Consider the following 57,671-nt stretch of genomic DNA (forward strand, 5'->3'; position numbering starts at 1 on the left):
TGTTGTACCTGCACTTCATTGGCTTGAATTTCCATATCGGGTGTCAAATAAAGTTTCATTCCTTGCCGATAATAGGCGTATGCTTCTGCCCAAAGCTGAGGAACAACACGTTGTAGCGCATCCAGCCATTCTGAAACATGACCGTTTCCTTTAACCGGAATTATCCACCAACGGCGGTTCCCGTTGTCCCCTTGCAGGAAGTTTGTCTCATTGGTAGTAGCCGCAAAGACATTGTGCCGCATAAACTCCACAACCTTATGTCCGTATGCAGGGCGCATATAGTCGCTGCAACGGCTCAGGAAAGCTTTGGCTGCCTCTGCATCATTCGCCCGTTTCAAACCGTTCAACTCACTGATTTCAATAATCCAACCATTGGTTATGGTTTCTACCTTCTCCTTGTCACCACTGGCAAAAGAGAACGAGTCGTTAAACCATTTCCCGCTGATGATCTTGAAAAAGGTGCTTTTCCCGATACCCTGAGGGCCAGGCAGAGTCAGCACGTTGTCAAACTTGCAACTGGGGGTGAAAACCCGGGCAACAGCCGCCACGAACCATAGTTTTGTCTGTTCTCTGACAAGCGGCGTATCCTCCGCTCCCAAATAATCAATGAGGGTTGTGGCTATGCGAGGATGCCCGTCCCATGTCTCTTGGGTGATAAAATCCTGAACAGGGTTAAAACTCCGTTCCGACGAGGTCGTTTTTAGCATTTCAAAAACTTTATTCTGTGTCAGATATAATCTGTATGTCCTTTCCAAATAGTCTTGTATCTTTCCTGCCGATTCCTCATCAATCTTGTTGCCATTGACATTGCGAAACAAAGGGCTGAAACATACATCGTCCTGACAAAAAGTATCATATCTTATCCGACTAAGATTCTCATCCAAAGTGAAAATAAGTCGGAGGTTACTGATGGAACGGACTGGATTTCCATAGCTGTCTGTTACCAAATCTTTTTTCCAATTATCTTCCATATTACTGCTCCTTAATATGAATTCCACCTGACTCTTTTGCCAGAGACAGTGCAAGGTCTGCATCCACCACAATCTTTCGTTCTATCTGTGTGATAGCCTTGTCTATGATGCCGCTCTTCTTAATGCGGTTAGCTGTGGGTACGCTGCATCCGAACACACGGGCAATACCCTCTATGCCATAATAGTTGCCTTTGGAAGCCATTGGGGATGTAGGCTTTTCGGTGGACGCTACACTCTTTGTAATGAGAAAGCAAAGCTCCTCGCCTGTCATCATGGCGATAGGCTTTTGAAGTAATTGGTTAAAATTGAATTTTTCTTCCATACCTTTACTTGTTTAGTTATTAGCTTACTTTAAGCTTCGGCTCAACTCTGTGAAACCGATTTCATGAGCAAAGGTAGTTTATGAAACTCTGCATATCGGTCGGTTTATTTGTGGCTTAATATAACCAACCGATTTACAACAGATGTTTACAGAAAAAGTTACGGATAGCTAGACTTCCCAATTATCCGTTCTTGATAAAATAGTCCGTCCATCGGTCTATTATCCGTTTTGCTTTGATATAACTGTTTCCTCTTTGAGGCAAGTCCAAAACCATATCCTTGATTTCGCCATACCGCTTCTGTGGTATATCGTGTCCGTAATGCTGTTGAGAGAACTGTTCAACGGCGCGATGGAATGTCATGTATCTTATGGAGGCTTTCATTCTTCCAACTTTTACCAAAGCTTTCAATAAATAGGCAAGGCTTATATCCTCGGTATTCTCTTCAAGAAACGAGCGGATGCCCTGCTTGATGCACTCCTTGTCCCCGACGAGAATATCATCCAATGATTGCATAACCTTTTTGTTCCCACGTCTGCCTTTGGCTTTTCGCAAGGCAAACATCACTTCCTTCCAGATTTCCGGATTCCAGACTTCTGCTGTATCTTCCCATCCGGCTTTGCTTTCAGTTCCCATTTCTATGCTTTGATGAACAAGCAAGGCAACACATGATTTTATCAGAATCATGTCGCCATTGTCAACTTCTCCACTGTTTAGCAGGCGGTCAAGTAACTTGGCCATACGTGAAAGACCGTGGTCAAATATCACGAAATAGTACATGCAATAAGCCAAAATCTCCTTCTTCTCCACTACATAATCATACAGGTTGGCCATAACCTCACCAACAAACACGGCATGGGACAGGAAAATGATTCGGGAGATGTATGTCAGGGATTGATACACCATTTTCCTTTCCAGTTTGCTCAACAGATAGCATCCTTTGCTGTTTTTCATAAGTACATCCAGTTGCTCTGTCAAATAGGATCTTGTTTCCTGCGGTAAACGGTTCCAAACCTCAATAGGTGTTTCGGAATGAACCATCAATAATTCCGACTTTGGGGATGTGAGCAACTCTACCGTATCCGTTTTTACGTTGACACCTATCCACAACCGTTTGTTGGTGATACATTGGGCTATAATATCTGTATACTTGCCAGCCCATTGCTGATTGGCTATATTCTGTATATCTTTACCGTTCATGAAATCGGAAAGCCAGTTATACAACAGTAAAGCTTCTGGCGGTGTACATTCCCGCATCATCTGATATATATACATCAGAATAGATAAGTCCCCCTTGCCTATAGCATCCATGCGTTTACAGAAATCGGCATACACCTCTTCGTTGGCTGACTTCCAAGTACAGATAGCCATATCAGCGCAATCCTTTCTTGTGAAGTAGTCTTTTATTCTCTCTATGAAATTTCTCATCTTCAAAGTCGTATTAGGCTCGTGTAAACAATTTGGCTAATTCCTTAGTGGGCATACTCGCCAGTTTTGCCAATAACAGGTCTCTTTCAGAGGTCTTTGTCAGATTCAATAGTTTCGAGTTATTCTCCATCTGAATTTCAAGAGGATAATGCTCAATGTATATTTGGGTGATAGCATGATCAGAAGATGCGTGCCCCATGCTTTCAGAAATATAATCCATATCTACTCCTGCATTATGCAGGTTGGTGGCAAACGAGTGTCGGCACCATGTACCGGACGGACAGATGGATTTGTCCCAATGTAGTACTTCATGGCATACCTTAATAACACGGTCTTTTACGTTTGAATTTTCCTGCATGGTATATTTGCGGCGCAACTCTTCTGTTTCCGAGCCTTTTAATATATGAGGAAAAACAAGACCATCCCGAGTCGGAGGTGCCGCCACTTCATCTAACACATATTGTAAAGGAGGGATGATAGGAACGATTACTTCGGAACCGTCAGCACTTCTTCGGGAAGTTTTCTTTCGGTTGAAGCGGAAAGCCTTTCCGTTTGTCTGATAATAATAACTATCGTAAGTCAATCGTCCTGCATCTGCCATATTGAATCCATTGCATAGGTACTGGGCAAGAAACAGTCCCAATGAGTAATGAGCACGTTTGGTATATTCTTCCGACCAATGTTCGGGATATTTCTTTGAGACAAAAAGGTTATATAGCTCCGTCATCTGACAGACATTCAGAAAGCTCTGTTTGCGCTTCGCACTCTTGGGTATGCTCACAAGTCCTTTCTCCTTCTTATTAGAAAAAGGATAAGGAACATCTTTGAGATAGCCTTCATGTACACATCTGTTCCATACGGCACGGCAACAACGGAGATAAATCCCGGCGGTAGTATCACTGATTTTCCCAACGATTGCTCCATTTTCATCTTTTACTCCACTATGCATCCCTTCTTTCCATTTCTGGATTTCCGCAGCACTGATGCAGAATCCTCTAATCATATTGGTTCCGAGAATTTTTCTGAATGATTTGAGTGCGCACTCGTAGCTCTCTGCCGTGGTAAAACGTGCACCGCCATCGTTTGTACGCAACTCATGGATAATTAGTTCCCATATACCAATAAAGGATTGTGACTTGGTCGTATTTTCTTTGGATAGCATCACTCCCTCGCCCATGATACATTGACGTACCATTTCAAATGTCAGGATGCCACCCTTGTTCAGATTCATCAGCATTTCTTTGTATTTGAGAACAAAGGTGTCTTTCCACTCTTTTTGAGGTTTGTAGTTCTCACTCTTGCATTTAGTCGCATTACAAATATCTGAGAACTTCTTTTCTGTAAAAGAACTTCCAACGGTAAGATAAAAGCACTTGCGGTTTATCGTGAAACGGAGAGATAACGGAAACTCGCACGCGTTTTTCCTGCGAGTGCGTGAATCCAACACGACAGAAACAGAACAGTTTCGTTCCTTGAAAAGCGACAAGGACTTTGTCAGTTTTTCCATTGCATTCATTGTTTATGCTCAACATAACCTCTGAATACAGACGCTTTGCAATGTGAGGCATACATATACAAAACATTGTCGTTATATGCAGCGGTGCAATCTCGTTGTCTTCTGTCGCTGATTGGTAACCGGACTTATGCTAATCGGTCTCAACCCCTGAAGCAACTCTCGCGTTTTGTTTGTCATAGAGTACCCTCCGACTGGCACTCCCTCTACGCATTGATCCATCAGAATGGGATAACCCTCCCACGGCGGTTAGGCAAACTCACTTTTCTTTTTCAAGAAAGAGCACCACCAAGGTCATGGCTTGCCACAAATGCATTACGCGATACAAAAGTACGATATTATTCTATAAATCAAGGTGTAAATGGAATATATTTGAGTTTATTTAACCGCCAAGTATGGTCATATTAACAGAATATCTTAATGAGTTATGTTATAGAATGGCATGGGATTTCACAGAAATTCTATGTGCAAACAGAGCCAACTCAAACCGCTTGTTTACGCATTGTTTACGCAGATAAAGAAAAAAGCACTTGCGATTTCTCGTAAGTGCTTAACTTTCAACGTGGACCAGCCTGGGCTTGAACCAGGGACCTCCAGATTATGAGTCTTTTTGTATGGTATTTCATGGAATTACATATTATATAAATATACTGATTGTCAGTACTTAATGCATTTTGTGGTTTGCAGGAAAATACGTATGTTTGCAGTAGTTTCCGTGCGAAAAGGTCACCTGAAGGTCACCAAAGAAAGCGGAATATCACTTGTAAATAAACATATTATGGAGAAGAAAGAAACGAATAAGGTCACTAAAACGGCAAAAATGGAAGCCAAAACCACTTCAAGGGGAGAAAAGTGCCTCGCCAAATTCACGGCTGCAAATGGCAACGTATATGGGTCGTTGACTCTTGACATACGAAAAGCAGGAGATTACTCGCAACCGCTTCCTGTGGCTGTGCGTGTGTGCCATGCTGGACAGAAGGTCTTTCTTCGTTTGGGCAAAACATACACTATGGAAGAATGGTTGACCTTGTGCGAATACGAGAAAAGTGGCCGTCGTGTTCAACTGACAGAGAGAAACGACATGAAAAATCTAATGGACAGGGTGGAACTTATCGCCAATCAACTTATCGCAGAAAACAACTTCTCTCTTCGCAAGCTGCAAGACAGATTTCAGGGTAAAAAAGATGATGACAGCACCATTATTACAGTGTGGGATTCATACATTCAATCTAAGACCAATGAGGGCAAGGCTGGTTCAGCCCGTTGTAGCAAAGATGTTCGTAACCGCTTTGTGAAAGACTTGGGGACGGATGTATCATTTGCTGACATTAACAGGGAGTTCGTCTTGAAGTGGGTGAAGATTATGAGGAAAAATGGACTGAGTACCACGACCATTGCCATCGCACTTCGTAGTTTCAGAACAATCATCAATATGTGTATCTCAAATGGTTTGATGAAAGGTGATACCAAGGAAATGTTCAAGGACACAGGTTACAATAAATCCCAAAGCCGCAAGCATGAGTTTCTTGATGTGGCTACCATGCGTAAACTTTATGACTTCTGGAAAGCAGGTGAGGCAAAAGACAAGGATGGGAACGAGTTGTTTCTTGGGCGAGAAAAGCATGCTATATTTCGCGACCTTGGATTATTCCTCTTTATGTATTTAGGCGATGGGCAAAATCTTGCTGATACTCTCCGTCTGACTTATGATGAACTATACTATGCCACTCATGGCAAACAGTTACGTTTTCTTCGTCATAAGACCCGGGAACGAAACGAGAGTGCCAGTGAGGTAATATTTCCTGTTACACCTGAGATACAAGAGATACTCAACCGATATGGTAATGCTCCAGAACTTGGGCGAAGGGTATTTCCCATAATGAGCGAACTTATTACCCCTGAACAGGAGATATGGGTTATCCAACGTTATAACAGATATATACGTGAGCACATGGCAAAAGTCGCTAAACTCATAGGATTGGAACAAACACCATCACCAACATGGGCAAGACATAGCTTTGCTACCAATCTCAATAATTCAGGTGTCGTACCTTATAAATATATAAGTGACAGCATGGGGCATAGTGGTGGCAGTGACATCACTTCCAACTACATAGGCGCCTATCCTCTTGCGAAGATGTTGGAGTACAATTATTATTTGCTTAATGAGAAGCCTAAAGAAACTGCCCCAGTTGTAGATAAGAAAGCTTTGTTGGAGATGCTGAAGGGCTTAAGCGAAGAGGAGAGGATGGAACTGATAGCTAATCTATCTGACTAATTATAGCTGTTTACCGCAAGAGCACCAAGTGAAATACCACAAAAACACGGAACAAAACACAGCAAAAATACCGAATTAAATACCGCAAAAAAGTGGATTTAATTACCACAAAAAACACGAATTAGCAATACAATTCGCAGGAAATGTGTATCTTTGCCATTGAAAAATATATTATATGAATTATTATAAAAGAACAGCCGATGCCCTGCTGCAAGATTTACTGGATGCATTTGGGGCAGTATTGATAGAAGGTCCCAAATGGTGCGGTAAAACCACTACGGCATCTCAACTTGCCAATAGCATCTTGAGAATGCAAGACCCAAGTATGCGTGAGGAGTATTTAGCCACAGCTAAAACTAAGCCGTCCATTCTGTTAAAAGGAGATACACCTCGTCTTATTGATGAGTGGCAAGATGCTCCAATGTTGTGGGATGCGGTACGAACAACTGTTGATGACCGCCAAATTCCCGGACAATTTATACTCACTGGTTCCAATGCTGTTGACAAATCTCAAATACATCATTCCGGAGCTGGTCGTATTGCCCGGCTGCGTATGTTGCCTATGAGCTTGTGGGAGTCGCAAGAATCTACGGGCGAAGTTTCATTGAAAGAACTTTTCAACAATCCTGATTATGATATTGACGGTAAAATGTCTAAGATGACAGTCGAAGACCTAATCTTTGCCGCATCCCGAGGTGGATGGCCGGCTTCTTTGTTGGCTCGTACTCCAAAAGCTCAATTACTTGTGGCAAAGAACTATGTTCAAACCATTTGTTCTGACGACGTTTCCGGTATTGATGGAAAGAAAAGAGATGCCAAACTGACCAGCATGATACTTCGGGCTTATGCCAGGAATGTTTCGACATTGGTCAAGAAAAAATCTCTTTTAGATGATGTAACCTCGTCTGGCGAAGTAAGTTGTCACGTAGATACATTTGATGATTATGTTTCGGCTTTAGAAAAACTATTTGTTATCCAGAACATAAGTGCATGGTGTCCTGCTATAAGAAGCAAGACCGCTATCAGAAGCAGTGTAAAACGATGCTTCTGTGACCCTTCTATACCGATTGCCCTTTTGGGACTATCTCCCGAATCATTAAGTATGCAGCTTAGGACGTTTGGATTTATCTTTGAGCAGATGTGTATTCGTGACCTAAAGGCGTACACCATTGATTTGAACAGTCATGTATCTTACTACCATGACCGATACGACTTGGAAGCGGACATAGTGCTGCATTTGGAAGATGGACGTTATGCTCTCATTGAGTGCAAACTTGGTAGTAGCGAAATTGATGAAGGAGCTAAACACTTACTCGAACTCAAAAGGCTTATACAGGAGCACAACAAAACGGAGAAGCAGGTGCCTATTCGGGAGCCGGACTTGCTTATTGTGATGACGGGTGGAACAATGGCATACTCTCGTCCCGATGGAGTTAAAGTGATTCCTTTGGCATGTCTCAAAGATTAACCATTTAGCGAAACTGTTTATATGGACGATGATATGAAGGAACTTCACCATGATAACTATCCCAGTCAATCGGAAATGCAGGAATGGCTTGAAGCGAATCGAGAAATCTATACAGACTTTAAGAGTAAGATTCAATCAATCTTAAAGAACCTGTTGTGCGATAACTACAGTAAACAGATAGATGATGAGGCAAACAAGCTACAAAGTATAATCCTGGAGATAATGACCACAGAAGAAGGGGCTGCTACCGATGAGATGATTGACAAATTCTCCAATACCATAGAAGATGGGAATGTGTCTGCCTGCTGCTTGTATTGCTATTTGGAACTGGACAATGGGCTTAAGGAAATAGAATATGCCATAAGCAAATTTGAGCAATCAGAGGATGCAAAATACATTAAAGAAGGCATTCATGCTTATTGGGAGGACGAGAAACGTGAAACTCAAGAAGCAGTTAACAAGGATTTGAATTTGCTCAGCTTGCGTCGCTGGCACTATGAACACCCCGGAGACTATCAAGAATTTACAAATCTTTTTGCCAAAGCATACGAAGGTGACATGACTTTCATTCTTAAAGGCATGTCTTACTTGGCAGAGATGCTGTCTCTCAATGGAATTAAGGGCATTACAGAATTACTTGAAAGTCTTTGTCCTGGGACTGAAAGCTACAATAAAGCTCAATTTGGAAGCAATTACCAACAAGTCCATGAGAAACTGACAGCCTTGTTTGCTTCTACATTTAATCAAGAGGCTACGAAACAAAAACTCCTGCATAACAATCCTTTCATGTGTAGTGCGTTCTACTGGATGATATTTGACGATGGTTTTGTGAAGATGGGAGATTTACTCTCCAAAACAATGATGGGAGAAAACTCGTCTGTCTGGCAGAAAGGTTTTGGTGGGCAATTTATACGCTCTTTAATGCTTACCAGTTTTGACAAAGCGGCTTATACCAAAGGGGCATGGAAAGCTATGGGTAAAAATGGTGCGGCAAAAGAGGTGGTCAGTTCCACCTTACAGGCATCTATAGGACGCCGTGGACGCAAGCAAGTCTGTGTTCTGCTTGAGGAAATGCTTATACAACCTTATGCGGAACTTCTTACCAATGGGATAGAGACAATACTCACCGAATGGATGGAAACGAATGCTACAGACTCCGTTCTTGCCTATATTTTTGCTGCGTTGACTAATGGTGGTTTGCTTAATGACTCTTATAATTACCGAACTTTTCATACTGCCATTTTGGAGAAATTCCCATCCCTTGGATTCAAATTGGGTTTTGATTGGGCAGAAGCCCTTTATTGTGCCATTATCAATGAACATGGCGACTATGGCTATAATTTGAGCTTATCAGAAAAAACTATTCAAACAGGAAGGGAACAAGCGAAGTTGATGGGGATAAGACTGCGTACTTTGCTTTCTCCCAATGTATATTAATTCTATCATAAACGCTTGGCTAGTTAAAAAGAAACGCTATCCCGTTAAAAGCACCTCGGCAGAAATCGACGCGATTTTTACCGAGGTGCTTTCTTTGTGTTCTATAATAATTTCGCGGCATAATCATTTAAACAACATATTATGCAAGGAAATTTTATCATGTTACAGAAGGATGACCTCAAGCAGGTTGTTTCTGAATTAGTAGAAGAACTGATTGGGAAAAAGTCTCAAACTGACTTGACACCAGAAGAGAGTGACGAATACTATACGCGCGACCAAGTATGCGAACGGCTCCACATCACCTACACCACTTTGTGGCGTATGCAGAAAGAGGGTACAATCATCGTTCACAAGTTAGGTGGACGCAACCTTTACTCAAAAAGGGAGATTACTTCACTTGTGAAATCGAAAGTGCAGGGTTCTGGCTGTAGTGAATTGAATGTATAATCCCAAGAGGAACAATATGGAAGAATTATATATTCGGGTAGGTACTACAATATATAAGGTAGTGCAGCAACCTTTGGTTGATGGTACAACTATCACTCGCCGGATTCAATGGAGCTTTGGCACTATCCGGCAGGACTATGGGAAGAACAACATTCCTCCCATCACAAAGTATAATGGCTTTTGTACGGTGCCGAGTCATATTAACTATCAAAAAGAGGTTGCAGGTTTCTATAACCTTTACGAGCCGATAACCCATATTCCTGTGGAGGGCGATTTCAAGCATATCCGCTCGCTGGTGGAACACATTTTTGGTGAGCAGTATGAGTTGGGAATGGACTATCTTCAACTGCTATACCTAAAGCCCACGCAGAAGCTGCCGATACTTCTGTTGGTTTCGGAAGAACGGAATACAGGCAAGAGTACATTCCTGAACTTCTTGAAAGCATTGTTTCAGGATAATGTTACTTTCAATACGAATGAGGACTTTCGTAGTCAGTTCAATGCCGATTGGGCAGGCAAACTGATGATAGTTGTGGATGAAGTGCTGCTCAACCGCCGTGAGGATAGCGAACGGTTGAAGAATCTTAGCACAGCCCATTCCTATAAAATGGAATCCAAAGGGAAAGACCGTTATGAAGTGCAGTTCTTCGCTAAGTTCGTGCTGTGTTCTAATAACGAGAATTTCCCCGTTTACATTGAGCCGGAGGAAACACGTTATTGGGTGAGAAAGGTTCGCAGATTGGAAAAGGATGATACTTCGTTTCTACAGAAATTGAAAAACGAAATCCCAGCATTTTTGCACTATCTGTTGCATCGTGACTTGACAACCAAAGAAGAAAGTCGAATGTGGTTTTCGCCGTCACTCATACGCACGGAAGCATTGGAGAAAATCATCCGCTGCAACCGGAGCCGCATAGAACTTGACATGGCTGAACTACTGCTCGACATCATGGACTGCATGCTGGTGGATGTGGTGGATTTCTGCATCAACGACCTATTGGCGTTGTTCAACTATTCAATGGTAAGGGTGGAACGCCATCAGGCAAGGAATGTCCTGCAACAGTGTTGGAAACTGGAGCCTGCGCCCAATGCGTTGTCTTATTCCACTTACCAAATATCCGTGTTGCCGGGACAGAAGTATTCCTTATCACCCAAGAAAGTCGGTCGCTTTTACACCGTCACCCGAGAAATTCTGAAAGGCTACCGTTGAGTTTGTTGAATTTGATGAAATATAGGGAGAAACGTATGAACAAGGCTTATATGATTCAACAATAGTCTCAACAGTTTTCAACAGAATTGCTGGCCAAAAAAGAAAAGTAGAATCCTAAACCGTTGGATGCGATTTTTATTTTCCCTTTTGTCGGTACTCTCTCAACAAAGTCAACAAAATCAACGAGAAATAAACAATCACAAGACTTCTAAAATAACAGTCACATGAAGAAAGAAGATTTGATACCAATTATCGCACAGCACAATCCGCTGTTGGCAAATGCGGTCGACAAAATGACAGACTACATTCAAGACAAATGGGCAGCACCGTATCCCTCAAAGGAACAGACGGAAGCGGTCAATGCCTACCTCCGTTCCGTCCATGCGGACGGTGACGGCACGATGAACGAGAACAACATCGCCCACCGCAGGATTGCCACGCAGAAGATAACCATCAATGCCATCCGGGTGCTTGACCATGAACAGCTTGACCGTTTGCAGGATGTGCTGAACCATATCGCAGCGGACAGGGAATACCACATGCCGGAACACGGGTATGGCATGGGCAGGTAGCTGACCGGTGTAACACCTATAAACATCATAGACTATGTGCAAGAACGAACAGACCATACATTACTGCACCATCCTTTCCGCCGGGCAGTGGGATTTCCTTTTGGACGGCAAAGCCGCCATCGACAGGCAGAAGTGCCTGCACAGGCTGATGACCGCCGCCGTGCGGACAAAGGCCGTCCTCCATATCAAGGGCGTTGAGATTGCCTTGGAGGTGGGACAGGCGGCAGCTTCCGATGTGGAACTGGCGGAATACATGGGCTGCAACCGAAAGACCATCGGAAAGCTCATCGACAGTTTCAACAGGCTCGGTATGCTGACCACCCGAACCAACAACCGTACTTCCGTACACACCCTGCATTTCCTGACGGGATGGTATGTGGATGGTGTCCTGTTGACCAATCCCCATTATGTCAAGCCAGCGGCAGTTTCCAAAGGGCAGACAGACGGAGTGCGGACACCATATTCTAATGATACGCCGTCGGAAAACAAGCCGTGTACCGTGCCGGACGGTTGCCAATGCCCAAGACAGGAAGCGGACAGCATGGCAGACGTAGCAGTCGCCCTTTCTTCTTCCCTTTGTTCCTCTGTGGTTTTTGACAGTTCGGATGACAGAGCGGATGCGAAGGACAAAGCCGACAATCCTCATATCGCAGACAACGGCAACGGACAGCATGGGGATGACCCCGTAGAAAGCCCGAAAGAGGCGCAGAACGGCACGATTGGCGGAGCGGATGATACCGACACAGACAGGGTGGATGACGGGCGCACAGCGCAGGATTTCAGCGGTACTCCGTTGGCGTGGCGTGACTGACTGGGCTTGCCCAGATATAGCCCACTATAACTTCTCCGCTGCGCTCCGAAGTTGTGGGCTCTCCCGAGGGGCTTATGGCTCTGCCCTAAGAACCCGGCAAGGACTTTCAGCCCTGTGCAACCCGACCAAAGAGTGACCCCCTCTTTGGAAACTCCGCTTAGTGGCTTCCACCCCTAAGAACCCGGAGCAGGAAGTGACCCTCTCCCTGCCCCCACCGATTAAGGCTCTGCCCTAATAACCCGAAGTGAAACTCAAAATACAGAAAGCCTATGGCACAGAAGACATCCATCAACATCAAGCCGTGCAACATCGGCAGCAGCGAAGCGCACAACAGGCGGACAGCGGAATACATCACCAATATCCGCAAGGAGAAGTTCTACATCCGTACCGACATCATGGCAGGAAACGAGGCATGGGTATCACCTGATTTCGGTGAAGCCACGCTCACCGACCGCTACAATCAGATAGCCGCTATGGTCAAGGAAAAGACAGGACGGGCGATGCAGACCAAAGACCGGGAAAGGGTGAACAAGAAGACTGGTAAGGTGACCATAGTCCGTGGCAGCACTCCGCTCAAGGAGGGCGTGGTCGTCATCAAGGACGACACCACGATGGAGCAACTGCGGCACTTCTGCGAGGTGTGTAAGCAGAGTTGGGGAATCACAGCCCTGCAAGTGTTCATCCACCGTGACGAGGGACATTACGGAACACCCGGCGACAATGCCACATGGAAGCCCAACCTCCACGCCCACATCGTATGGGACTGGATGAACCACGACACGGGCAAATCCTGCAAACTGGACGAGAAAGCCATGAGCGAGATGCAGACCGTTTTGGCTGAGTGTCTGGAAATGGAAAGGGGCACCTCAAAGGAGGTGACGGGAAAGGAACATCTGGAGCGCACGGACTTCATCATCGCCAAGCAGAAACAGGAAGCGGAACAGGCGAAAGCCGCAAGGCAAGCCGCCATCGCCGCCAAGGAGAAAGCCGAAGCGGAACTTATGTTTGTGGAGGGCGAGAGCAAGGCGAAAGAACAATACAGCCTTTCCCTCGACAGCGAGATTGCCGAAAAGGAGAAGCAACTCAAGGACGAGCGCAAGGCGAAAGTGGACAGCATACTGGACAGTGTCGGCAGTCTTGTGGGGGTCGGTAAATCCGCAGCGGTCGAAAAGGAAAATGCCAAGCTGAAAGCCGAGAACGAGCGCATGAAGAAAGCCTTTGCCGAAGCCGTAAAGGACAAGGTGGAGGAACGGACAAAGGCATTGGTCGCAGAAAAGCAGAAAGCCGAAACGGAACGTGACAGGGCTTTGGTGCAGAGCCGTTCACTTGCCATTGATAGGGACAAGGCGGTACGGCAGCTTCAGGAGCAGAAAGACAACGAGCGACAGCGCATCAGCCAAGCGGTAAACCAAGCCACGGCAGAGAAAGACAAGACCATCCGCCTGTTGCAGAGTACGCTGAAAGCGAGCAGGCATGTCCTAAGCCTGTTTGCGGATATGCTCTACAAGGCAAGTGAGGTTTTCCGGCGAGCCATTGATGCGATTATCCATTTCGGTACGGAACAGCACAAGTCCATCTTTGCACCCTCCGAAGCCGCCGACATCAAGAGCGTGATGCAGGAGTACGGGGAAACGACCGAACAGCAGAATGCGGTCGGCGCATGGCTCTGTGATTATGCGGAGAGCCGACAGCCGTTTGACGAAATAAAACATCGCCATACACTCAAAGAGGTTGGCGATGTGGCAGAAGGTAAGTATGATTGGAAAATAGAGAGTATACAACAAAGATTACAAAGATGATATTGGATCTAAATATCATCCAAATCGCTTTGAATTTTGGCTTCTACATTTTGAGAATCACGATAGCGAATCAGCACCATACCTTCGTAAACCCCAGAGGATTTTTCAATTGAAAGTTGTATATCTCCACCTGTCACTTCCCATGCACTACCATATACAACTGTTCCTTGATGGACTTCTGCCATTAAAGCAGTATTGGAATCAGAAAGGGCTGGATTTTTTTCTTTTGAGATAGACGGCTTACCATATTTGCGAGTATACAAATCTTTATAGTAGTCATAGGTGTTAACGAGAGTGTTCCATTCTCCGCTCGGTTCAAACAACACAACTACAGCAAAAACATTTTTCCCATCGTCTGTAGCAGTTACACCTACAGTCGCTTCACTGCCAGTAAAATCCCCTGTAAACAAAGAGATATTGTTTTCCTGCCCGATAGAAGTAAATCCTTTGGTTTTTAGTTTTTGACAAAACTCGGTCATGCTTCCTTCAATAGGAATCCCTTTGAATGAAAGGTGTTCTTGTGCCATGATGTTAATGACAGCTAAGAATACGGCTAAAGAGGCTAGAATCTTTTTCATAATTTATGATGGTTGATTTGTTATAGTTACAAATTTACTCATTTTTAGCCATATAGCAAATTATTTTAGCAATAATCGTCAATTCCATCTTCACCATCCCATTCTAAACCTTGGGCTAATGTAAAAGCCTTTCGTGCGCCCTGTTCCTCAAAGAATGTTTGTCCCTCGTGAATATATTTATCACCTTCAAATGACACAGTAATCAAAGAGAATTTCTTGATGCCATCATCTGCATGGGTTCTGATTAAAAGGGAGTCCCCTTTCAAGGCGAAATCGTCAATATAATGAGTGGAATATTCATTCTTGGTAACGATAGCCCCTTTTTTAAGCATCTTGGAATATGTTTCCAATGGTTCTTCATCCCAACGAATTGGGCATAGCGGAAATTCTGTCGGTGTACGCCAATACTTTTGCATCGCAGTCGGTGATAGCGATTCAGTCAGAATGTCTTGCTTGTATTCTACGGCAGAGAATTCTGATTGGCTACTGGGTACAGAACTGTATTTAGAAAATGGCTCAATGTGTTCGTGGCGTTTGGTCGGTGCATAAATCCACTCGCCCATAGTACCATTGCTTGTGTTTGTTGGGGCAGATGGTGTTTCCGCCCATAATTTCAAGCGTTCATATGAAGCCTTTGCTTCCTCGGCGGAAACAGTCCGCATCCATGCAAAGTTTGGGTTGTCATTGGCAAATTCCTGTATGATTGAAGGGTCGTTTATGAATGCTTCAATACTCCCACATAGAAACTCTATTCTCTTTCTTGTAATAGGATTTAGCAAAACATTTTCCAACTTTGTTAACCACCTTAGATTTTGAGGGCGATTGTTTCGTCTATTGGTGTCTATATGGTCAACAACATGTTGGGGTGTAGGTGGCTCCCCTAAGAAAGCATAGGCAACAATGCGATGTACTCTTTCGCCGCCAATAATCATATATCCAGTTTGTTCATTAGCTTTTCCGAATGTCCAAATATCATCTTCTTTCCTCACTCTTTTACCTATGCGAGAATGGCGCAATACCGCCCCATTGTCACGGACAGAGTAGGTTTCACCTTTGTAGATGCAATCCTTAACCTCCTTATAATCATCCAATAAATTTCTCATTATTACCTCCGTCCAAATCTGTCATAGGTTTCAAAAGCTAACAGCAAAACTTTTCTCCATTCGTCTTGTGTCTTGTAATCCAGCTTTACATTTACACAGACTGACCCATAGACGACATTAGTGCAGACTTCGACTTCACAGTTATTCGTGCTGTCGTGGACTACTCCAATAGGAAGCGCAAGGTTGTTGCCGATTCGCTCTTGGAGAGTGTCTCCGATGGTGAAAGTTATGAAATAGTCGGGCAATCCAAAATCTGGTGTAGCACAATCTTCATAGCCAGAATCGTCCAATTTACAGAAGATAATTGTAGACGGTTTTCCCAATTCTCGCAATATATTCGGTACGACCTCAAAGAATTGTGATACTGCCTTTTGCTTTTTTACATCAGCCCCACTCATTTCTTCTTCATTTATCAATTCAAGGTCATCGGCAAGCTCTTTGAAAAAGTTCTGCCTTAAAACCTTTGATATTTGTTTAAGCTGTACGATGTCAATTTTGCTGCGCTTGAATATGTCATACACATTGTTCCTTTGGCAGCAAATCAATCGTGCAAACTCTGTGATTGGAATTTGCTGTTTCCTCACCTCCTTTTCGATGAGTTTGCCAATGGTTAATTTTTCGCTTTCCATATTGCATAATATTTATGGATACAAAGTTACAGAACAAAATATACGCAAAGAAAAAATAGGTGTATCATGTTATTGTGCATAATGTATTAATTTCAAGAATACTCAATAATTCCCCGACAAGTTATTGCGGTCTCATCTTATCCCTTACACGAATAATCGCAATGATTTATTTAAAGGCCAGATTTAGCCACTCTTTCTATTTAAAAATCTATAAAAACTCTCTGTAATTTCATGGAATTGCAAAAGGCCATTATTACAGAGTTTCGCCTCAAAAAGGTCACCTGAAGGTCACTGTATATAAGAATCAAGCACTTACAAATATTTGTAAGTGCTTGATTCTTAGTGTGGACCAGCCAGGGCTTGAACCTGGGACCTCCAGATTATGAGTCTGTTGCTCTAACCAACTGAGCTACAAGTCCGGTGTATCCATTTACTGGATGCGGTCACAAAAGTAGTGCTTTCTGTCGAATTATGCAAATTCTTTTGATAAAAATCTGCTATTCTTTGCCTTCAAAACTTGTATTTGCGTTTCGGATTCTTGGGAAACCAGCCTTTCCGTACCCGTTCTTCCTGTTCAAAGACCTCTTTAATGGTCCAGAAGGAAGAGAAAGCGAATACGCCTAGCAGGGAGGACAGAATTACATTGTCAATGCTCAATGACGCTATGACACCGCCTATACCGAGTATCAGGAATATCCACCAACATTTAGTGCCCCAATAATATTCGGCCTTTACCACAACGGGGTGAAAAAGGCCGATAATCAAAAAGGTACAAATTCCGATAAATAGCCCTGCAAGGTGATATTCATTCAGAAACTCCATCGCTTGTTATTTTTCTATGCGAATGGGGATTTCTTTCTTGATGCTCTGTTCTAGAGAAATCAATGTCTCGGTGGCTACTACACCTGGTATCTCTTGCATTTTGTTATTCAGCAAATCCATCAGATGCTCGTTGTCACATGCGTACAATTTGGTCAGCATAGTGTATGGTCCTGTAGTGAAATGACATTCCACAATTTCGGGAATCTTCTGAAGTTCTGCCACAACAGCTTTGTACATAGAGCCTTTTTCTAATTTGATACCGACGTATGTACATGTTCTGTAGCCCAAAGATTTGGGATTAACGTGGTAGCCCGAGCCTACAATGACACCTAAGTCAATCAGTCTTTGCACACGCTGATGGATGGCTGCACGTGACACTCCACATTCGGCTGCTACGTCTTTGAAAGGGATACGGGCATTCTGGGAAATAATTTCTAGTATCTGCCTGTCGAGATTGTCTATTCTTTCCATAATAATAAATTATAATTTCCAGTTGTTATCAAATAGTAAGCAAATATAGAGATTTATTTTAATTATTCTTCTTTTTTGAGAGAAAAAATAGGCAAAAGCAAAAAAAAGAGATGCAAACGCTTTGCACCTCTTTCCTTTTTCTATTTAGAAAGAAACTTTCTTATTTCTTATCTTTTTCAATGCCCACCAGCTCAACTTCGAAAATCAAAGTAGAGAACGGTTTGATTTGGCCGCCTGATTCTCTAGCACCGTATGCCAGTTCCTGAGGGATGTAAAGTTCCCATTTAGAACCGACAGGCATCATAGTCAATGCTTCTGTCCAACCTTTGATTACTTGGTTAGCACGGAAAGTAGCCGGTTCTTTACGTTTGTAAGAGCTGTCAAATTCTGTTCCGTCAATTAAAGTACCTTTGTAGTTAACTTTCACTTTGCAAGTGTCAGCAGGGATTTCACCTTTACCTTCAGTGATCACTTTGTATTGCAGACCGCTCGGAGTTGTTTTCACACCTTCTTTAGTCTTATTGTCGGCAAGGAACTTTTCGTTTTCAGCTTTGTAGTCAGCGTATTTTTCAGCCAAAGCTTTTGCTTTGATGGTTTCCATAGCTGTACGGGTATAAGTCTGAGCTTCTTCCATAGTCATCATGCCGCCTTTTTCCAAAGTACCTGCGATGAAACCTGCCATGAAGTTAGCTTTGCTGATTGTTTTAGTAGAGTCGCCGGCAAATAACTCCTGGTTGATACCTTTCATCATTTGGTTGCTGATCTGTTGACCGATTTGCAAACCTGCCATGTAAGCGATATCTTTCTTGCTGGTTTTGTTTGCACCTTCGTTCAAACCTTTGATGAAATCTGCCATGTAAGCAGTATCAACATCCAAGCGGCCTGTCAGGTAGCCTTTCAAACCTTGAGTCTGAGCCATACCGATAGAATAAGACAGGGAGTCGAGTTCTGTTGACAGATTTGCTTTAGGAGACTGAGCTGTGCAAGAAGCAAGGCTTGCAGCAGCGGCGATTGCCATAAAAATACTAACTTTTTTCATTTTGCTTTGAATTTTTTTATTTATAATACTTCGAGTAATTCTACTTCAAATACGAGTGTGCTGTGGGGAGGAATCATTTCTCCGGCACCTCTTGCGCCATAACCCAGTTCAGACGGAATATACAGTTTCCATTTAGAACCTTCCGGCATCAGTTGAAGTGCTTCAACCCATCCCGGGATTACCTGGCTCACGCCGAATACTGTGGGCTCACCACGCTGAACAGAACTGTCGAACAGTGTTCCGTCAATCAAAGTACCTTCGTAATGGCATTTTACCTGATCGGTAGCCTGAGGCTTTTTGCCTGTACCTTCTTTTATTATTTCGTATTGCAATCCGCTGGGCAGAGTTACTACACCTGCTCTTTTTTTGTTTTCCTCAAGGAATGCTTTCCCCTGTTCGATAGCGGCGGCGCCCATTTTAGCTTCCAGTTCTTCGAAATACTTGTTTACTATTTCGCGGGCTTCCTGATGGCTGATAGCCGTCTGGTTGCCTTCCAATACATCTTTGATAGCTTGTGCGAAGTCGTCTACCGAAAGGTTGGCGATTCCCATACTTGATAAGTTTTGGCCGATTCCGAGACCAATAGAGTAACTGAATTTATCCATATAATGTTTTTTGTTGGCGATTGAAGCGTATTTCATAGTTTTAGCCTTCAATCAATTGCAAATTTATGAATCGCAAAAGTACGTGTTTTATTTGAATGATTTAGCATTTGGTATTTAAAAATTCTTATATCTGTGAAAGTTAGCCGTTTTTTTACAAAAGAATTAGTTCTTTTATTCGATGATTCTGATTACATTTGTGTGGCTATTAAAAAAGAAGGAGGAATAGTAATGAAGAATCTGGTAGTTTTGACGGGTGCGGGTATGAGTGCCGAGAGTGGGATTAGTACATTTCGCGATGCAGGCGGTTTGTGGGATAAATATCCTGTGGAGCAGGTGGCTACTCCTGAAGGTTATCAGCGTGACCCGGCTTTAGTGATTAATTTCTATAATGAGCGCCGGAAACAGTTGTTGGAGGTAAAGCCGAACCGTGGACATGAATTGTTGGCGGAACTGGAGAAAAACTTTCATGTAACGGTGGTGACACAGAATATCGATAACTTGCATGAACGTGCCGGGAGCAGCCGTATCGTTCATCTGCATGGCGAACTGACGAAAGTGTGTTCCAGTAGAGATCCTCATAATCCTCATTACATAAAAGAGCTGAAACCGGAAGAATATGAAGTGAAGATGGGAGACAAGGCCGACGACGGCACTCAATTGCGACCTTTTATCGTATGGTTTGGAGAAGCTGTGCCGGAAATTGAGACAGCCATCCAATATGTGGAGAAGGCGGATATTTTCGTTATTATCGGTACGTCGCTTAATGTATATCCTGCAGCGGGGTTGCTTCATTATGTACCGGGAGGAGCAGAGGTGTATCTGATTGATCCGAAACCGGTAGATACGCATACTTCCCGTTCGATACATGTGATTCAGAAGGGGGCTTCTGAAGGAGTGGCTGAATTGAAACAGTTATTGGGAGTTTGAGAATAGGCCGGATAGAATTCTATGAAATTGTACACTATTCTATAGTACATTTTCTGCAAACCTGTAATTTTGTCTTCTATAAATAATAGAACCTATGAGACATAAACTTCTGTTTCCTTTTTTCATCTTTTTGATAGTTGCTTTACCGATTTGTAGTAAGGATTTTGTTTTGACTTCCGGTCAAACAGTTGTCATCGCTTGTAGCCCTTCTGAAGAACTGGTTGTACGAACCGCATTGGAAATGCTGGGGCGTGATATTCAGACAGTATTGTCGTCGACTACCCAAGCGAATGAGAAAACAGGTGAAATTGTGATAGGAACGGTGGGGCAGAGTGAGCTTATCAGCCGGACCGGCATAGATGTTTCTGCGCTAAAAGGCAAGAAGCAGGCTTTTCTATTATCTGTTTCTCCGGAGGGTAAATTGATCGTAGTCGGCAGTGACAAACATGGTACGGCTTATGGAATACTCGAAATATCCCGTTTGTTAGGTGTCTCTCCCTGGGAATGGTGGGCGGACGTAACTCCGGAAAAGAAGAAACTTTTTAAGCTATCTTCTAAATTCCAAAGTCTTCAGGCTCCTTCGGTGGAATATCGGGGTATATTTATTAATGATGAAGACTGGGGCTTGATGCCATGGAGCAGTCGGACCTATGAACCTTCAAAAGTGAAAGGTGAGATAGGCCCGCGTACCAACGAGCGTATTTTTGAACTCTTACTTCGTCTGCGTGCCAACACCTATTGGCCTGCAATGCACGAATGTACACTTCCTTTCTTCCTGACCAAAGGCAATCGGGAAGCTGCCAAGAAATATGGAATCTTCATCGGTGCTTCCCATTGCGAACCGATGGCTTGCAGCGCTGCCGGCGAGTGGAAACGAAGAGGGGAAGGGGCTTATGATTATGTGAATAATGCTCCGGCTGTTTACAAATTCTGGGAAGACCGTGTAAAAGAGGTGGCAGATCAGGAAATACTCTATACGTTGGGTATGCGTGGTGTACACGATGGCAAGATGCAGGGAGCGAAGACGGTGGAAGAACAGAAGGCCGTAATAGATCGTGTGTTTGCAGATCAACGCGGGTTGATTGAAAAATATGTTGATAAGGATGTAACTAAAGTCCCGCAGGTTTTTATCCCTTATAAAGAGGTACTCGACATTTATCATGCCGGATTACAGGTGCCCGATGATGTAACATTGATGTGGTGTGACGATAACTATGGCTATATCCGCCATTTTCCTACGGCCAAAGAATGCGCACGTAAAGGAGGGAATGGAGTCTATTATCATGTTTCTTATTGGGGACGTCCGCACGACCATCTCTGGTTGAGTACGATGAGCCCGTATCTGATTTTCCAACAAATGAAGTTGGCTTACGATCGAGACATACAGAAGATGTGGATACTGAATGTCGGAGATATCAAGCCTGCCGAGTATCAGATAGAGTTGTTTATGGATATGGCCTGGAATATAGAAGCTGTGGCCTCGGAAGGAGTGACCTCTCATCTGAAACACTGGCTGGAACGGGAATTGGGAGCTTTGTGCGCAAAGGCGGTATTACCTGTGATGCAGGAACACTATCGTCTGGCCCATATTCGTAAACCTGAATTTATGGGAAATACGAGGGAAGAGGAGAAAGATCCTGTTTATCGTGTTGTCAAAGATCTTCCATGGAGTGAAAAAGAAATCAACGGACGTTTGCAGGCTTATGATAAATTGTCGGAGGCAGTGGAACGGGCAGCTTCGAAAATCCCATCCGGCAGACAAAGTGCCTATTTTGAATTGGTGAAATACCCGGTGCAAGCTGCTACACAGATGAACCGGAAATTGCTATATGCCCAATTAGCCCGCCACGGAAAAGCGGACTGGGAGAAAAGTGATCTTGCCTATGACAGCATTGTAGTATTGACAAAACAGTATAACTCACTGGAAGATGGAAAGTGGAACCGCATGATGGATTTCCAACCCCGAAAACTCCACGTATTCAATCGCGTGGAAAGAAAAACGGCTACTTCTCCGATGATGAAAGAGCGTGTAGCTATCTATAAATGGAACGGATTGGATGGGAAAAATATCCCGAATGGTAAGAATACATTGAATGCACGGAAAGGAACTTCTGCTATTTGTGAGGGTCTGGGATATGAAAGCAAAGCGACAGGCATTGACAAGGGAGATGCACTGATGTTCTCTTTTGACAACAGGAAAACAGACTCGGTAGAGGTTGACATCCGCTTATTGCCTAATCATCCTGTGGGAGGAGATCAACTACGTTTCTCAATATCGTTAGACGATGCAGAGCCTGAAGTGATCTCTTATGAAACGAAAGGACGGAGTGAAGAATGGAAAGAGAACGTGCTGCGCAATCAAGCCATTCGAACAGTTCGACTTCCGATATCTGGAAAGAAGTCCCACAAATTGGTAATCAAGGCATTGGACGAAGGAGTGATATTAGACCAGGTAATGCTTTATATGCCTTCGCCTATTGGTGAGTAACTGCACGGATCACGAACCATACATGATGTATCGTGGTACTGATCCATCCATAATGCTCTGCCATAATGCGGAATCTCTCTTTGAGGGATGCTTTCCGGTTCCGGGTGGTCATGCCCTCGTCCAAATAGTCAATGATTGTCAGGTGAGTGTTGTGAAGGGTATGCGCTTTCTTCATGATGCGGATGCACCAGTCGAAGTCAGCGGAGAAGCGGTACTGCAAATCATACGGCTCTACCAACGTGTGGCGGGGGAAGAATGCCTGATGGCAGACCAACATCCCTTGTTTAAAGCTTTTCCACGTTAAAGTTTCCGGAGCGGATAGCCTGCGCATACGTAGGAAATGACCGTTCTTGTCTACGATGGCGGTTTCTCCATAAAGCACATCGGGAAGTTCGTTGCCGATGATGGTATGTACCATTTGCTGTAATGTATTATCTTCGTGGAAGCAGTCGCCTGCGTTCAGAAAGCAAAGGTAATCACCGGTGGCAAGAGAGATTCCTTTATTCATGGCGTCATATAATCCTTTGTCCGGCTCGCTGACGACAGTGTGTATCCGCGAACGGTACCGTTCGATGATGGATAAGGTCTTATCTTCAGATCCCCCGTCTACGATAATATATTCGACGTGATGATAGGTTTGTGAGATGACACTTAGAATGGTGTCCTCCAATACCTTCTCAGCGTTGTATGTTACCGTGATGATTGAGAATTTCGGGGTGGGATGGACGCTATGCATATTTTCCTGTTATTTTGTTATAGATATCCGTATATCTTTTGGCAACGATACTCTCCGAATAGTTGCCCAATACCTTGCGGCGGGCTTGTTCTGAGAGTTCGCTGTATTCCGGTTCTGTCAATATCCAATGAATGCCGTTGGCAAAATCTTCCGAAGACTTGTATTGTGCCACGTAGCCATTGTGCAGATGGTCTATCATTTCGGGAATGCCGCCTACATTGAACCCTACGCACGGCACTCCGCATGCCATCGCTTCCATAATCATGTTGGGCAGATTCTCTTCCAGCGACGGGATGGCGAAAATATCTACTGAGTTGTATATATTCACTAATTCATGCTCATTCTTGATGTAAGGAAGTGAGTGTACACGAAAGGGAAGCAGAGCCTGTAACTGTTGGGATTGGTTGCCGAATGCAACTACCTCCAATGAATCTTTCCATTCCGGATGCTTTTCTGCCAGCATTTTGCAGGACTCAATTAAATATTCGACTCCTTTCCGCTTATCGGTAATCTTTACCGAACCGAACAGAATTAGTTTTTTGTTTTGCGGCAACATACATTTCGTACGTGCCTCCTCCTTCTTTTGTGGTTTGAAGAGATTCGTGTTAATGGCGTTCGGAATATTGACAATCTCTTTTCCTGCAAGCAATGCACTACTTTGTGCTTGTTCTTTCAGCCAATGACTGCAAGTGACGAAATGAATCGGGGCATGAGCATAAAGTTCTTGTTTGTTGCGGAAAGTGCGATATGACAGATCCTTCCGGCCTCCTTCCTTATATATATAGGGGCAGTGATGGCATTCCTTCTGGTATTTGGTACATTCCCGTGCATAGTGGCAGATACCGGTACAAGGCCACATATCATGCATTGTCCATACTACAGGCTTGCCGGATGACAATATCTTTCGGATATCTTTCAATGAGAGCATTCCCTGATTGACCCAGTGAAGGTGGATGACATCCGCCTGACGGAACTCCGGAAGTGACGTAATGTCCGTGCCGGTATTCGCTATATCTACATCAAACATATGATTCCGGTGAAAACGGTTGGCACTCCAGATGACAAGACGTTCCCACATGAATTTCCATACTTGCAACCAGCTTCTGTTCAACCCGACAACACTAATCTGGTCGGTCTGTTTGTCACGTACCAACATTTTAGCTTTGATACCGTTGTTTTTCAGCGATTCCATCAGACGGCTTGCCGCAACGGCCGGACCGCCCATCTTCTCAGAAGTATTAATAATCAGTATTCTCATTTTCTAAAGTTTGCTTGCCAACAGGCTTGTATACAGATTGATATATTGTCCGGCTACCACCTTGCCCGAATATTTAGTCATTACTTCGTTTCTCATTGCTTCCGGTGACACCCGTTCTTTCCCTTCGGTAAGTCCCCATTTTATTCCGTCGGCCAGACTTTCCGCCGACTGATAGTCAGCTAAGTATCCATTCTCCTTATGGCGGATGATGTCTGCTTGTCCGCTGTTGCCGAACGAAACAGGCAGGCAACCGCAAGACTGGGCTTCAATCAGTGTTTGTCCGAAGGTTTCGTAGAGCGAGGCGGACACTGCGACATCGGCTGCCGAATAGATTTGAGAAAGCTCCTCCGCTTGGCTTACCCAGCCCATGTAGGTATGACTGACCGGAATAGACGGGAGCACCTGCAGGGGGTATTTGATTCTTCCGAATAGTAGGAGGTGCAACTCTTTACTCCGAAAGTCTTTTCGTCGGATTAAAAGGCGAATGGCCTCCATCAACGTTGGGAATCCTTTTATCGGATCATCAATACGGGCAGCCCCGAACACGATAATCCGTTTGTCAGGAAGAGATAATGCTTGTCGGCATTCTACTTTATTAAGTATCCGGAAGTTGCTCAGTGAAAGCGTATTCGGTATCACTGTGACCGGCTTTCCTTTGAGTAGTGTGCTTTGGCGTACTTGTGAGGCGAGCCAATTACTTACTGTAACGATATTTATTCTTGCCGGAGAGAGTATGCTCTGTTTTTTCTTGAAGACGCGGTGAGACAAGTCGTTGTTCCCGGGAAAACGGAGAAAGTGGCAGTTTCCGCATTCGTTTTTGAATGATTCGCAAGAGTAGGAATAATGGCAGATGGAGGTACATTCCCACATGTCATGCATCGTCCAAACAACAGGTTTGCCGGAGGTGATGACTTGTTGAATATTGTGCAAGGACAGCATGCCCTGATTGATCCAATGCAAGTGAATGATATCTGCCTCTTTGAAAACCGGAAGCCGGGTGACATCGAACCCCGTATTGGCAATGGATATCCTAAAAAGATTCTTCCGGCTGAAAAGATTATTTGCCCAAATAATGAGACGTTCCCAGATAAACGTGAACTTTCTTTGCCAAGACTTACCGACGGTATGTACTTTATCGGAGTGGCTCGTTTTGTGCAGTACCAACATCCCGGTGTCTATTCCGGCACCGTTGAGCGATTCCATCAGACGGTTTGCTGCGATAGCCGCACCGCCCATTCGTTCTGAAGTATTGATGATTAGTACTCTCATGCGCATAAAAGTTTATGCAAATGTACGCTTTTCGTTGCAAATCTATGGTTGCTTGCGATAAGTTTTTACCGTAGTAGTTAAGATTTGCGATAATTCGCGGCTGTAATGTTCTAAATTATATTCCCGTTCTGCCAGTTTCCGACCGTTGGCTCCCATTTGCTGTGCTTCTTCAGGATGGGTGTAGAGGTAACGGATGGCTTGTTTCCATCCTTCCGTATCATTATAGTCTACATAGATACCTGCTCTTTCTTTTTCAATGTCCATTTGAAATTTAGGATTACGTGAGCAAATCACCGGGAGTCCTAATGCAAAAGCTTCTACCAGTGTGGTGAGTCCCACGGTGTAGGGGTTGTCAAGGCAGCAGATGACTACTACTTTTGAATGTGCTACTTCTGTGGCGAGCTTGTGTGGGATGATACCGCCCGTGAAATGTATCCGTATGTTGGTATATGGTATATATTTTTTTAGTAAAAGCTCATAGTTCTTGTCTCCGGCGGCAGGTGTGGTAAACACATCAAGGGGAAGCCCTGTTTCGGCAAATGCTTTTAGCAAGGTGGTGAAGTCACGATTCTCTTTCCCAGTAGTGATAAACGTCTTTTCTGGTTCTTCTTCGTTTGCGGTTGGAAGGTGCTGTCTCAGATAGTCATAGAAATCAAGGTCGGCTCCCCAATGTATAAGGTGCAACTGACCGGCGTTGACTTTGCCTGATTTTAAAGAGTCCTCAATTAACGTCTGACTGAAAAAGAACATTTGATCGATACCTCTATAATAAAAGCGGGAAATCAAATTCTTCAGTTTGTTGGAGTTTCGGACTACGGCTTGATGGTGCCAGATAGCAATGGGTTTGCGGTACAATCCGAACGCACGTAAGAAGATAATAAGCTCTAGTCCGTAAAAGGAGGTACCATACAAAAGGTCATACGGTTCTTTGCAACGTATGATTTCAAAGAAATTGTAGAGTGAGAACCGTATACGGGATGCGAAATGACGGTAATGGTGGAGTATCGGGTGAATACCGTGTTTACTGAAATGAGTGAGCCCATATAATATATGTCCGGGGTGTAAATGGTTCTTCCATTCGTCCAATGCTTCTTGTATGGGGCGTGTGTGATAATAGTATATTTTCATGCGCCGAAGTCTCCTTTCAAGGTACGTTTAATTCGTCGAATCGCTTTGGCCATAAAGCAATTTGTGCGGTGGTAATAGCGTGCGAATGCTTCTCTAGCTTTTTCATTTTCTTCTATTGGCGACCATTTTTCTATTGGGAGCGGTTTCATCCATAAGGTGGAACTGTATAAACCTCCACCACCGCAGTTGGTGCCGCTTCCATCGAAACCGATGTTCTGAATAAGTGAACGTCCGGTGTTTAACGAGAGGATATCTGCTAAAAACAGGCTGGCATTCCAGCGGATGGCCCATGAATTGTTTTTTCCCTCGATTTGGCGCCTCAGCATTCGCGTGAAAGGATAATTCCCGTTGAGGTCAAATCTCCGTGTGAGGTTACGTTCTTCCAATTGGCGGAGCAGCTCTTTCCCGTCGGGATTGAAATATTTCCATGCTCTGTCCCAAGTAGCCCACCCCCAACTTCCGGTAAACTTGATAAGAAATGTATCGGGTAGGGAAGGGTCGTTGGTGAAATCACAAGCTTGTATGTGACCGACGCGTGGCTCGTCTTTGTAAGTCTCAAGTGCATCGTTCATAAATTGTAGGAAGTAAGGTGCTGTAATCAAGTCGTCTTCCATTACGATAACCCGCCCGAAGCGGTTGACTTGTGTGGTAACTCCGTCAATGATATTACGCGCAAGTCCCCAGTTCTTTTCCCGTTCGATGAGGGTAATGCTCTTAAATCCTGTTATCTTATGGATATAGTTGCGGACTTCAGCTACAGCTGCCTCGTCTGTGTCCTTGCGGGCTGCATCGGAATAGATGTAGAGCTTACTTTCGGCAGCGAGTGTGTTGTTTTGAAGTGTCTCCATCGTTTGTTTTAAATGTTCCGGACGATTGTACACGAACAGCAATATGGGAGCGTATTTTGTCATTATGTTATTTGGTTTTTGTTACTAGTTCAATAATTTTGCTGCCGAAGTACTGCCAAGCGTTTTCATCGAGAAATTGCCTATATCCAACTAGTGAGGCTTTTTCTTTTTTATAGTCTGAGAGGATGACGGCAATATCATCCAGACTTTTAAATGTGTGGACGTTTAATAGACTGTTGTGGCTGTAATCGATGAATGATCCGGTGGCTGGTCCTATTACCTTTGCCCCGAAAGAAAGGGAATCCATTAATACTCCCGAACTTAATACAGAATCGGGACAGTAAGGAATGAGTACAAAACGGGAGCAGGCTACGTAATTACTTAGCTTTTCAAACGATGGACTTTCAGGGATGATTTTGACATAATCAGGTGCTTTGTCCTGCAATTCTTTCAACAAAGAGGCGGAGGCACATCGTCCGATAATGCAGACATTGGGGTGTTGCTCCGGATGGTTACGTAGGTATGAAAGATATTCATGTATACCTTTATAGCGTGAGATAGTACCCCATATCAGCAAATCATAAAGAATATTATTCTCGGCAGGTAACTGTCGGGGAAGTCGATTGATGGTAGGATGGTGCAGAAAATGAACTTTTCCGCTGGCTTGCGGATATCTCTGCCGGATGATTTCCAGCCCTTCGGTAGCGTGTGTAAGTATTAAATCCGCTTTCCGGACGATGAAACGCATGAGGAATTTTTTCATGCCTGTATACCCGTCATTGTGTGGTTTTTTGTTGTGCAGTACCCATACGATTTTCTTCTTTGCCAATTTGAGTACTGTTACGAAACAGATTGCCGTGACAGTTTGTAAAAGTCCGTATTTGAAATCAGGAATACTTTCAAACCAATTGAAGATAATCACGTCTCCCCATCGTTTGGGAGGCAATATGCTAAGAAGCGGGTTTCGGTGTGGAGGATTGATAACAGTACTTTCTCCTTCACGGTTCAAGGAAGCGATGAAATTCTCTATATAGGGATTGTTTTTTTCGTTAGGGTTTTGCCTTAAACGCGGAAATACAGTAAATGTTATCATATTCCTAAGTCATTAATGGATGGCAAATTTACTACAATCTCGGATAAAATACAAGGGAGTGAAAAAAGACTTGATGCATGATTGCAAAAAACGTGTATGGGGATAAAGTTGTTTATGCTGAATGCAACAGACGCAACAGGCTTTCAGAATTCCAATAATACTGCCTGTCTTCATATACCGAATTGTTCGGATGGTATATTTCTGCCTGAATGGATAGTTGCTGACAGCTTGAAAATATCTTTTTGTAACATTGCGCTGTGAGTGGTTGCTTAGGCTTTTCAGAGCAGTTTGTAGTCCTTCCCATGCATTGTATTTTTGTTCCGTATGGTAGGAAGTGGCTTGAGGATGTCTACGCCAATAGACCAGTCCTTCGTCAATGAACTCTATTGGTCCGGAGACAACGGCAGCCAACATTAGCAAGGAGTCATAGGAGATGTTATTCTCTTGTTTCACAGCTTGCTGGAAAATGGGTAGGATATTGCGGTGGAAGAAACATTCGTGTCCCGGGACATATGGTTTCATTAATAGATAAAGTTCGTTGTAAAGTACATTAGATTTGTTTTTTTTCCCCATGGTCTGTTGAATATCCGTGGTGAATAGGTAAGAGTTATGAAAAAGTAGAGAATGATTTGTTGCGTGGTTCATCAGAATCTCTATCTTATCCGGTCGCCAGATATCATCTTGGTCGGAAGAGGCGATATATTCACCTTCAGCTTTGGCGAAGGCGGATGAAAAATTGTAATTGAATCCTAGTGGTGCCTCGTTAATATAGAGTTTGACACGTGGGTCTCGTTTTTGATATGCTTCAATAATTGTTACTGTACGATCGGTAGAACAATCGTCTTGTATGATCAATTCATGGATGGGATAGGTCTGGCACAATATAGAATCTATTTGCTGTTCAAGATATTTATCTCCGTTATAGGTACACATAACGACTGAAATGGAAACCGGTGAGTTCGGATTAATATTCATATTTTTGAATTTGTGTAAATACTGTCTGCAAAAATAGCCAAAGAATAATAAACTTGTTTACTTTTGTGTTGGAAATGAATATATGATTATGGAAAAGATTATATTAGTGCCGGTGGGAGGATTAGCTAATCGTATGCGCGCTGTAGCTTCTGCCGTTACCTTGACATATAGAGTAAGGAGAAAGTTGGAGGTACTATGGTTCCGTGATTGGGGACTGAATGCTCCCTTTTTCAAAGTGTTTGAGGAACCGGAGTTGATGAATATATCCTTTTCGGAGACATCTTGCAAACATTTGCTTATGTATGACCGTCCTCGCAGGCGTAATTTTTATCTTCCGAAACTTTTTCAGAAATTGTTGTTTGAGGATTGTCTGTATGAAAGGGACGTACGTGCTCTTTGTTATAAGGAGTCGGAGCTGGAAGAGTGGGCATCTCAAAGTGGACGGTTGTACATTGCTACTTGTGACCAGTTTGTGAATTACAGTACAAATTTACTTCGTTCTTTGTTTCACCCTGTCGCTTCCGTTTGTGAGGAAGTCGAACTCCGTTTTTGTCACTTTTCCAAGCATACGGTAGGTGTACATATTCGTCGTGCAGATCATACGGTAGCCATCCGTCAAAGTCCATTGGATTTGTTTTTTACACAGTTGGACAAAGAAAGTGATATGTATGATGATTTGTGTATCTATCTGGCAACTGATTCGGAAGAGGTGAAACAGCAGTTACGCAATCGTTATGGTAGCAGGGTGCATACGGCTGAGACGGTTTCTGATCGTGGCTCGATTTCCGGAATTAAGGATGCTGTAGCCGATATGTATACACTGTCACGCACTCAAAAGATTTATGGATCTTCAGGCAGTTCTTTTTCGGAACTGGCTGCCCAATTAGGAGATATTCCCCTGCAAATACTTCGTGTTTAGATTTTCTTTCTTATAAATTCAATGCACTCACGGAATATCACGGATTGTAATTTCCATAAAATCAGAGCGTACAAAAATACTACCAGCACTATTTTTATTAGTAAGGATAAATATAGATTCCGGATTCCGAGAGTGATATAATAAGCGGAGGCAGTCAATGTGGCTGCTAATAAGAAATAAGGAGCGATATCCTTGAGTACACAGGATAGAGTCAAAGGTATTTCTCTTTTGACGAAGAAATACCAGACAAAAAGCCATAAGATATTGATGGTAATGAACAGATAAATCATCATTGTGATACCATAAGGATAGCTGAGACATGCTGTGATAAGTTGCAAAATGCTGAGTGTGATATTGCAGAACATAAACACGGAAGAACGTCCCCGGCTGACCAACAGGTTTGAGAACAGGTTATTAATAGGGATAAACGCACCCCAGATACAGAGCAACTGCATCATTTGGGCGGAAACGAGCCATTTATCAGTAATGGTAATCACGATGAACTCTTTGGATACAATGCTGAGGCCGAACATGGCAGGGAAAGAGATAAATGCGGTGAAGCGCAGCATTTTACGGAATACGGCTACCTGACGCTGGGTGTCTTCCGTTATGCTTGCTAATACGGGCTGGGCTACTCCGTTAATCATTCCTGTGATTAAGGAATGTCCCATGTTATTCCATTTGTTTGCTTGGCTGAAATCTCCTACTGCCTGCTTGGTATAGAATTTCCCTAATAGTACGGAGAACAGATTGTTGTTGATAGTCATGAATATGTTGGTAATTAACATTTTACTACTAAAACCGAACATCTCTTTTATAGGAGAAAAGTCGAAATGGAAGCTAGGCATCCATTTGGCGAAGTACCAATTGAGTATAACGACAACTGCTACGTATACAAGTGATTGTATGGCTATGCCCCAATAGGCAAATCCATTTACGGCAAGGACTATTGCTGTAATACCGGATAATGTAAGTGAGGAAAGGGAAATAATCGTATTTTCTTTCACTTTGAGGTTGCGGAAAAGGATGGCGCGTGGAGCGATCCCTAAACTAGCGATAAAAAAACTTAGGAAAGTCAGTCGGGAAAGGGGGACTAATTCCGGCGTACGGTAAAACTCGGCAATCAGTGGAGCCGACAGGTAGAGCAATATATATAAGATGGCGCTACAAGAAACACTAAACCAGAATACGGCATTGTAATCTTTGTCCGAAGCATTTTTACGGTTGACCAAAGCGGAGATGAAACCGCTTTCCTGTAGGATGTTGGCTATCGTTGAAAAGATGGTCAGCATACCGATCATGCCATAATCGGAGCGTGACAACAAACGAGCCAAAACAATTCCGAAAAGAAGCCCCAGCAACTGCTGTAAGCTGTTGCTGAGTCCTCCCCAAAATAATCCTTTGGCTGTCTTTTGTCTCAGTGATTGCTCTTCACCCATTTTTTTATTTTACTTCGCTGCCCGGCTTTACCTCCCGTCCCGGCATAATAACAGCCAAACTGCCATCATTATTTTCGGCGCTCAGAATCATTCCTTCGCTGACGATACCTTTCAGTTTGCGCGGGGCAAGATTGGCGATGAAGCAAACCTGTTTGCCTGCCAGTTCTTCCGGTTGATAGTGTTTGGCAATGCCCGATACGATAGTACGTGTTTCCAGTCCGTCATCGATTTTGAATTGCAACAACTTATCTGCCTTTGGTACTTTCTGGCATTCGAGGATAGTACCTACACGGATATCCAATTTCGTGAAATCATCGAATTCGATGTTCGGACGAATCGGATTGGCTTTGTAGTTTGCTTCTTCGTTTGCTTTTTTAGTATCAAGCAACTTCTGTACTTGTGCTTCGATAGTAGCGTCTTCGATCTTTTCAAACAGCAGTTCCGGCTTATTCAACTGATGGCCTACGGGCAGCAGATTGTCTTTTCCTAGTTCAGCCCATTCGAATGTGTCCATATTCAGCATCTTACGGAGTTTCTCCGAACTGAACGGCAGGAACGGATCAAAAGCGATGGCGAGGTTGGCAACCAGCTGTAGGGAAATGTTTAAGATAGTGCCTACACGCTCCATATCTGTTTTGGCCAATTTCCACGGTTCTGTGTCGGCCAGATATTTGTTACCGATACGTGCCAGATTCATGGCTTCTTTCTGTGCATCGCGGAATTTGAAAATGTCGAGCAGTTTTTCTACTTCTGCTTTTACGTCTGCGAATTCTTTCAGAGTTTCCTTGTCATAGTCAGTCAATTCGCCCTGTGCAGGTACTTTTCCGTCAAAGTACTTTTGGGTAAGTACCATAGCACGATTCACAAAGTTGCCATATACAGCGACCAGTTCGTTATTGTTGCGTGCCTGGAAGTCTTTCCAGGTGAAGTCATTGTCTTTTGTTTCCGGTGCATTGGCGGTCAGTACATAGCGGAGTACGTCTTGCTTTCCGGGAAAATCGGCTAGATATTCGTGCAGCCATACAGCCCAATTGCGGGAAGTGGAAATTTTATCTCCTTCCAGGTTTAGGAATTCGTTGCTCGGCACGTTGTCCGGCAGAATGTAACTGCCTTCAGCTTTCAGCATTGCAGGGAATACGATGCAATGGAATACGATGTTGTCCTTGCCGATGAAGTGAATCAAACGGGTTTCAGGATCTTTCCACCATGTTTCCCAACTATCGGGAAGCAGTTCTTTGGTATTGGAAATGTATCCGATAGGCGCGTCAAACCATACGTACAAAACTTTTCCTTCTGCTCCTTCTACGGGAACGGGGATTCCCCAATCGAGGTCGCGGCTTACGGCACGTGGCTGCAAGCCCATGTCGAGCCAGCTTTTGCATTGACCGTATACGTTGGGACGCCATTCTTTATGATCTTCCAGAATCCATTTGCGCAGCCATGCCTCATGTTTGTCGAGGGGAAGATACCAATGCTTGGTTTCTTTCATTACCGGCTTGCTCCCGCTGATGGCGCTTTTCGGATTAATGAGATCTGTCGGAGAGAGTGAAGTACCGCATTTCTCACATTGGTCACCGTATGCTCCTTCCGAGTGGCAGTGAGGACATTCTCCGGTGATATAACGGTCGGCGAGGAATGTTTTAGCTTCTTTATCGTAGTATTGCTCAGACGTTTTTTCGATAAATTCTCCTTTGTCGTACAATGTTTTGAAGAAGTCCGAAGCTAGTTGGTGATGGGTCGGTGAACTGGTGCGGCTATACACATCGAATGAGATTCCGAATTCCTCAAATGACTTTTTAATTAAGGAATGGTAACGGTCTACTACATCCTGCGGGGTGATTCCTTCCTTCTTGGCACGGATCGTGATAGGCACTCCGTGTTCGTCCGAACCGCCGATGAATAATACATCTTCTTTTTTCAGGCGCAGATAGCGTACATAAATATCTGCGGGTACGTATACACCGGCCAGATGACCGATGTGGACAGGTCCGTTCGCATAGGGCAATGCCGATGTGACGGTGGTTCTTTTGAATTTCTTTTCCATTGTATCGTGTGATTTTATTGTTTTCAGCTTTGTAATGTGCAAAGATAGTGACTTTTCTTTCTTTTTTCTCGTAAGAAAGAATATATTTGTATTCAAGTTAAACGAAAATTAGAGTATGATATGATAACAACCCAGTTGCTGCGCCCTGAGAGCATTGTTGTAGTAGGGGCTTCAAATAATGTACATAAGCCGGGTGGCGCAATATTAAAGAACCTGATAAACGGGGGTTATCAGGGAGAACTTCGGGCTGTGAACCCAAAAGAGAAAGAAGTGCAGGGAGTTCCTGCCTTTGCGGATGTGCAGGACGTGCCTGATACGGACCTTGCGGTATTGGCGGTTCCTGCTTCAATGTGTCCTGGCATCGTAGAAACATTGGCTGGTCGGAAGCATACCCGGGCTTTTATCATACTTTCTGCCGGCTTTGGTGAGGAGACTCATGAGGGGGCATTGTTGGAAGAACGTATTCTGGAAACTGTAAACAAATATGGCGCGTCGTTGATAGGACCTAACTGCATCGGATTGATGAATACTTGGCACCATAGTGTGTTCAGTCAACCAATTCCAAATTTAAGTCCGAAAGGAGTGGATCTTATCTCCAGTTCGGGTGCTACAGCCGTATTCATTTTGGAAAGCGCGGTGACTAAGGGATTGCAGTTCAACTCTGTATGGTCGGTAGGGAACGCCAAACAGATTGGGGTGGAGGATGTATTACAGTTTATGGATGAGAACTTCGATTCTGAAAAAGATTCACGAATCAAATTGCTCTATATTGAAAGTATCCAAAATCCGGACCGATTATTATTCCATGCTTCTTCATTGATAAGAAAAGGGTGTAAGATTGCAGCGATTAAGGCGGGAAGCTCGGAAAGTGGAAGCCGTGCGGCTTCTTCGCATACGGGAGCTATTGCCAGCTCGGATTCTGCTGTTGAGGCTTTGTTTCGTAAAGCGGGAATTGTACGTTGTTTCTCACGTGAGGAGCTGACTACTGTCGGTTGTGTGTTTACCTTGCCCGAACTGAAGGGAAAGAATTTTGCGATTATCACTCATGCCGGAGGTCCCGGAGTAATGCTGACGGATGCGTTGAGCAAGGGGGGGCTGAATGTGCCGAAGTTAGAAGGTAACCTGGCAGAAGAACTGAAAGCGCAACTCTTTCCGGGAGCTGCTGTCGGTAATCCGATTGATATTCTTGCTACGGGAACTCCGGAACATCTGCGTCTTTGTATTGACTATTGTGAAGAGAAATTTAAGAATATAGATGCTGTGATGGCCATTTTTGGAACTCCGGGACTAGTCACTATGTTCGAGATGTACGATGTGCTTCATGAGAAAATGCAGGTTTGCAGTAAGCCGATTTTCCCGATACTTCCTTCCATCAATACAGCTGGAGCGGAAGTGGCAGCGTTCCTTGCTAAAGGTCACGTGAACTTTTCGGATGAGGTCACATTAGGGACTGCTCTTTCCCGCATTGTGAATGCTCCTAAACCAGCAGTTCCTGAAATAGAACTGTTCGGAGTGGATGTTCCGAGAATTCGGCGGATCATTGATTCTATTCCGGATGACGGATATATCGCGCCTCATCATGTACAGGCTTTGCTTCATGCAGCCGGTATTCCGCTTGTAGATGAATTTGTGTCGGATAATAAGGAAGAAGTGGTGGCTTTTGCCCGTCGTTGCGGATTTCCGGTGGTGGCAAAAGTCGTTGGACCTGTGCATAAATCGGATGTTGGCGGGGTCGTGTTGAATATCAAGAGTGAGCAACATTTGTCTCTGGAGTTTGACCGTATGATGCAAATAGCTGATGCGAAAGCAATCATGGTACAGCCAATGCTGAAAGGTACGGAACTTTTCATTGGAGCGAAATATGAGGAGAAGTTCGGGCATGTGGTCCTTTGTGGTCTGGGAGGTATTTTTGTGGAAGTGCTGAAGGATGTCTCTTCAGGTTTGGCCCCACTTTCTTATGAAGAGGCTTATTCGATGATTCATTCGCTGAGGGCTTATAAAATCATACAGGGGACACGTGGACAAAAGGGGGTGAATGAAGATAAATTTGCTGAAATTATAGTCCGTCTTTCTACCTTGCTCCGCTTTGCGACAGAGATTAAAGAAATGGATATAAACCCGCTTTTGGCTACAGAAAAGGCGGTTGTGGCAGTTGACGCACGTATCAGAATAGAGAAATAAGACTATTTTTTCATTCATTGGGACGTATTTATCATCTTCCCGTTGTTATTTTGCCTACATTTGGTAACTCAAACGGGAAGATAGAAAACACGTATGTTATGAAAAAAGCACTGACACTTTTATTCTGTTTTATTTGCTACCAGATAAGCTGTCATGCACAAGTGGCGGACGAATGCCATTATTTCAAAAACCTGAGCGTGCAGAACGGGTTATCCCAAAATACAGTCAATACGATTCTGCAGGATAAGCAAGGGTTTATGTGGTTCGGTACGAAGGATGGATTGAATCGGTATGACGGCTTGTCGTTCCGTAAATTCAAGCACGATGACCGTAGCCAACGAAGTATCGGCAACAATTTCATCACAGCGCTTTATGAAGACGAGAAAGGAAATATCTGGGTAGGCACGGATGTGGGGCTTTATATTTATTATCCGGAAAAGGACTTCTTTGAGCATTTCACGGAACTGAGTGCGGAAAACACGAAAATAGAACATACCGTGACTGCAATCTCCGGCGACAATCAAGGTTGTGTCTGGGTGGCGGTAGAATCTCAAGGTCTCTTCTGCTATGAACTGGAAAAAGAGAAACTTCGGAACTATACGTTAGAGAATTTCTCTTTTCTTACCACTAATGTGCAGACTTTCGTCTTTGATAATAGCGGAACCCTTTGGATAGGCTGTTACGGTGACGGTCTTTTCTATTCGAAAGACCGCTTGAAAACGCTCCATCCTTATCGCTCTCCGATAGATAATAAAGAAACCTATGCGAACGATGTAGTGATAAGTCTTGCGAAAGGGGCATACAACTGTCTGTATGTCGGCTCTTTGAAAGGTGGAGTGAAGGAACTGAACCTGACCTCAAACAAATTGCATGATTTGCTCTTGGCAGATGAGAACGGGGAATCTGTATTTTGTCGTGAACTGCTGATGGCTTCCGACAATGAGCTGTGGATTGGCGCAGAGTCAGGACTTTATATTTATAATCTCCGGCTGGGGAAATTTGTTCACTTGCGCAGTTCGATCAATGACCCTTACTCCTTGTCCGATAATGCTATTTATTCGCTGTGCAAGGATCGTGAAGGTGGTATCTGGATTGGTTCTTATTTCGGTGGTGTAAACTATTATCCCCGTTTCTATACGAATTTTGAGAAGTATTATCCGAAAGGGACAGAAAACGGGCTGCAGGGAAAGCGGGTACGTGAATTCTGCCAGGATAATCAGGGAGTCCTGTGGATTGGCACGGAAGACGGTGGCCTGAACCGCTTTAACCCGAAGACTAAGACTTTCTCTTTCTTCACGCCAAGCAATGCCTTTACGAACGTGCACGGATTGTGCCTGATTGGCGACCATCTTTGGGTAGGCACTTTCTCGAAAGGGGTGAAAGTGGTGGACACACACACGGGAGCTATTGTGAAAACATACCGGAAAACAGATTCGCCGCGTTCGTTGATAGATAATAGTGTTTTCTCCATTTGCCGGACAACGACGGGAGATATTTATTTGGGCACATTATTCGGCTTGCTGCGTTATAATGAGCAGTCCGACGATTTTGACCGGATTCCGGAACTGAACGGCCGGTTTGTATATGACATCAAAGAAGACTCCAGCGGAAACCTTTGGCTGGCAACTTATGCAAACGGTGCTTACTGTTATAATGTGAGTGAGAAGAAATGGAAGAATTACCTGCATGATGAAAGCAATCCGAAAAGCCTTCCTTACGACAAGGTAGTGAGTGTCTTCGAGGATTCCCACCGGCAGGTCTGGCTCACGACGCAGGGTGGCGGCTTCTGTTTGTTCCATCCGGAGACGGAAACCTTCACCAGTTATAATCTGGCGGACGGATTGCCAAACGACGTCGTTTATCAGATTGTGGAAGATAAAGAAGGGCTTTTCTGGCTGACAACCAATAATGGTTTGGTATGTTTCCAGCCTACCACCGGAGCTATGAAAGTATATACCACTTCCAACGGTTTGCTGGGCGACCAGTTCAATTATCGTTCAAGTTTTGAAACGGAAGACGGTACGATCTATCTGGGAAGTATCGACGGCTTTGTGGCTTTCAATCCCAAGAACTTTTCAGAGAACAAGTCGCTTCCGTCTATCGTGATTACTGATTTTCTGCTCTTTGGCAAGGAAGTGTATGTAGGCGAACCGGGTTCTCCGTTGGAGAAGAGCATCACCTTTTCCGACGAACTTGTACTTCAATCCAATCAGAACTCTTTCTCTTTCCGTGTGGCGGCACTGGACTTCCAGGCTCCGAGAATGAGCAGGATAATGTATAAGCTGGACGGTTTTGATGCAGACTGGCTGACAGTAGGCGAGAGCCCTATCGTCACTTACTCCAACCTGCGGTATGGCAATTACACTTTCCGGGTGAAAGTCTCTAATAGCGACGGGGTATGGAATGAAGAGGGAATATCCCTGAAAGTACATATTCTTCCGCCTTTCTATCTTTCCGTCTGGGCTTATATCGTGTATGCTTTGCTGATTATAGGTTGTTCTCTGTATACGGTTATGTATTTCAAGAGACGCAGCAACAGGAAGCATCGTCGGCAGATGGAGAAATTCGAACAGGAAAAGGAACGCGAAGTATATAATGCGAAGATTGACTTTTTTACGAATGTGGCCCATGAGATACGTACTCCGTTGACATTGATTAAAGGTCCGTTGGAAAATATCATACTAAAGAAGCAAGTGGATACGGAAACCCGTGAGGACTTGAACGTCATGAAGCAGAATACGGAGCGGTTATTGAACCTGACCAATCAGTTGCTTGATTTCCGCAAGACGGAGAGACAGGGATTCCGACTGAACTTTACTGAATGTAATGTTACCGAAATCTTGAAAGAAACTCATAAACGCTTTACTTCCCTTGCCAAGCAGAAAGGGTTGGATTTTGTTTTGCAGATGCCGGAAAAGGATTTTTATGCTCATATCAATCAGGAAGCATTTACGAAAATCATCAGCAATTTGCTGAACAATGGGGTGAAATATGCGGAAAGTTACGTGCATATATCGCTGGCAGTGCCGGATACGGACGGAGGCAATTCATTCCGTATCTGCACGGTGAACGACGGAGTAATCATTCCTGATGCAATGAAAGAGGAGATATTCAAGCCTTTTGTTCGTTTCAACGAGCAGGAGGATGGAAAAGTGACTACCGGAACCGGCATCGGGTTGGCTCTCTCCCGCTCGCTTGCCGAACTGCATCAGGGGACTTTGACTATGGGAAAAGGGGAGGAGAATAATACTTTCTGTATGACTTTGCCGATAGTACAGGATACGACAATCACCTTGACAACGGAAGTGGAAGCGGGAACTGACAAGATAAACGAAGCTCCTGCGGAACAAGCAGTAGAGAAGGATAACCGCCCGACTGTGTTGGTAGCGGAAGATAATCCGGATATGCTTGCCTTTGTGGTTCGCCAACTGTCGAAAGATTACACGGTGCTGACAGCTACCAATGGCGCGGAAGCATTGCGTGTACTGGACGGCAATTATGTGAATCTGATGATAAGTGATGTCGTGATGCCTGTAATGGATGGCTTCGAACTGTGCAAGACGATTAAGTCGGATTTGAATTACAGCCATATTCCTATCATACTGCTGACCGCGAAGACTAATATACAATCGAAGATAGAGGGAATGGAACTGGGCGCGGATGCCTATATTGAAAAACCCTTCTCTGTGGAATATTTGCAGGCGTGCGCTTCCAATCTTATTCAGAACAGGGAGAAGCTGCGCCAGGCTTTTGCGGAATCTCCTTTTATAGCCGCTAATACAATGGCATTGACGAAAGCCGATGAAGAGTTTATCAAGAAACTGAACGAGGTTATCAGGGTGAACTATGCCAATCCGGAGTTTAGTATGGATGACATGGCGGATAACCTGAATATGAGCCGTTCTAACTTCTATCGGAAAATTAAAGGAGTGCTGGATCTCAGTCCGAATGAGTTCCTTCGTCTGGAGCGTCTGAAAAAGGCTGCCCAACTGCTGAAAGAGGGTGAAAACAGGGTCAATGAAATCTGCTATATGGTAGGATTTAATTCACCGTCCTACTTTGCAAAATGTTTCCAGAAGCAGTTCGGAGTGTTGCCAAAGGACTTTACGAATGTAAAGGAGTAGCGGTTTACTTTTGAGTAGAAAATGTCGTTAACTAATTAAATATGCTATTATATGAAGAATTTATTTATCGTATTTTTTTGTCTGGTATCAGTTTTGGCTATAAAGGCAAACGGACAAGAAAGTTTGTGGAAAATACAGGCTGTTGATTATCAAGGAACTTATTATGGCGCAGCAGTAGCGAATGGCGGTATCGGTATATTACCGTGGAAAGAACCTTTCTCCGTTCGTCATGTCATGTTGAATCATGTATTTGATGCTGCCGCTCCCCAAGATGTGAGCCGTGTGTTGCGAGGAATCAACCCGTTTAATTTGCAAATGCAGATTGATGGACAGGGAGTGAGTGGTGATAATATCTCGGGATGGGGACAGTGCATAGATATGAAAGCCGCCACGCACGATACGCATTTCACTTATGGTGGAAAAGCGGATATCTCTTATAGTATCTGTGCCTTAAGGAATATGCCTTATGCGGGACTGGTGCGTGTAGAGGTGGCTGCATTGGAAGATATGTATTTATCAGTGGAAAATCCCATTGAAGTACCTGATGAATATAAGAATTCCGGTTCGAAACAGGTGAGTGTGAATGTCGATGGAAACGAACTGAAAATAGTACGTACCTGGGCTTTGTCCAAATACCGTGAACAGAAAGTGTCAGCTTCTTCCGCTTTTATTTATGATAAAAATCCAAACCTGCAGCAACAATATGACGGAACCAACCGAATCGCTATTTCATTAAAAAAAGGAGATAAATTTTCTTTCGCTTTATTAGGCTCCGTCTGTACCGGACGTGATTTTATAGACCCGTATAATGAGTCGGACCGTGAAGTGATTTATGGTGCGAAAGAAGGTTTGAACCGCCTGATGGATGGACACCGGAAACTTTGGAATGAACTGTGGGAAGGGGATATTATGATTGAGGGAGATGACGAGGCGCAGCGTGCCGTACGGTTTGCACTTTATAATCTTTACTCTAATGCACGCAAGGGAAGCCGGTTGAGTATCTCTCCTTTCGGGCTTTCTGCCCAAGGATATAACGGGCATATTTTCTGGGATACCGAGTTATGGATGTATCCGCCTATGCTTTTCATGAATCAGGGCATTGCAAGGACAATGATGGACTACCGTACTGACAGACTGGAAGCCGCCTGTCAGAGAGCATTGAGCTATGGATATGAGGGAGCCATGTTTCCGTGGGAAAGTGATGATGCTGGAGAAGAGTCATGTCCTACTTGGGCCTTGACCGGAGCTTTTGAACATCATATCACTGCCGATATTGCTATCGCGGCCTGGAATTATTACTGTATGAGTGGTGATAAACGGTGGTTGCGTGAAGAAGGTTTTCCTTTGATGGAGAAAGTGGCGGAATTTTGGGTAAGTCGTGTAGAAAAGAATAATGAGGATGGTTCTTATTCGATTCGCAATGTGGTGTGTGCCGATGAATATGCTGAAGGGGTGGATGATAATGCATTTACCAATGGTGCTGCTATGCGTGCATTGCAAGATGCTGCTAAAGCTGCTGCGGTATGCGGTGTTAAAGCACCTGCAATCTGGAAGGAGATAGCCTCAAAACTACGGATTCCGAAATTCGAGAATGGAGTGACTATGGAGTATGAAGGCTATAACGGACAGGCAATAAAACAAGCGGATGCCAATTTGCTGGTATATCCATTAAATCTGATAACTCGTCCTGAAGAAATCCGTAAGGACTTGGAGTATTATGAAGATAAAATAGATAAAACCGGACCTGCAATGTCCTTCTCAGTGTTGGCTTTGCAATATGCACGCCTTGGCGAAGGCGATAAAGCTTATGAACTGTTTGTGCAAAGTTTCCGTCCTAACCAGTTACCTCCGTTTGGCGTTATTTCCGAAGGTGCAGGAGGTACGAATCCTTATTTTGTAACTGGTGCGGGAGGACTTTTACAAACTGTCATTAATGGTTTTTGTGGTTTGGAAGTTACAGATAATGGCATCAAGCAGCTTTTCTCAAAACTGCCGAAACATTGGAAGAAGTTGACGATAACAGGAGTGGGACCGGATAGAAAGACTTATGTCCGGATGCAAAAATAACATTGTTAAGTCTTGGTGTAGTGAAGTATACATATATACACACTGTACGAAACATTATTCGTTGATTTCTGCTTTCATTTAGCCCGATTGAGACTAAACTTTCATTTATTGACCTGTTTTTAATACCTGAAATAAGTGCAAACCCCTATTTTTGCTGCAGTAATAACTTAGTATTAACACAGAACCAGTATCCTTTACTGATTCATATAATCAGGTTTGCATGAATTTTAAATGTTTGTTTTGCGGGGCGCTTATTACACTGTATGTCGGAGTTGCTGAAGCTGTCAACTATGTTCCGGAAAATATTTCAGCGTCCATATCGTTGAAAGTGCCGGGAAATGTAGCTGAAAGGTATTCACTGAACTTGCAGCAATTGGGGAATAACCGTTCATCCTATTTATTGGAAGCTTCTGAAAGCATTCCGGTTACAATCACTCAGAGGGTGGCAGATGTAAATGGAAAATTACGGGTAAATGTCTGTATAACAGCACTCGAAGATATTTATTTTAATTATAGTCAACGGCTATCAACAGGCTATCGCCATGATGATTGTCAATTTTATATGCCGGGTTTCTGGTATCGCCGGAATCTCCGTTCGCCTAAAGATGCGCCTTCGTTCCATTCTTCAGATAGTTGGTTGGTGCGTGAAGACAGGCTAAGCGCACCGCTTACGGGTGTTTATTCGGAAAAAGAAAAACACTTTGTGACTGTGAGCCGTATCGATAAGTTTGCAGAAGAAGCCTTGAGCACTCATCGGGAAGGAGAAATTATCCTTTCAGGTAAAACGTCTCTAGGATTTACCGGATTTGAGAATCAAGACGGAATAACTGCGCTCTCTTTTGGCTTTCCTTATCGTGAAGCTCCCAAGAGTTATATTCGTAAGCTGACATTGGCACCTGCGGTAGAAGCTTTTCAATTCCTGAAAAAAGGGGAGACTGTTCTGCTGACATGGGAGATTCAGGAGAATAAGGCTGATGATTATTCTGATTTTATACGCCATGCATGGGAATATAGTTATGACACTTATGGACCTAAACCTGTGGAGACTCCTTATTCCATAACGGATATGAAGCAAGTTCTTAGCGGATTCTTTATAAGTAGCTTCGTAGAAGGACATCCGTTGGTTTATAATTCGGGAATACATCTAATGACGGAAAATTGCCAGAGTAACGGGCAGGCGGAAGTAGGATTTATTGGTCGTGTGCTCCTTAATGCATTCAATGCTTGGGAATATGGTCACCAATCTGATAGGGAGGATTTGAAAGCAAATAGTATGAAAGTGTTTGATAGCTACTTGAAAAACGGCTTTACTCCGGTCGGTTTCTTCAAAGAGTCGGTCGATTTTGATAAAGGCTATGAAGATCCTGTGCACAGTATACGCCGTCAGTCCGAAGGAATCTATGCTATGTTGCACTTTCTTGCTTATGAAAAAGAGAACGGGCGTCGTCATCCCGAATGGGAGCAGAAGATGAAAAATATGCTGGATATACTTTTGCGGTTGCAACAGGCTGACGGTAGTTTCCCTCGCAAGTTTCGTGATGATTTTACGATAGTTGACACTAGTGGGGGAAGTACTCCTTCGGCTACTTTGCCGCTGGTAATGGGATACAAGTATTTCAAAGACAAGCGATACCTTGCCAGTGCTAAGCAGACTGCGGATTATCTGGAGAAAGTATTGATTTCTAAAGCCGACTATTTCTCGTCCACACTTGATGCCAACTGCGAAGACAAGGAGGCATCTCTGTATGCTGCTACGGCTACCTATTATCTTTCATTGATTACAAAAGGAGACGAGCACCGGCATTATGCAGACCTGACGAAGAAAGCTGCTTATTTTGCCTTGTCATGGTATTATGTATGGGATGTTCCTTTCGCGCAGGGACAGATGTTGGGAGATATTGGTCTGAAAACCCGCGGCTGGGGCAATGTGTCGGTGGAAAACAACCATATTGATGTATTTGTGTTTGAGTTTGCTTCTGTGTTGCGATGGCTGTCAAAGGAATATGCAGAACCCCGCTTCTCGCAATTTGCAGAAGTCATTTCTACTTCTATGCGCCAACTTCTGCCTCATGAGGGGCATTTATGCGGAGTGGCTAAGCCCGGTTACTATCCGGAAGTTGTTCAGCACACAAATTGGGATTATGGAAAAAACGGGAAGGGATATTATAATGATATCTTTGCACCGGGTTGGACGGTAGCTTCTTTGTGGGAGTTGTTCACTCCGGGGCGTGCGGAGTATTTCTTGAAATGACATAAATAGGTCAGAATATATATCTATTATATTTTAATTTGATTTTGAACAAATTCTTTTAATTATTGAATTGTTTGTTTTATTATATTTTGCGTTGGTTGCCTACTTTTGCTCTCACTCGGTTAGAGATAAAGTATTTATTATGAGATTTTTAAATTTAATATTATGGATTTGAAGAAAGCATTGTTTGTTTGCTTGTTGTTGTACTATGGAACAAGTGCCAACTCCGCTTTACCTGTACATTCTATGGCTGGTAAGACGAATCTGTCGGAGCAGGCGAAAGGTATTCGTATTAGTGGTACGATAACCGATAAGGACAAAAATCCTCTTCCCGGTGTGAATATACGCGTTATGGAAGAAGGAGGCACTGGAGTGATAACGGATATGGACGGACATTTCTATATGGATGTGCCGGGAAAAAGTTCCGTAATTGAGATTTCCTATATAGGATTTAAAACCCAGCAAATAAAAGTTGGAAGCAAGATTAACTTTGATGTGATTCTTGAGGAAGATATTGAAGCGCTGGAAGAAGTGGTGGTTACGGGATATGGTAGTCAGAAAAAAATGTCGGTTATCGGTTCTATCGAAACATTGCAGCCAAAGAAGTTGCAGGTGGGGTCTTCACGTTCTGTTACTAATAACTTGGCGGGACAAATTGCCGGTGTGATAGCTGTTCAGCGTTCCGGTGAACCCGGGTACGATTCTTCTAATTTCTGGATTCGTGGTATTGCCTCTTTCTCTGGCGGACAGTCGCCACTAGTATTGGTTGATGGAATTGAACGTGATCTAAATCATATCGACCCGGCGGAAATAGAATCGTTCTCTGTATTGAAAGATGCTTCGGCAAGTGCTATGTATGGTGTGCGCGGTGCGAACGGTGTGATTGTTATTAATACAAAACGTGGTAAGATAGGTGCTCCTTCTGTGAATTTTCGGGTGGAACATTCTATTTCAGAACCTACAAAACTTCCTGAGTTTATCGGTGCAGCCGATCATATGGCATTATTGAACGAACTTACGGAAGACAGGACACGCTTGCCATTCAGCCAGGAGCAGATTGACAGGACTCGTTATGGATATGACCGGGATTTGTATCCGGATGTAAATTGGCTGGATCAAATAACGAAAGATTACGCTTACTCTACTCGTGCTAATTTAACGGTTTCGGGTGGCTCCGATTTTCTCCGGTACTCATTGGTCGGTTCTTATTTCGGTGAGAAAGGAATTATGGAAACGGACAAGACATTGCCTTATGACACCGGAATGAAGCTGACCCGTTATAACATGCGTGCCAATGTCGATTTGGATGTTACCAAGACGACAGTACTGCGTTTGAATGTCGGCGGTTTCTTGCAGACGCACCGTAAGCAGGCTTTTAGTACGGACAATGCTTTCGACAGGGCATTTATGACTTCTCCTTTTGTGCACCCTGCCCGTTACTCTGACGGAACAATTCCTATCATGAATATCAACGGAGTCAATCCTTGGGCTGCTGTGACACAAAGTGGATATGATGTGGTTACGGCCTCACAGATTCAATCTTTGTTTGCTGTTGAGCAGAACCTGAAAATGATCACTCCGGGATTGAAAGCGAAAGTGTCATTCTCGTTCGACCGCTGGAATCAGAGTTCGATAACTAGAGGCAAGAATGCGACTTACTATACTATTGCTACCGGTCGTGATATAGAGGGTAACCTGATTCATTCGGTGTTGAAATACGGAGATGATTCTTTGGGACATGGCAATAAAGGTGAATATGGAAATTCGAGGGTCTACTTTGAAGGAACGCTGACTTATGCACGTACTTTCGGAAAACATGATGTGGATGCATTGTTCCTGTATAATCAGCAAAGTTTTGACAACGGTAGTGTACAGCCTTATAGAAAGCAAGGTATTGCGGGGCGTCTTTCTTATACATTCGATAGCCGCTATGTGACGGAGTTTAACTTTGGTTATAACGGTTCGGAGAATTTTGCCAAAGGAAAACGTTTCGGATTTTTCCCCTCTCTTGCAGTTGGGTGGCTTATATCCGAAGAACCTTTTATGGATAAGTTCAGAAATACTTTGAGTAAATTGAAATTAAGAGGATCTATAGGAAAAGTTGGTAATGATGATATTGGTGGACGACGTTTTGCCTATATGACAACATTGAAGACAGATGCAGACACGTATCACTGGGGTGATACAGGGCAGATTGAACGTAAAGGTATTTCTGAAGGAGAAGTAGGAGTGGAAAACCTTACGTGGGAGACTGCATTAAAAATGAATCTTGGAGTAGAACTGGGCTTATGGAATGAACTGGAACTGCAAGTAGATGTATTTAAAGAAAAGCGTACTAATATTTTCATGCAGCGTAAAATTATTCCGTCACAAACCGGATTCTTGACAAATCCATGGGCTAACTTTGGTGAAGTGACTAATCGTGGTGTAGAATTCTCTTTGAATTATAGTAAACAAATCAATAAAGATTGGTTTATAGGTTTCCGTTCTAACTTTACTTATGCTATCAATCGGGTAGACGAGTATGATGAACCGGAATCTGTGGTAGGTACATACAAAGGGCTGACAGGACGTTCATTGAATACTTTGTGGGGGTTGCAGGCAGAAAGACTGTTTACGGCAGATGACTTTGATGCGGATGGTAATTTAAAGTTCGGTATACCGACACAAGATGTAGGAGCTTCCAAGGTTCGTCCGGGTGATATTAAATATGTGGATATGAACGGTGATGGTTTCATTACTGATGCAGATGAAGGTTATATTGGCGGAACAGTAGACCCGCGTATTGTTTACGGATTCGGTGGTAATATAAATTACAAGAACTGGGACTTGAATTTTTTCTTTCAAGGGACAGGCGATACTTATCGTGTAATCGGTAATACTACATACTTTATTCCGGGCAGCGGACAAACGTTGCAAGGAAATGTCTATTCCAACTATAATGACCGGTGGACAGAAGAGAATTCTTCTCAGGATGTGTTTTGGCCAAGATTGTCGGAAGAGCCTAACCGGCAAAACTACCGGAGCTCCACCTGGTGGAAAAAGAATATGCGATTCTTGCGTCTCAAGACTTTGGAATTGGGATATACTTTGCCGAAAATGATAACCGAGAAGATACATTCGAAGTCGGTTCGTTTCTACGTGAGCGGTAATAACCTTTTCTGTTTTTCTCCGTTCAAACTATGGGATCCGGAATTGGATACTGATACCGGTTTGCGTTATCCTGCTATGCGTTCCGTTATGTTTGGAGTTGACCTGAATTTCTAATTTAAAAAAAGACGATCATGAGTTTGAAGAAATATATATTTGCCGGATTGATAGGCATCGTATCGTTGGGTTCCTGTACGTATCTTGACAAAGAACCGGATACGGAGATTGATATAGATATGGTCTTTGAAAATAAGACAAAGGTAGAATCTTGGCTGGCTAATGTATACAGCCGTATTCCTAATCCGGGAAATGACTGGTTGAATACATACGGATGGGAAGTATTTGCGGATGACCTGACTGCTTCCGCACGCTGGCAACAGTGGGACTGGCCTAATATCACTAAGATTCTTGGTGGATGGACGCCTAATACACAATGGGCGGGCAATTTCTGGGATGGTCTTCCTCAGAAAATACGCCAGGCTTACATATTTATTGAGCGGGTGCATGCATTGCCTGAGGCCGATCTGTCACAGAAAGAAGTGGATTATATGAAAGCGGAAGCGCGTTTCCTTGCAGCTTATTATTGGTGGCAATTGTTGGAGACTTATGGACCGATTCCTTTTAGACCCAATTACATTGCTCCTACTGACTTTACTCTTTCGGACTTAATGGTGGGACAGAGACCGTTTGACGAGATTGTCAGTCATTTGGATAATGAAATGCTGGAAGCGGCAAAGCAATTGCCGCCTGTATGGCAAAGTGTAGAGAAATATGGTCGTATCACTTCCGTTATGTGTCTGACTATTCGTGCAAAAATGTTATTGTTTGCAGCCAGTCCGCTTGTGAATGGTAATGAGTGGTACATCGGGCATAAGAATAAGGAGGGAGAAGAACTGTTTAATTCTACTTACAGTCAGGAAAAGTGGGTAAAGGCTGCTGAGGCTTGTAAACTTTTGCTTGATGAGGCAGACCAGGCTGGATACCGTTTGTATGTGGAATATAATGCAGAAGGAGAGATTGACCCTTTCACTTCGCTTGAAAATGTTTGGTTCACCAAGTTTCAGGATGGAAATAAGGAAATTCTGTTCCCTTACACAAAGCAGGATGCTTATCAAAGTTATCAGTTCTATACCAATAAGGCTGTGACTAAGGAGTATGGTGGTGGAAATGGTTTGGGAGTATATCAAGGGCTGGTAGATGCTTTCTTTATGAAGAACGGGCTTCCGATAACGGATGACAATGCAGAATATGTGGAAGGAGGTTTCTCTACAGAAAAAGAAATAAGAGTCACTGAGTGGACAGGTGGAACAGGACAAAAGGGAGAAGTGACTGCAGAAGGGACTTATAATATGTATTGCAACCGCGAACCGCGTTTCTATACAACGGTGAGTTATAATGGTTCTTGGTATGCCTTAGCCGGACGTAAATATGAGTTCTTTAAGAACCAGAAAGATAACGACTACACACACGATGCTCCTCAAAATGGTTATTTGGTTCGTAAAAAAGTATATCCTCAGGATAATCCGAAGAATGGCAGTTATAAATGGCGGCAAATGTTCTTGTACCGTTTATCAGCTTCTTTCCTTGATTATGCCGAAGCAATCAATGAGGCTTATGATAATAAGGTATCCCGTGAGGAAGCGTTGAAATATGTAAATAAGGTGCGTGAACGTGCAGGTGTGCGGCAGTATACATTGAATACTGTTTCATTGGATGACCCTAAATATATTCATGTAGATGACAATCAACTGGCAGTACGTGAGGTAGTTCGTATGGAACGGCGTGTTGAACTTTGTTGCGAAGGCTCACGCTGGTCGGATATCCGCCGTTGGAGAATCATTGAGAGTCTTCCTGAAATGTGTGGAGATGACTATGGCATGAATTATGGTGGAACGAACAGTAATGAGTTCTATAAGAGAACTGTATTCCAAACGCGTGTATGGAAAAAGGCAATGTATTGGATGCCGGTATATTTCGAGGAGATAAATAAGAATCCTAACCTTGTTCAGGCTCCTTTCTGGAATTAATTAAATGAAAAGCATGATTATGAATAAGATAATGAAATTAATATGCTTGCTCTTTCTGGCATCGATAGTAGCGAGCTGTAATAAAGATCCGGAGTACTACACACTGGAAACGCCTGCAGACCAGATGCTATTAAGGACTTCTTCTGCTGACCTTACTTTGGAGAAAGAGAAGGAGAATGAGACTGCGATTACTTTTACGTGGAACGCTGCAGCACAGCGTGGCGGTGCTGACGCCAATATTGCTTACTTCTTTAGAATGTATATGGCGGACTTACACTCTAATGTCACTAGCTTATATGAAATTGAAGCCGGAGAACGCTCTATCAGCTTCACGCATAATGAACTGAATGATATTTTGGCTTCTTGGAGCATACTTCCCGGAGATAAAGTTACTATCGAGGCAGAGGTAATCGCTCAAGTGAATTCGTCTGCTCAGTATTTGAAACCGGAATTGTCGAAAACACAATTCGATGTGGTCGGGTATGATAAGAATGCTACTGCGATTTATATGGTGATGATAACGGAAGATGGTGAAAGGTCTATGCGAAGAATGACGGAAAAAGTTGTCGGTTCGGGAATCTACCAGTCACAGGCAGAATTGAAACCATGCAAGTACTTCTTTGCGCTCAGTGCAGAATCGGATTATCCATGTTACATGAAAGGCGAAAATGGAGATAACTCTTTGCAGTATGTAACGGAAGAAGGTGATTATGAGATGTTGGAGAATACAAAGAGCGGTACATATACAATGGTGGTTGATCTGAACGTATTTGATGTTAACATAGTCAGTTTGTATCCTTTGCCGAAGGATGGTATTTGGATTGTCGGTAATTCCTGCGAGGTAGGTTGGGATTTGGGAGTTGCTAAAGAGAAAGGAGCTCTGCAAAGTAAGGACCCGCGCCATCCTGAGCTTTGGACCTATACAGGTAATTTCTATTATAATGGTGGTAGCAATGAATTCAAACTTTCAGTGGACCTTGACTGGGGTGGTAGATTTTTCTTTGCTCCTCATGCGGCAGCTAATCCGGCAGCAGAGCATGAACTTGGGGAAGCGAGATACCAGGACAATGGTGGCGACTTGAAATGGAGCGTTGCGTCAGATGGTAAATACACCTTGACAGTGGACCTTAACCAAATGAGGATATATCTGAATCCTGCCGAGTAATCTTCGTAATGAGTTTATTAAAATATGAAAATCATGAAAAAACTGTTTATTATAATCTGTTTGCTTGCCAATATAGTTGTATTGGGAGCATGCGGTGACGTAGAAGGTGCGGGCGAATCACAACCCCGTGTACCGAGAGTGGAAGTGGAATCTGAAAATTACTATGTACAAATTGTACAAGAGAATATAAATGGGGTTGCTTTTGTATATCGTTGGTTGGATATGGAAACAGCATCGAAATATGTTATAACTTTGGCGTGGGAAAAAGATGCAGAAACGACTAAAACTCTGGATATAGAGGATAAGAGTATACTGACCTACAACGGAGTGCGTGAGTTGCTTTTTACCAACCGGCAAATAATGGAATACATGAGAACCTTTGGATTGGATGAAAAGGAAGCTCAATTGAGCATTACATTGGAAGCGTTCCAGGCAGATGGTACGCCAATTACTTCCGAAGCAGCTAAGGCATCAAAGACCTCTGAAATCGATATTATATTGGGTCCCGGTGTGGAGTTAAATCCGGATTTGGAATAGAATAGTAACAATTAACAAGAAAAACTCAAAACTTATGTATATGCAAAATATAATCGCGCTTGGAATGATTTCCCTATTCACTTGGGGGTGCGGTAATAGTGACAAGCAGAAAGGTGAAACGGTGCAAACACCGTTGGAAGACAAAGTGTGGTATTCAAATCCGGTTATAGACTCCGATAATCCGGACCCGACAGTGATAAAGGCAGAGGATGGATATTTCTATCTGTACGCTACGGGAGGTAATACATGGATACATAAGTCTAAGGATCTGGTACATTGGACTTATGTGAGTGGTGCCTATGAGGAAGATAAAAAACCGTCATGGGAGCCGGATGCTGGTATCTGGGCACCGGATATTAATTATATCGATGGTAAATATGTAATGTACTACTCTTTGTCCAAATGGGGCGGTGGAGAAACTTGTGGTATTGGAGTTTCCGTTTCGGATAGACCGGAAGGGCCGTTTACTGACCAAGGTAAGTTATTCCGGAGCAATGAGATTGGCGTGCACAACAGTATCGACCCTTTCTATATCGAGGATAACGGCAAGAAGTACCTGTTTTGGGGAAGCTGGTATGGTATTTGGGGAGTTGAGTTGAGCGAGGATGGCCTTTCGTTGAAAGGTGGAATAGAGAATGCGAAAGCAACAAAAATCCAAGTTGCTGCCAACACCGGAAACACGAATGCTTACGAAGGGTCCTATATATTGAAAAGAGGCGATTATTATTATCTGTTCTGTTCTACCGGTACCTGCTGTGAAGGTGCGAATAGTACCTATCAGACGGTGGTATGCCGTTCTACGAATCTTTTCGGTCCTTATGTAAATAAGGCGGGCGAAAAGATGAACGATAACAAACATGAGGTGTTGATACATAAGAATGATGCATTCCTGGGTACAGGGCACAATGCTGAAATAGTACAAGATGATGAAGGTAAAGACTGGATAATCTATCACGCTTACCGCACTGCCGATCCGTCTTTGGGTCGCGTAGTCTTGCTTGATAGAGTGTATTGGGATGACAACGGATGGCCTTATCTCGTAGGAGATGGTCCGGTTGTGAAGGCGGAAGCACCTGCTTTCAAGGATAATAAGTAATTGGTATGGGATAATTGCAGCTATATAGCTGCAATTATCCTAATTTTGCTCTCGGATTTTAATTTTATAGATTTTAAAAATGTTATGAAAAAAAAAATACTGCTAATTTTGCTTTGCATTTTACAAAGTGTTCTATTTGCACTGCAAGCACAAAACACACAACGGAATATCGCATATACGGATGATAACGTGAGATTCACAGTCATCTCCGACGGGGCTCTCCGCTTGGAATATGCTCTGGATGGGAAATTTGTAGACGACAGATCGCACATGGCTATCAATCGCCTGTATCCTCAAGTAGATTACAAACTGAAAACAAGAGGAGGATGGGTTGAAATAACGACTTCTAAGATGAAGATGCGTTATAAGAAAAACAGCGGACAGTTTACGGATAAGAACTTAATTATCACCGCAGCTAAAGAAATGCTGCCTTTTTCCTGGAAACCCGGTATGCAACAGAAGGGTAACTTGAAAGGTACTTATCGTACATTGGATGGTATGGATGGTGATACGCAGACACAGACTTGGGTGGCTGATACAAAGAAGGGTGAAAAACTGAAACTGGAAGATGGTCTGCTGGCTACGGACGGCTGGACTTTCATCGATGATTCGCAAGGACTTCTGTTTGATAATGATAAGGATTGGGATTGGGTGAAAGAGCGTCCGGCTAATGGCGGGCAGGACTGGTACTTCATGGCTTATGGACATGATTATAAAGCAGCTCTGAAAGATTATACTCTTTTTGCCGGAAAAGTGCCGTTGCCACCCCGCTATGCGTTCGGTTACTGGTGGTCGCGCTATTGGCTGTACTCTGATAAGGAATTCCGTAATTTGATTGATAATTTCCATACGTATCAGATTCCTTTGGATGTATTGGTAGTAGATATGGACTGGCATTATACGGAACAAGGAAAAGGCGGTTGGACTGGTTGGACCTGGAACAGGGACCTGTTTCCGAATCCGAAAGGATTCCTCGGATACCTCAAACAAAATGACGTGAAAATAACCCTCAACCTGCACCCTGCGGATGGAGTGGCTTCTTATGAAGAAAAATATCCTGAACTGGCAAAGGATATGGGAGTTGATCCTCAGTCCAAACAAACGATTCCATGGATAAACTCAGATAAGAAGTTTATCAAGAATATGTTCAAGAATGTATTGACTCCGATGGAGAAAGACGGGGTTGATTTCTGGTGGCTGGATTGGCAACAAGGGATCTATGACCCGAAAATGAAGAATTTGAGTAATACCTGGTGGATTAATTATGCTTTTTTCAGTAATATGGAAAAGAACCGGGATACGCGTCCTATGTTGTACCATCGTTGGGGAGGTTTGGGAAATCATCGCTATCAGGTCGGTTTTTCAGGTGATGCGGTTGTATCATGGAAATCATTGGATTTTCAGCCTTATTTCAATTCTACGGCTTCTAATGTATTGTATGGTTATTGGAGCCATGACTTGGGCGGACATATCGGCGAAAGTATCGATCCGGAAATGTACACTCGCTGGTTGCAATTTGGAGCTCTAAGTCCGATTATGCGTACGCACTCGCAAAAGAGTGCCGGTTTGAATAAAGAACCGTGGGTGTTTAACAAAGAGTATTGTGATATTCTTCGTAAGACAATCCGGCAGCGTTATGAGATGGCTCCGTATATTTACACGATGGCCCGTAAAGGGTATGATGAAGGGTTGTCACTTTGCCGTCCGATGTATTATGACTATCCGGAAAGTAAAGAGGCTTATGAATTCCGCAGTGAATATATGTTTGGAGATGATATTTTGGTTGCTCCCGCTACGGCTCCGGCAAAGGATGGTTATGTACAGGTGCGTGCGTGGTTGCCCGAAGGTGAGTGGTATGAACTGCATACCGGTACTTTACTGAAAGGCGGTCAGATTGTAGAGCGTCCTTTTGCTATCGACGAATATCCGATTTATGTAAAGGCAGGCGCTGTATTGCCAATGTATACAAGCAAAGTAATGAACTTGAATGGCAATGACGAAGAAGTTGTAATTACCGTATTCCCCGGTGGAAATGGGGCGTCTTCCTTTAGTTTCTACGAGGATAATGGAAACGATAAGAATTATGCGTCAGAATATGCTGTGACTAAACTGACGGCTTCCCGCCGGGGACAGGAACAAACAATTGTTATTGGTAGGCGTGAAGGACAATATAAAAATATGCCTGTTTTCCGTTCATTTAAAGTGAAGGTGCTCTCATCGCTTGTCCCGCAATCTGTTACTGTGAACGGACAACCTGCAAAATACGAATACTTAGGTGAAGAGTTTGCTCTTTCTGTCGATTTGCCGATTTTGTCTTGCGACCAGGAAAAGGTCATTAAGATAGTTTATCCTGCGGAAACGGCTGATATGAACGGTTTATTGGGAGCATCGAGACGAGTTGCCAAATCTATGGAGCAGTTGAAATATCGTGATTCATATATTTGCTTTAAAGAAGAATTTGGTAAGATGGGAAGTTTAAGTGAAGCAGTTACTTATGCTCCGGACAAGATTTCTTCTTTAGTTTCCGATTTCTGGAAAAGTTATAATGATTTTCCGGAAGTTCTGAAACGCCAAGGTTTGAATGACGATAATAAGGCGTGGTTCTTGCAGTCTATTTGCTGGAAATAAGAGTGTAGATGGACGGAATGATGAAGAGGAAACCCTTTTCGGACACTTTCCTCTTTTGTTTTTCAGGCTGAAACCTGTTAGGGACTTGACAAATGCATTTTAATGTTGTATCTTTGTAGCTCAAGGAAATGGATTTCTGCCTGATAATAACTGAAAAATTAGATAAAAATGAATATAGAAGTAGTATAATATAGTGACAATTGTTCTCTCTCTTCTTGGACTATACCAAGAAATAGAATATCTGATATAGGCTAAGGCTGCGAATTCCACAAAATTCGCAGCCTTTTTTGTTGTAAAAAATAGACGATAAAAGTCGAATTCGCAATTTGAGATTTTATAATAAACTTGGATACCGTTTATAATAAACTGCTCAAAAGTTTATTATAAATGTATCATACGTTTATGTACTAAGCTGTAATGATATTTGATGGAACGTTTTCCTTTGTGTGGTATCTTTCGGAATTGAGGTAATTATAGTATACAAATAGTGTAGTCTCTTACTTTTACAAGATGGAGCGGAAGGCGACTCTCTATCCCGCCCAGTTCTCTCTATCCAGATTCCGATAACTGATGGCTTCTGCCAAATGAGCGGAAAGAATCTGTTCACTTCCTTCCAGATCGGCAATGGTACGCGCTACTTTCAATATACGGTCGTATGCGCGTGCGGAAAGATTGAGGCGTTCCATTGCATTTCGCAGCAGGGAAAGTCCTTTGTCATCCGGTCGCGCATAAATGGATAATAGCTTGCTGCTCATCTGTGCATTGCAGTAGATTCCCGGATACTCAGCATAGCGTTTTTCTTGTATCTGACGAGCTCTGATTACACGTTCACGAATGGCGGCACTGGACTCTCCTCTTCGTTGGTCGGAGATTTTGTCAAAAGGGACTGGGATGATTTCAATCTGAATATCAATCCTGTCGAGCAAAGGACCGGAAATCTTATTCAGGTATTTCTGCACCTGTCCGGGACTGCATACACACGCTTTGGTCGGGTGATTGTAATAACCACATGGGCAAGGGTTCATGGAGGCTACCAATGTGAAGCTGGCAGGATAATCTATACTGCTTTTTACGCGGGAAATGGTGATGCGCCTATCTTCTAACGGTTGTCGTAGTACTTCGAGTACGTTTCTGCTGAATTCGGGCAGTTCGTCAAGAAATAAAATCCCGTTGTGCGCTAGGCTTATTTCTCCGGGCTGGGGAAAACTCCCTCCTCCTACCATGGCAGTTTGTGAAATAGTGTGGTGTGGGTCTCGGAAAGGGCGTTGGGTTATTAGTGAGGAATTTCGGTTTAGCTTTCCGGCTACGGAGTGTATTTTGGTTGTTTCGAGGCTTTCTCCTAAAGAGAGGGGAGGAAGAATCGAAGGTAATCTTTTTGCCATCATTGACTTCCCGCTTCCGGGCGCACCTATCATAATCAGGTTGTGACCGCCGGCTGCCGCTACTTCCAATGCCCTTTTTACATTCTCCTGCCCTTTTACATCGGCGAAATCAAATTCAAAGTTACTTTGTTGGGCGTAGAACTCTTCTCGAGTATTGACTATGGTTGGTTCTAATTCTCGCTCATTATTGAAGAATTCGATGACTTCTTTAATATTGCTGACGCCATAAACTTTCAGTTGATTGACTACGGCAGCTTCCCGTGCATTCTGCTGTGGGATAATCAATCCGTCAAATCCGTCTTCTCTTGCTTTGATGGCAATAGGGAGCGCTCCTTTGATGGGCTGTATGCTTCCATCAAGACTCAGTTCTCCCATTAGCAAGTAGCGAGAGAATTTCTCGGAAGATATAGTTCCGTTGGCTCCCAGAAGGCCGATGGC

The 57,671-nt window shown here is 43.6% G+C and carries 42 protein-coding genes and 1 tRNA gene (2 of these 43 cut by a window edge); 21 read left to right on the forward strand and 22 right to left on the reverse strand.

What is annotated here, in order from left to right; all coding sequences use genetic code 11:
* The 4 genes from BACFIN_RS19010 to BACFIN_RS18995 form a co-directional block, all read right to left on the reverse strand.
* A protein-coding gene (locus BACFIN_RS19010) for a virulence-associated E family protein (protein WP_007747629.1) crosses the window boundary here: on the reverse strand, positions 1-971 show its 5' portion. It extends 415 nt beyond the left edge of the window; 971 of the gene's 1,386 nt are visible here — the first part of the coding sequence; the start codon lies at positions 969-971; its stop codon lies off the left edge, out of view.
* 1 nt (position 972) lies between these two features.
* Positions 973-1,293: a DUF3853 family protein gene (locus BACFIN_RS19005; RefSeq protein WP_007747631.1), complete on the reverse strand. Its 321-nt coding sequence runs from the start codon at positions 1,291-1,293 to the stop codon at positions 973-975.
* Between the two features lie 181 nt (positions 1,294-1,474).
* Positions 1,475-2,719, reverse strand: coding sequence for a DUF6043 family protein (locus BACFIN_RS19000; protein ID WP_007747634.1), 1,245 nt, complete (start codon positions 2,717-2,719; stop codon positions 1,475-1,477).
* 13 nt (positions 2,720-2,732) lie between these two features.
* Positions 2,733-4,226 carry a tyrosine-type recombinase/integrase gene (locus BACFIN_RS18995; protein ID WP_192909829.1) on the reverse strand — a complete coding sequence of 498 codons (1,494 nt, stop codon included), beginning with the start codon at positions 4,224-4,226 and terminating at the stop codon, positions 2,733-2,735.
* Positions 4,227-5,010: 784 nt separating this feature from the next.
* Here BACFIN_RS18995 and BACFIN_RS18990 point away from each other — a divergent pair.
* The 8 genes from BACFIN_RS18990 to BACFIN_RS18955 all read left to right on the forward strand — a co-directional run bounded on the left by BACFIN_RS18990 (position 5,011) and on the right by BACFIN_RS18955 (position 14,254).
* A complete protein-coding gene (locus tag BACFIN_RS18990; protein WP_032839064.1) occupies positions 5,011-6,510 on the forward strand; it encodes a tyrosine-type recombinase/integrase in 1,500 nt (499 codons plus the stop codon).
* Positions 6,511-6,685: 175 nt separating this feature from the next.
* A complete protein-coding gene (locus BACFIN_RS18985) occupies positions 6,686-7,978 on the forward strand; it encodes an ATP-binding protein (protein ID WP_007747646.1) in 1,293 nt (430 codons plus the stop codon).
* A 21-nt stretch (positions 7,979-7,999) separates the two neighbouring features.
* Positions 8,000-9,415, forward strand: coding sequence for a DUF6043 family protein (locus BACFIN_RS18980; RefSeq protein WP_007747648.1), 1,416 nt, complete (start codon positions 8,000-8,002; stop codon positions 9,413-9,415).
* A gap of 141 nt (positions 9,416-9,556) precedes the next feature.
* Positions 9,557-9,862, forward strand: a complete 306-nt coding sequence (locus tag BACFIN_RS18975) for a helix-turn-helix transcriptional regulator (protein ID WP_007747650.1) — start codon at positions 9,557-9,559, stop codon at positions 9,860-9,862.
* A gap of 16 nt (positions 9,863-9,878) precedes the next feature.
* On the forward strand, positions 9,879-11,072 hold the full coding sequence (locus tag BACFIN_RS18970) for a primase-helicase family protein (RefSeq protein ID WP_007841857.1): 1,194 nt from the start codon (positions 9,879-9,881) through the stop codon (positions 11,070-11,072).
* A gap of 224 nt (positions 11,073-11,296) precedes the next feature.
* Positions 11,297-11,644, forward strand: a complete 348-nt coding sequence (locus BACFIN_RS18965; protein WP_007747656.1) for a hypothetical protein — start codon at positions 11,297-11,299, stop codon at positions 11,642-11,644.
* A gap of 34 nt (positions 11,645-11,678) precedes the next feature.
* Positions 11,679-12,455, forward strand: a complete 777-nt coding sequence (locus tag BACFIN_RS18960; RefSeq protein ID WP_007747659.1) for a hypothetical protein — start codon at positions 11,679-11,681, stop codon at positions 12,453-12,455.
* A 269-nt stretch (positions 12,456-12,724) separates the two neighbouring features.
* On the forward strand, positions 12,725-14,254 hold the full coding sequence (locus BACFIN_RS18955; protein ID WP_007747663.1) for a DUF2968 domain-containing protein: 1,530 nt from the start codon (positions 12,725-12,727) through the stop codon (positions 14,252-14,254).
* 8 nt (positions 14,255-14,262) lie between these two features.
* Here the strand turns inward: BACFIN_RS18955 and BACFIN_RS18950 are convergent, their stop codons facing one another.
* The 8 genes from BACFIN_RS18950 to BACFIN_RS18915 all read right to left on the reverse strand — a co-directional run bounded on the left by BACFIN_RS18950 (position 14,263) and on the right by BACFIN_RS18915 (position 19,501).
* Complete coding sequence (locus tag BACFIN_RS18950) at positions 14,263-14,832, reverse strand: hypothetical protein (protein ID WP_007747666.1); 570 nt, start codon at positions 14,830-14,832, stop codon at positions 14,263-14,265.
* A gap of 65 nt (positions 14,833-14,897) precedes the next feature.
* Entirely contained in the window at positions 14,898-15,935 is a 1,038-nt protein-coding gene (locus BACFIN_RS18945; RefSeq protein WP_007747668.1) for an HNH endonuclease signature motif containing protein, read from the reverse strand.
* A gap of 2 nt (positions 15,936-15,937) precedes the next feature.
* Complete coding sequence (locus BACFIN_RS18940) at positions 15,938-16,564, reverse strand: hypothetical protein (protein ID WP_007747671.1); 627 nt, start codon at positions 16,562-16,564, stop codon at positions 15,938-15,940.
* Positions 16,565-16,909: 345 nt separating this feature from the next.
* Positions 16,910-16,983: transfer RNA gene (locus BACFIN_RS18935), tRNA-Ile, on the reverse strand.
* Between the two features lie 91 nt (positions 16,984-17,074).
* On the reverse strand, positions 17,075-17,386 hold the full coding sequence (locus tag BACFIN_RS18930) for a DUF4491 family protein (protein WP_007747674.1): 312 nt from the start codon (positions 17,384-17,386) through the stop codon (positions 17,075-17,077).
* Positions 17,387-17,392: 6 nt separating this feature from the next.
* Positions 17,393-17,857, reverse strand: a complete 465-nt coding sequence (locus BACFIN_RS18925) for an Lrp/AsnC family transcriptional regulator (protein WP_007747677.1) — start codon at positions 17,855-17,857, stop codon at positions 17,393-17,395.
* A gap of 160 nt (positions 17,858-18,017) precedes the next feature.
* Positions 18,018-18,896: an FKBP-type peptidyl-prolyl cis-trans isomerase gene (locus tag BACFIN_RS18920; protein WP_007747681.1), complete on the reverse strand. Its 879-nt coding sequence runs from the start codon at positions 18,894-18,896 to the stop codon at positions 18,018-18,020.
* A gap of 20 nt (positions 18,897-18,916) precedes the next feature.
* A complete protein-coding gene (locus BACFIN_RS18915; RefSeq protein ID WP_032839070.1) occupies positions 18,917-19,501 on the reverse strand; it encodes an FKBP-type peptidyl-prolyl cis-trans isomerase in 585 nt (194 codons plus the stop codon).
* Positions 19,502-19,729: 228 nt separating this feature from the next.
* On the opposite strand from BACFIN_RS18915, the gene BACFIN_RS18910 reads away from it, so the two are divergent.
* Together BACFIN_RS18910 and BACFIN_RS18905 are read left to right on the forward strand one after the other, a co-directional pair.
* Positions 19,730-20,428: an SIR2 family NAD-dependent protein deacylase gene (locus BACFIN_RS18910; protein WP_032839072.1), complete on the forward strand. Its 699-nt coding sequence runs from the start codon at positions 19,730-19,732 to the stop codon at positions 20,426-20,428.
* A gap of 94 nt (positions 20,429-20,522) precedes the next feature.
* Positions 20,523-22,916 carry a glycosyl hydrolase 115 family protein gene (locus BACFIN_RS18905; protein ID WP_007747691.1) on the forward strand — a complete coding sequence of 798 codons (2,394 nt, stop codon included), beginning with the start codon at positions 20,523-20,525 and terminating at the stop codon, positions 22,914-22,916.
* On the opposite strand, the gene BACFIN_RS18900 is transcribed toward BACFIN_RS18905, so the two are convergent.
* From BACFIN_RS18900 to BACFIN_RS0219240, 7 genes are read right to left on the reverse strand one after another with little or no spacing between them, the layout of a single operon-like run.
* On the reverse strand, positions 22,903-23,652 hold the full coding sequence (locus BACFIN_RS18900; protein WP_007747694.1) for a glycosyltransferase family 2 protein: 750 nt from the start codon (positions 23,650-23,652) through the stop codon (positions 22,903-22,905). The genes BACFIN_RS18905 and BACFIN_RS18900 overlap by 14 nt on opposite strands.
* Positions 23,645-24,910 carry a glycosyltransferase family 4 protein gene (locus BACFIN_RS18895; protein WP_007747696.1) on the reverse strand — a complete coding sequence of 422 codons (1,266 nt, stop codon included), beginning with the start codon at positions 24,908-24,910 and terminating at the stop codon, positions 23,645-23,647. Before BACFIN_RS18895 ends, BACFIN_RS18900 begins: the two co-directional genes overlap by 8 nt.
* A gap of 3 nt (positions 24,911-24,913) precedes the next feature.
* Positions 24,914-26,179, reverse strand: a complete 1,266-nt coding sequence (locus BACFIN_RS18890; protein WP_007747698.1) for a glycosyltransferase — start codon at positions 26,177-26,179, stop codon at positions 24,914-24,916.
* A 42-nt stretch (positions 26,180-26,221) separates the two neighbouring features.
* Positions 26,222-27,307 carry a glycosyltransferase gene (locus tag BACFIN_RS18885; protein WP_007747699.1) on the reverse strand — a complete coding sequence of 362 codons (1,086 nt, stop codon included), beginning with the start codon at positions 27,305-27,307 and terminating at the stop codon, positions 26,222-26,224.
* On the reverse strand, positions 27,304-28,218 hold the full coding sequence (locus BACFIN_RS18880) for a glycosyltransferase (protein WP_007747701.1): 915 nt from the start codon (positions 28,216-28,218) through the stop codon (positions 27,304-27,306). Before BACFIN_RS18880 ends, BACFIN_RS18885 begins: the two co-directional genes overlap by 4 nt.
* Positions 28,219-28,222: 4 nt before the next feature.
* Positions 28,223-29,248: a glycosyltransferase family protein gene (locus BACFIN_RS18875; RefSeq protein WP_007747709.1), complete on the reverse strand. Its 1,026-nt coding sequence runs from the start codon at positions 29,246-29,248 to the stop codon at positions 28,223-28,225.
* 12 nt (positions 29,249-29,260) lie between these two features.
* Positions 29,261-30,223: a glycosyltransferase gene (locus BACFIN_RS0219240; RefSeq protein WP_050761232.1), complete on the reverse strand. Its 963-nt coding sequence runs from the start codon at positions 30,221-30,223 to the stop codon at positions 29,261-29,263.
* A gap of 88 nt (positions 30,224-30,311) precedes the next feature.
* Between BACFIN_RS0219240 and BACFIN_RS18870 the strand changes: the two genes are divergently transcribed.
* A complete protein-coding gene (locus BACFIN_RS18870; RefSeq protein ID WP_050761234.1) occupies positions 30,312-31,142 on the forward strand; it encodes an O-fucosyltransferase family protein in 831 nt (276 codons plus the stop codon).
* On the opposite strand, the gene BACFIN_RS18865 is transcribed toward BACFIN_RS18870, so the two are convergent.
* Positions 31,139-32,581 (reverse strand): lipopolysaccharide biosynthesis protein, encoded by a 1,443-nt coding sequence (locus tag BACFIN_RS18865; protein WP_007747728.1) that lies wholly within the window; start codon positions 32,579-32,581, stop codon positions 31,139-31,141. The two genes, BACFIN_RS18870 and BACFIN_RS18865, sit on opposite strands and share 4 nt — an antisense overlap.
* Positions 32,582-32,585: 4 nt before the next feature.
* The gene (metG, locus tag BACFIN_RS18860) at positions 32,586-34,625 is read right to left on the reverse strand and encodes a methionine--tRNA ligase (RefSeq protein ID WP_032839000.1); all 2,040 of its coding nucleotides are present in this window, start codon (positions 34,623-34,625) and stop codon (positions 32,586-32,588) included.
* 120 nt (positions 34,626-34,745) lie between these two features.
* Between metG and BACFIN_RS18855 the strand changes: the two genes are divergently transcribed.
* From BACFIN_RS18855 to BACFIN_RS18810, 10 genes are all read left to right on the forward strand, one after another.
* Positions 34,746-36,806: an acetate--CoA ligase family protein gene (locus BACFIN_RS18855; protein WP_007747730.1), complete on the forward strand. Its 2,061-nt coding sequence runs from the start codon at positions 34,746-34,748 to the stop codon at positions 36,804-36,806.
* Positions 36,807-36,904: 98 nt separating this feature from the next.
* On the forward strand, positions 36,905-40,930 hold the full coding sequence (locus tag BACFIN_RS18850) for a hybrid sensor histidine kinase/response regulator transcription factor (protein WP_007747731.1): 4,026 nt from the start codon (positions 36,905-36,907) through the stop codon (positions 40,928-40,930).
* Positions 40,931-40,981: 51 nt separating this feature from the next.
* On the forward strand, positions 40,982-42,997 hold the full coding sequence (locus tag BACFIN_RS18845; protein ID WP_007747732.1) for a glycosyl hydrolase family 95 catalytic domain-containing protein: 2,016 nt from the start codon (positions 40,982-40,984) through the stop codon (positions 42,995-42,997).
* Positions 42,998-43,217: 220 nt separating this feature from the next.
* Positions 43,218-45,248 (forward strand): hypothetical protein, encoded by a 2,031-nt coding sequence (locus BACFIN_RS18840; RefSeq protein ID WP_007747733.1) that lies wholly within the window; start codon positions 43,218-43,220, stop codon positions 45,246-45,248.
* A gap of 165 nt (positions 45,249-45,413) precedes the next feature.
* Positions 45,414-48,515 carry a SusC/RagA family TonB-linked outer membrane protein gene (locus tag BACFIN_RS18835; protein ID WP_007747734.1) on the forward strand — a complete coding sequence of 1,034 codons (3,102 nt, stop codon included), beginning with the start codon at positions 45,414-45,416 and terminating at the stop codon, positions 48,513-48,515.
* 17 nt (positions 48,516-48,532) lie between these two features.
* On the forward strand, positions 48,533-50,425 hold the full coding sequence (locus BACFIN_RS18830; RefSeq protein WP_007747735.1) for a RagB/SusD family nutrient uptake outer membrane protein: 1,893 nt from the start codon (positions 48,533-48,535) through the stop codon (positions 50,423-50,425).
* Between the two features lie 19 nt (positions 50,426-50,444).
* Positions 50,445-51,590, forward strand: coding sequence for a SusE domain-containing protein (locus BACFIN_RS18825; RefSeq protein ID WP_032839075.1), 1,146 nt, complete (start codon positions 50,445-50,447; stop codon positions 51,588-51,590).
* Positions 51,591-51,614: 24 nt separating this feature from the next.
* On the forward strand, positions 51,615-52,127 hold the full coding sequence (locus tag BACFIN_RS18820) for a hypothetical protein (protein WP_007747737.1): 513 nt from the start codon (positions 51,615-51,617) through the stop codon (positions 52,125-52,127).
* Between the two features lie 34 nt (positions 52,128-52,161).
* A complete protein-coding gene (locus BACFIN_RS18815; protein ID WP_007747739.1) occupies positions 52,162-53,223 on the forward strand; it encodes a family 43 glycosylhydrolase in 1,062 nt (353 codons plus the stop codon).
* Between the two features lie 84 nt (positions 53,224-53,307).
* Positions 53,308-55,851 (forward strand): glycoside hydrolase family 31 protein, encoded by a 2,544-nt coding sequence (locus BACFIN_RS18810; RefSeq protein WP_032839076.1) that lies wholly within the window; start codon positions 53,308-53,310, stop codon positions 55,849-55,851.
* A 530-nt stretch (positions 55,852-56,381) separates the two neighbouring features.
* Here the strand turns inward: BACFIN_RS18810 and BACFIN_RS18805 are convergent.
* Positions 56,382-57,671: the 3' portion of a YifB family Mg chelatase-like AAA ATPase gene (locus BACFIN_RS18805; RefSeq protein WP_007747744.1), read on the reverse strand. Its footprint extends 249 nt past the window's final position; 1,290 of the gene's 1,539 nt are visible here — the last part of the coding sequence; its start codon lies off the right edge, out of view; it ends in the stop codon at positions 56,382-56,384.

It is taken from the genome of Bacteroides finegoldii DSM 17565 (assembly GCF_000156195.1).
Taxonomy (GTDB): Bacteria; Bacteroidota; Bacteroidia; order Bacteroidales; family Bacteroidaceae; genus Bacteroides; species Bacteroides finegoldii.

What these genes read in the sequence shown, in the direction of transcription:
- BACFIN_RS18855 (WP_007747730.1), top strand. Translation starts at nt 34,746, where the DNA reads ATGATAACAACCCAGTTGCTGCGCCCTGAGAGCATTGTTGTAGTAGGG.
- BACFIN_RS18970 (WP_007841857.1), top strand. Translation starts at nt 9,879, where the DNA reads ATGGAAGAATTATATATTCGGGTAGGTACTACAATATATAAGGTAGTG.
- BACFIN_RS18865 (WP_007747728.1), bottom strand. Translation starts at nt 32,581, where the DNA reads ATGGGTGAAGAGCAATCACTGAGACAAAAGACAGCCAAAGGATTATTT.
- BACFIN_RS18990 (WP_032839064.1), top strand. Translation starts at nt 5,011, where the DNA reads ATGGAGAAGAAAGAAACGAATAAGGTCACTAAAACGGCAAAAATGGAA.
- BACFIN_RS18880 (WP_007747701.1), bottom strand. Translation starts at nt 28,218, where the DNA reads ATGACAAAATACGCTCCCATATTGCTGTTCGTGTACAATCGTCCGGAA.
- BACFIN_RS18910 (WP_032839072.1), top strand. Translation starts at nt 19,730, where the DNA reads ATGAAGAATCTGGTAGTTTTGACGGGTGCGGGTATGAGTGCCGAGAGT.
- BACFIN_RS18995 (WP_192909829.1), bottom strand. Translation starts at nt 4,226, where the DNA reads ATGGAAAAACTGACAAAGTCCTTGTCGCTTTTCAAGGAACGAAACTGT.
- BACFIN_RS18930 (WP_007747674.1), bottom strand. Translation starts at nt 17,386, where the DNA reads ATGGAGTTTCTGAATGAATATCACCTTGCAGGGCTATTTATCGGAATT.
- BACFIN_RS18815 (WP_007747739.1), top strand. Translation starts at nt 52,162, where the DNA reads ATGTATATGCAAAATATAATCGCGCTTGGAATGATTTCCCTATTCACT.
- BACFIN_RS18950 (WP_007747666.1), bottom strand. Translation starts at nt 14,832, where the DNA reads ATGAAAAAGATTCTAGCCTCTTTAGCCGTATTCTTAGCTGTCATTAAC.
- BACFIN_RS18840 (WP_007747733.1), top strand. Translation starts at nt 43,218, where the DNA reads ATGAATTTTAAATGTTTGTTTTGCGGGGCGCTTATTACACTGTATGTC.
- BACFIN_RS18945 (WP_007747668.1), bottom strand. Translation starts at nt 15,935, where the DNA reads ATGAGAAATTTATTGGATGATTATAAGGAGGTTAAGGATTGCATCTAC.
- BACFIN_RS18875 (WP_007747709.1), bottom strand. Translation starts at nt 29,248, where the DNA reads ATGATAACATTTACTGTATTTCCGCGTTTAAGGCAAAACCCTAACGAA.
- BACFIN_RS18890 (WP_007747698.1), bottom strand. Translation starts at nt 26,179, where the DNA reads ATGAGAGTACTAATCATCAATACTTCAGAACGAATGGGCGGTGCGGCT.
- BACFIN_RS18895 (WP_007747696.1), bottom strand. Translation starts at nt 24,910, where the DNA reads ATGAGAATACTGATTATTAATACTTCTGAGAAGATGGGCGGTCCGGCC.
- BACFIN_RS18925 (WP_007747677.1), bottom strand. Translation starts at nt 17,857, where the DNA reads ATGGAAAGAATAGACAATCTCGACAGGCAGATACTAGAAATTATTTCC.
- BACFIN_RS19005 (WP_007747631.1), bottom strand. Translation starts at nt 1,293, where the DNA reads ATGGAAGAAAAATTCAATTTTAACCAATTACTTCAAAAGCCTATCGCC.
- BACFIN_RS18900 (WP_007747694.1), bottom strand. Translation starts at nt 23,652, where the DNA reads ATGCATAGCGTCCATCCCACCCCGAAATTCTCAATCATCACGGTAACA.
- BACFIN_RS18985 (WP_007747646.1), top strand. Translation starts at nt 6,686, where the DNA reads ATGAATTATTATAAAAGAACAGCCGATGCCCTGCTGCAAGATTTACTG.
- BACFIN_RS18835 (WP_007747734.1), top strand. Translation starts at nt 45,414, where the DNA reads ATGGATTTGAAGAAAGCATTGTTTGTTTGCTTGTTGTTGTACTATGGA.
- BACFIN_RS18850 (WP_007747731.1), top strand. Translation starts at nt 36,905, where the DNA reads ATGAAAAAAGCACTGACACTTTTATTCTGTTTTATTTGCTACCAGATA.
- BACFIN_RS18955 (WP_007747663.1), top strand. Translation starts at nt 12,725, where the DNA reads ATGGCACAGAAGACATCCATCAACATCAAGCCGTGCAACATCGGCAGC.
- BACFIN_RS18980 (WP_007747648.1), top strand. Translation starts at nt 8,000, where the DNA reads ATGGACGATGATATGAAGGAACTTCACCATGATAACTATCCCAGTCAA.
- BACFIN_RS18870 (WP_050761234.1), top strand. Translation starts at nt 30,312, where the DNA reads ATGGAAAAGATTATATTAGTGCCGGTGGGAGGATTAGCTAATCGTATG.
- BACFIN_RS18915 (WP_032839070.1), bottom strand. Translation starts at nt 19,501, where the DNA reads ATGGATAAATTCAGTTACTCTATTGGTCTCGGAATCGGCCAAAACTTA.
- BACFIN_RS18885 (WP_007747699.1), bottom strand. Translation starts at nt 27,307, where the DNA reads ATGAAAATATACTATTATCACACACGCCCCATACAAGAAGCATTGGAC.
- BACFIN_RS19000 (WP_007747634.1), bottom strand. Translation starts at nt 2,719, where the DNA reads ATGAGAAATTTCATAGAGAGAATAAAAGACTACTTCACAAGAAAGGAT.
- BACFIN_RS18960 (WP_007747659.1), top strand. Translation starts at nt 11,679, where the DNA reads ATGTGCAAGAACGAACAGACCATACATTACTGCACCATCCTTTCCGCC.
- BACFIN_RS18845 (WP_007747732.1), top strand. Translation starts at nt 40,982, where the DNA reads ATGAAGAATTTATTTATCGTATTTTTTTGTCTGGTATCAGTTTTGGCT.
- BACFIN_RS18810 (WP_032839076.1), top strand. Translation starts at nt 53,308, where the DNA reads ATGAAAAAAAAAATACTGCTAATTTTGCTTTGCATTTTACAAAGTGTT.
- BACFIN_RS18820 (WP_007747737.1), top strand. Translation starts at nt 51,615, where the DNA reads ATGAAAATCATGAAAAAACTGTTTATTATAATCTGTTTGCTTGCCAAT.
- metG (WP_032839000.1), bottom strand. Translation starts at nt 34,625, where the DNA reads ATGGAAAAGAAATTCAAAAGAACCACCGTCACATCGGCATTGCCCTAT.
- BACFIN_RS18975 (WP_007747650.1), top strand. Translation starts at nt 9,557, where the DNA reads ATGCAAGGAAATTTTATCATGTTACAGAAGGATGACCTCAAGCAGGTT.
- BACFIN_RS0219240 (WP_050761232.1), bottom strand. Translation starts at nt 30,223, where the DNA reads ATGAATATTAATCCGAACTCACCGGTTTCCATTTCAGTCGTTATGTGT.
- BACFIN_RS18920 (WP_007747681.1), bottom strand. Translation starts at nt 18,896, where the DNA reads ATGAAAAAAGTTAGTATTTTTATGGCAATCGCCGCTGCTGCAAGCCTT.
- BACFIN_RS18940 (WP_007747671.1), bottom strand. Translation starts at nt 16,564, where the DNA reads ATGGAAAGCGAAAAATTAACCATTGGCAAACTCATCGAAAAGGAGGTG.
- BACFIN_RS18830 (WP_007747735.1), top strand. Translation starts at nt 48,533, where the DNA reads ATGAGTTTGAAGAAATATATATTTGCCGGATTGATAGGCATCGTATCG.
- BACFIN_RS18905 (WP_007747691.1), top strand. Translation starts at nt 20,523, where the DNA reads ATGAGACATAAACTTCTGTTTCCTTTTTTCATCTTTTTGATAGTTGCT.
- BACFIN_RS18965 (WP_007747656.1), top strand. Translation starts at nt 11,297, where the DNA reads ATGAAGAAAGAAGATTTGATACCAATTATCGCACAGCACAATCCGCTG.
- BACFIN_RS18825 (WP_032839075.1), top strand. Translation starts at nt 50,445, where the DNA reads ATGAATAAGATAATGAAATTAATATGCTTGCTCTTTCTGGCATCGATA.